At 68.3% G+C, this 57,671-nt stretch carries 43 protein-coding genes and 4 pseudogenes (1 of these 47 cut by a window edge); 22 read left to right on the forward strand and 25 right to left on the reverse strand.

The window, feature by feature from the left end:
* Positions 1-1,045, forward strand: partial view of a cytochrome P450 gene (locus tag ACVTJA_RS13810; protein ID WP_465836825.1) — the 3' portion only. The gene continues 293 nt to the left of window position 1, outside the view; the window shows 1,045 of its 1,338 coding nt (coding positions 294-1,338); its start codon lies beyond the left edge, outside the window; its stop codon occupies positions 1,043-1,045.
* A gap of 159 nt (positions 1,046-1,204) precedes the next feature.
* Here ACVTJA_RS13810 and ACVTJA_RS13815 read toward each other — a convergent pair.
* A pseudogene (locus tag ACVTJA_RS13815) lies at positions 1,205-1,873 on the reverse strand (helix-turn-helix domain-containing protein); the annotation flags it as partial.
* Positions 1,874-1,932: 59 nt separating this feature from the next.
* On the opposite strand from ACVTJA_RS13815, the gene ACVTJA_RS13820 reads away from it, so the two are divergent.
* A complete protein-coding gene (locus ACVTJA_RS13820) occupies positions 1,933-2,376 on the forward strand; it encodes a hypothetical protein (protein ID WP_465836826.1) in 444 nt (147 codons plus the stop codon).
* 50 nt (positions 2,377-2,426) lie between these two features.
* On the opposite strand, the gene ACVTJA_RS13825 is transcribed toward ACVTJA_RS13820, so the two are convergent.
* The 4 genes from ACVTJA_RS13825 to ACVTJA_RS13840 all read right to left on the reverse strand — a co-directional run bounded on the left by ACVTJA_RS13825 (position 2,427) and on the right by ACVTJA_RS13840 (position 8,100).
* Positions 2,427-5,045 (reverse strand): glycosyl hydrolase, encoded by a 2,619-nt coding sequence (locus tag ACVTJA_RS13825; protein WP_465836827.1) that lies wholly within the window; start codon positions 5,043-5,045, stop codon positions 2,427-2,429.
* A gap of 166 nt (positions 5,046-5,211) precedes the next feature.
* The gene (locus ACVTJA_RS13830; protein ID WP_465836828.1) at positions 5,212-6,201 is read right to left on the reverse strand and encodes an NAD(P)-dependent alcohol dehydrogenase; all 990 of its coding nucleotides are present in this window, start codon (positions 6,199-6,201) and stop codon (positions 5,212-5,214) included.
* A 181-nt stretch (positions 6,202-6,382) separates the two neighbouring features.
* Positions 6,383-7,039, reverse strand: a complete 657-nt coding sequence (locus ACVTJA_RS13835; RefSeq protein WP_465836829.1) for a response regulator — start codon at positions 7,037-7,039, stop codon at positions 6,383-6,385.
* Entirely contained in the window at positions 7,036-8,100 is a 1,065-nt protein-coding gene (locus ACVTJA_RS13840; protein ID WP_465836830.1) for a sensor histidine kinase, read from the reverse strand. Before ACVTJA_RS13840 ends, ACVTJA_RS13835 begins: the two co-directional genes overlap by 4 nt.
* Positions 8,101-8,341: 241 nt before the next feature.
* On the opposite strand from ACVTJA_RS13840, the pseudogene ACVTJA_RS13845 reads away from it, so the two are divergent.
* Positions 8,342-8,539, forward strand: a pseudogene (locus tag ACVTJA_RS13845) (TIR domain-containing protein); the annotation flags it as partial.
* Positions 8,540-8,572: 33 nt separating this feature from the next.
* Here the strand turns inward: ACVTJA_RS13845 and ACVTJA_RS13850 are convergent.
* Positions 8,573-11,362 (reverse strand): AMP-binding protein, encoded by a 2,790-nt coding sequence (locus ACVTJA_RS13850; RefSeq protein ID WP_465836831.1) that lies wholly within the window; start codon positions 11,360-11,362, stop codon positions 8,573-8,575.
* Positions 11,363-11,646: 284 nt separating this feature from the next.
* Between ACVTJA_RS13850 and ACVTJA_RS13855 the strand changes: the two genes are divergently transcribed.
* Both ACVTJA_RS13855 and ACVTJA_RS13860 read left to right on the forward strand, forming a co-directional pair.
* A complete protein-coding gene (locus ACVTJA_RS13855; protein ID WP_465840384.1) occupies positions 11,647-12,606 on the forward strand; it encodes a metallophosphoesterase in 960 nt (319 codons plus the stop codon).
* A 108-nt stretch (positions 12,607-12,714) separates the two neighbouring features.
* Complete coding sequence (locus ACVTJA_RS13860; protein ID WP_465836832.1) at positions 12,715-13,524, forward strand: response regulator transcription factor; 810 nt, start codon at positions 12,715-12,717, stop codon at positions 13,522-13,524.
* A 195-nt stretch (positions 13,525-13,719) separates the two neighbouring features.
* Here ACVTJA_RS13860 and ACVTJA_RS13865 read toward each other — a convergent pair whose 3' ends face one another.
* A complete protein-coding gene (locus ACVTJA_RS13865; RefSeq protein WP_465836833.1) occupies positions 13,720-15,264 on the reverse strand; it encodes an aldehyde dehydrogenase family protein in 1,545 nt (514 codons plus the stop codon).
* Positions 15,265-15,527: 263 nt separating this feature from the next.
* On the opposite strand from ACVTJA_RS13865, the gene ACVTJA_RS13870 reads away from it, so the two are divergent.
* The 5 genes from ACVTJA_RS13870 to ACVTJA_RS13890 all read left to right on the forward strand — a co-directional run bounded on the left by ACVTJA_RS13870 (position 15,528) and on the right by ACVTJA_RS13890 (position 23,644).
* On the forward strand, positions 15,528-17,789 hold the full coding sequence (locus ACVTJA_RS13870) for a family 2 encapsulin nanocompartment cargo protein terpene cyclase (protein ID WP_465836834.1): 2,262 nt from the start codon (positions 15,528-15,530) through the stop codon (positions 17,787-17,789).
* A 53-nt stretch (positions 17,790-17,842) separates the two neighbouring features.
* Positions 17,843-19,240: a family 2B encapsulin nanocompartment shell protein gene (locus ACVTJA_RS13875; protein ID WP_465836835.1), complete on the forward strand. Its 1,398-nt coding sequence runs from the start codon at positions 17,843-17,845 to the stop codon at positions 19,238-19,240.
* Positions 19,241-19,273: 33 nt separating this feature from the next.
* Positions 19,274-20,674 carry a family 2B encapsulin nanocompartment shell protein gene (locus tag ACVTJA_RS13880; protein ID WP_465836836.1) on the forward strand — a complete coding sequence of 467 codons (1,401 nt, stop codon included), beginning with the start codon at positions 19,274-19,276 and terminating at the stop codon, positions 20,672-20,674.
* Positions 20,675-20,864: 190 nt separating this feature from the next.
* Positions 20,865-22,286 carry a right-handed parallel beta-helix repeat-containing protein gene (locus ACVTJA_RS13885; RefSeq protein ID WP_465836837.1) on the forward strand — a complete coding sequence of 474 codons (1,422 nt, stop codon included), beginning with the start codon at positions 20,865-20,867 and terminating at the stop codon, positions 22,284-22,286.
* Between the two features lie 110 nt (positions 22,287-22,396).
* Positions 22,397-23,644, forward strand: a complete 1,248-nt coding sequence (locus tag ACVTJA_RS13890) for an MFS transporter (RefSeq protein WP_465836838.1) — start codon at positions 22,397-22,399, stop codon at positions 23,642-23,644.
* Between the two features lie 35 nt (positions 23,645-23,679).
* On the opposite strand, the gene ACVTJA_RS13895 is transcribed toward ACVTJA_RS13890, so the two are convergent.
* From ACVTJA_RS13895 to ACVTJA_RS13905, 3 genes are all read right to left on the reverse strand, one after another.
* Positions 23,680-24,411: a class I SAM-dependent methyltransferase gene (locus ACVTJA_RS13895; protein ID WP_465836839.1), complete on the reverse strand. Its 732-nt coding sequence runs from the start codon at positions 24,409-24,411 to the stop codon at positions 23,680-23,682.
* A gap of 322 nt (positions 24,412-24,733) precedes the next feature.
* Positions 24,734-27,514, reverse strand: coding sequence for an exo-rhamnogalacturonan lyase family protein (locus tag ACVTJA_RS13900; protein ID WP_465836840.1), 2,781 nt, complete (start codon positions 27,512-27,514; stop codon positions 24,734-24,736).
* 242 nt (positions 27,515-27,756) lie between these two features.
* Positions 27,757-29,352: a TolB-like translocation protein gene (locus ACVTJA_RS13905; RefSeq protein ID WP_465836841.1), complete on the reverse strand. Its 1,596-nt coding sequence runs from the start codon at positions 29,350-29,352 to the stop codon at positions 27,757-27,759.
* Between the two features lie 407 nt (positions 29,353-29,759).
* Between ACVTJA_RS13905 and ACVTJA_RS13910 the strand changes: the two genes are divergently transcribed.
* Positions 29,760-31,295 (forward strand): chitinase, encoded by a 1,536-nt coding sequence (locus tag ACVTJA_RS13910; RefSeq protein ID WP_465836842.1) that lies wholly within the window; start codon positions 29,760-29,762, stop codon positions 31,293-31,295.
* A 90-nt stretch (positions 31,296-31,385) separates the two neighbouring features.
* On the opposite strand, the gene ACVTJA_RS13915 is transcribed toward ACVTJA_RS13910, so the two are convergent.
* The 3 genes from ACVTJA_RS13915 to ACVTJA_RS13925 all read right to left on the reverse strand — a co-directional run bounded on the left by ACVTJA_RS13915 (position 31,386) and on the right by ACVTJA_RS13925 (position 33,541).
* Entirely contained in the window at positions 31,386-32,321 is a 936-nt protein-coding gene (locus ACVTJA_RS13915; protein WP_465836843.1) for an FG-GAP repeat domain-containing protein, read from the reverse strand.
* Between the two features lie 102 nt (positions 32,322-32,423).
* A complete protein-coding gene (locus ACVTJA_RS13920) occupies positions 32,424-32,636 on the reverse strand; it encodes a hypothetical protein (protein ID WP_465836844.1) in 213 nt (70 codons plus the stop codon).
* Positions 32,637-32,719: 83 nt separating this feature from the next.
* A complete protein-coding gene (locus tag ACVTJA_RS13925) occupies positions 32,720-33,541 on the reverse strand; it encodes an SAM-dependent methyltransferase (RefSeq protein WP_465836845.1) in 822 nt (273 codons plus the stop codon).
* A gap of 108 nt (positions 33,542-33,649) precedes the next feature.
* On the opposite strand from ACVTJA_RS13925, the gene ACVTJA_RS13930 reads away from it, so the two are divergent.
* From ACVTJA_RS13930 to ACVTJA_RS13940, 3 genes are read left to right on the forward strand one after another with little or no spacing between them, the layout of a single operon-like run.
* Complete coding sequence (locus tag ACVTJA_RS13930) at positions 33,650-34,648, forward strand: class 1 isoprenoid biosynthesis enzyme (protein ID WP_465836846.1); 999 nt, start codon at positions 33,650-33,652, stop codon at positions 34,646-34,648.
* Positions 34,617-35,333, forward strand: coding sequence for a class I SAM-dependent methyltransferase (locus ACVTJA_RS13935; protein ID WP_465836847.1), 717 nt, complete (start codon positions 34,617-34,619; stop codon positions 35,331-35,333). Before ACVTJA_RS13930 ends, ACVTJA_RS13935 begins: the two co-directional genes overlap by 32 nt.
* A 41-nt stretch (positions 35,334-35,374) precedes the next feature.
* Positions 35,375-35,614, forward strand: coding sequence for a hypothetical protein (locus ACVTJA_RS13940; RefSeq protein WP_465836848.1), 240 nt, complete (start codon positions 35,375-35,377; stop codon positions 35,612-35,614).
* Between the two features lie 8 nt (positions 35,615-35,622).
* Here the strand turns inward: ACVTJA_RS13940 and ACVTJA_RS13945 are convergent, their stop codons facing one another.
* Positions 35,623-36,840, reverse strand: coding sequence for a cytochrome P450 (locus tag ACVTJA_RS13945; protein ID WP_465836849.1), 1,218 nt, complete (start codon positions 36,838-36,840; stop codon positions 35,623-35,625).
* Between the two features lie 120 nt (positions 36,841-36,960).
* On the opposite strand from ACVTJA_RS13945, the gene ACVTJA_RS13950 reads away from it, so the two are divergent.
* Positions 36,961-38,532 (forward strand): S41 family peptidase, encoded by a 1,572-nt coding sequence (locus tag ACVTJA_RS13950; RefSeq protein WP_465836850.1) that lies wholly within the window; start codon positions 36,961-36,963, stop codon positions 38,530-38,532.
* A gap of 49 nt (positions 38,533-38,581) precedes the next feature.
* Positions 38,582-39,382 (forward strand): AAC(3)-IV family aminoglycoside N-acetyltransferase, encoded by an 801-nt coding sequence (gene aac(3)-IV / locus ACVTJA_RS13955; protein ID WP_465836851.1) that lies wholly within the window; start codon positions 38,582-38,584, stop codon positions 39,380-39,382.
* 43 nt (positions 39,383-39,425) lie between these two features.
* Here the strand turns inward: aac(3)-IV and ACVTJA_RS13960 are convergent, their stop codons facing one another.
* Positions 39,426-39,989 (reverse strand): flavin reductase family protein, encoded by a 564-nt coding sequence (locus ACVTJA_RS13960; RefSeq protein ID WP_465836852.1) that lies wholly within the window; start codon positions 39,987-39,989, stop codon positions 39,426-39,428.
* A 190-nt stretch (positions 39,990-40,179) separates the two neighbouring features.
* Here ACVTJA_RS13960 and ACVTJA_RS13965 point away from each other — a divergent pair, with 190 nt between their 5' ends.
* The 3 genes from ACVTJA_RS13965 (at position 40,180) to ACVTJA_RS13975 (ending at position 43,255) form a co-directional block, all read left to right on the forward strand.
* A complete protein-coding gene (locus ACVTJA_RS13965) occupies positions 40,180-41,397 on the forward strand; it encodes an EF-hand domain-containing protein (protein WP_465836853.1) in 1,218 nt (405 codons plus the stop codon).
* Between the two features lie 154 nt (positions 41,398-41,551).
* Positions 41,552-41,965: a hypothetical protein gene (locus tag ACVTJA_RS13970; protein ID WP_465836854.1), complete on the forward strand. Its 414-nt coding sequence runs from the start codon at positions 41,552-41,554 to the stop codon at positions 41,963-41,965.
* Positions 41,966-42,160: 195 nt separating this feature from the next.
* The gene (locus ACVTJA_RS13975; RefSeq protein ID WP_465836855.1) at positions 42,161-43,255 is read left to right on the forward strand and encodes a helix-turn-helix transcriptional regulator; all 1,095 of its coding nucleotides are present in this window, start codon (positions 42,161-42,163) and stop codon (positions 43,253-43,255) included.
* Between the two features lie 71 nt (positions 43,256-43,326).
* On the opposite strand, the gene ACVTJA_RS13980 is transcribed toward ACVTJA_RS13975, so the two are convergent.
* Together ACVTJA_RS13980 and ACVTJA_RS13985 are read right to left on the reverse strand one after the other, a co-directional pair.
* Positions 43,327-43,590 (reverse strand): DUF3892 domain-containing protein, encoded by a 264-nt coding sequence (locus tag ACVTJA_RS13980; RefSeq protein ID WP_465836856.1) that lies wholly within the window; start codon positions 43,588-43,590, stop codon positions 43,327-43,329.
* A gap of 93 nt (positions 43,591-43,683) precedes the next feature.
* Entirely contained in the window at positions 43,684-44,367 is a 684-nt protein-coding gene (locus ACVTJA_RS13985) for an iron-containing redox enzyme family protein (RefSeq protein WP_465836857.1), read from the reverse strand.
* 271 nt (positions 44,368-44,638) lie between these two features.
* Between ACVTJA_RS13985 and ACVTJA_RS13990 the strand changes: the two genes are divergently transcribed.
* Positions 44,639-46,996, forward strand: coding sequence for an apiosidase-like domain-containing protein (locus ACVTJA_RS13990; protein WP_465836858.1), 2,358 nt, complete (start codon positions 44,639-44,641; stop codon positions 46,994-46,996).
* Positions 46,997-47,055: 59 nt separating this feature from the next.
* Here ACVTJA_RS13990 and ACVTJA_RS13995 read toward each other — a convergent pair whose 3' ends face one another.
* The 5 genes and pseudogenes from ACVTJA_RS13995 to ACVTJA_RS14015 form a co-directional block, all read right to left on the reverse strand.
* Positions 47,056-48,009 carry a C39 family peptidase gene (locus tag ACVTJA_RS13995; RefSeq protein WP_465836859.1) on the reverse strand — a complete coding sequence of 318 codons (954 nt, stop codon included), beginning with the start codon at positions 48,007-48,009 and terminating at the stop codon, positions 47,056-47,058.
* A gap of 436 nt (positions 48,010-48,445) precedes the next feature.
* Complete coding sequence (locus ACVTJA_RS14000) at positions 48,446-50,092, reverse strand: S41 family peptidase (protein WP_465836860.1); 1,647 nt, start codon at positions 50,090-50,092, stop codon at positions 48,446-48,448.
* A 175-nt stretch (positions 50,093-50,267) separates the two neighbouring features.
* Positions 50,268-51,926 carry an LVIVD repeat-containing protein gene (locus ACVTJA_RS14005; protein ID WP_465836861.1) on the reverse strand — a complete coding sequence of 553 codons (1,659 nt, stop codon included), beginning with the start codon at positions 51,924-51,926 and terminating at the stop codon, positions 50,268-50,270.
* Positions 51,927-52,110: 184 nt separating this feature from the next.
* Complete coding sequence (locus ACVTJA_RS14010) at positions 52,111-52,830, reverse strand: hypothetical protein (protein WP_465836862.1); 720 nt, start codon at positions 52,828-52,830, stop codon at positions 52,111-52,113.
* 56 nt (positions 52,831-52,886) lie between these two features.
* Positions 52,887-53,402 (reverse strand): annotated as a pseudogene (locus ACVTJA_RS14015) (LysR substrate-binding domain-containing protein); the annotation flags it as partial.
* Between ACVTJA_RS14015 and ACVTJA_RS14020 the strand changes: the two are divergent.
* A pseudogene (locus ACVTJA_RS14020) lies at positions 53,289-53,897 on the forward strand (SDR family NAD(P)-dependent oxidoreductase); the annotation flags it as partial. The pseudogenes ACVTJA_RS14015 and ACVTJA_RS14020 overlap by 114 nt on opposite strands.
* 119 nt (positions 53,898-54,016) lie before the next feature.
* Here ACVTJA_RS14020 and ACVTJA_RS14025 read toward each other — a convergent pair.
* Complete coding sequence (locus tag ACVTJA_RS14025) at positions 54,017-54,928, reverse strand: helix-turn-helix domain-containing protein (protein ID WP_465836863.1); 912 nt, start codon at positions 54,926-54,928, stop codon at positions 54,017-54,019.
* A gap of 140 nt (positions 54,929-55,068) precedes the next feature.
* Between ACVTJA_RS14025 and ACVTJA_RS14030 the strand changes: the two genes are divergently transcribed.
* Complete coding sequence (locus ACVTJA_RS14030) at positions 55,069-56,049, forward strand: alpha/beta fold hydrolase (protein ID WP_465836864.1); 981 nt, start codon at positions 55,069-55,071, stop codon at positions 56,047-56,049.
* 101 nt (positions 56,050-56,150) lie between these two features.
* Here the strand turns inward: ACVTJA_RS14030 and ACVTJA_RS14035 are convergent, their stop codons facing one another.
* Positions 56,151-56,924, reverse strand: a complete 774-nt coding sequence (locus ACVTJA_RS14035; RefSeq protein ID WP_465836865.1) for a M57 family metalloprotease — start codon at positions 56,922-56,924, stop codon at positions 56,151-56,153.
* Between the two features lie 248 nt (positions 56,925-57,172).
* On the reverse strand, positions 57,173-57,568 hold the full coding sequence (locus ACVTJA_RS14040) for a type II toxin-antitoxin system PemK/MazF family toxin (protein ID WP_465836866.1): 396 nt from the start codon (positions 57,566-57,568) through the stop codon (positions 57,173-57,175).
* Positions 57,569-57,671: the final 103 nt, after the last annotated feature.

Genomic DNA, 57,671 nt, shown 5'->3' on the forward strand with positions numbered 1-57,671 from the left:
CATGCCCCCGTTCCACGGCGAGCGGATGAGGGCCTACGGCGCGCAGATGCAGGAAATCACCCTGCGCGCCATGGAGGGGCTGCGCCCCGGTGCCTCGCGGGTGGCCCTGGAGATGACGCAGGCCATCTCCCTCGAAATCATCATCCGCGTGGTCTTCGGCGTCGAGGAGCCGGAGCGGGTGCGGCGCTTCCACGACGTCATCACGGCCTACACCCAATCCTATACGGTCCCCATCACCATGTTCCCGGTGCTGCGGCGCTCCTTCGGTGGGAGAGGGCCCTGGGTGCGCTTCCAGAAGAACGTGGAGGCCCTGGACGGGCTGCTGACGGAGCAGCTCGAGCGCCGGCGCGCGGACAACCTGAACCGCGAGGACATCCTCTCCCTGCTGCTGGCCGCGAGAGACGAGGCGGGGCAGCCCATGTCCGACCTGGAGCTGAAGGACGAGCTGCGCACGCTGCTCTTCGCTGGCCACGAGACGACGGCCATTGGCATGGCGTGGGCGCTGTACTGGCTCCACCGCACGCCCGAGGCGATGCAGCGCGTGCAGCAGGAATTGAGCGGGCTCGGCTCCCGGCCGGAGCCGGAGACGCTGGCGCGGCTGCCCTACCTGGGCGCGGTGTGCGACGAGACGTTGCGGCTGTTCCCGGTGGTGGCGCTCGTCAACCGCAAGCTCCGCGTTCCCTTCAAGCTGCGCGGGCACGAGCTGCCCGTGGGCATGGGCGTGATGGCCTCCATCACCCAGGCGCACTCCAACCCGGCCGTCTTCCCCGAGTCGGAGCGCTTCCGGCCGGAGCGCTTCCTGGAGCGGAAGTTCTCGCCCTTCGAGTACCTGCCCTTCGGCGGTGGGGCCCGGCGCTGCGTGGGCGCGGCCTTCGCACTGTACGAGATGAAGGTGGCGCTGGGCTCACTGCTGGCGGCGCATCGCTTCTCGTTGGTGCACGACCGGCCCATCCGGTCCGTGCGCCGCCACGTCACGCTGGCTCCCGAGGACGGTGTCCCGCTGCGCTACGAGGGGCCCGTGCCAGGTGCCGCCGTGGCGGCCTGAGGTGCCTGGCCCCACGGTGCCTGACTCCACACCCGGGGCGGGCACACCGCTCTGACTGGCTCGGGACGCATGCACCTGCATGTGCGTCCCGCCCGAGAGCACCCGCGAGGGCGCGATTCCGAAGAAGTGCCGGAACGCCTTGCTCATGTGCGCCGAGTCGACGAACCCGGCCTCGTGCGCCGCCAGCGTGAGGCTCTCGCCCGCGGCGAATCGCCGGCTGGCTTCGCGCAGGCGCTGCCACGTCCGCAGTTGCCGCGGCGTGACGCCGAGCTCGGCATGGAAGAGGTGTTGCAGGCGTGAGGGTGAGACGCCCGTGCGCGCGGCGAGCGCGTCGAGACTCCAGAGGACCTCCGGCTGACGGGATATCAACGCCGCCACCTCCTCCACCCGGGCGTCGCGCGCATACCGTCCTGGAGGAGGCCCGACCTGCCGCGCCACCCACGCCTCGAGCTCGGCGTCGCGGAGCTCGCCCGCGAAGATGGCCTCGAGCTCCTCACGCCGCCGCCGGGGCGTCCCGAGCACGTGCACGCTCTCGAAGTCGGGCAGCTCGACATGCTCGCAGAGCTGCCGGTGGTCGACCCGGCCCGGGGTCAGGTGGAGGACGCCCATCAGCGTCTCGCCACAATCCAGCTCGTGGAGGCACCCGGGCGCGATGACGAGGTGCTCGACGGCCTGCCACCGGGCGCCAGGCTGTCCGAGGCGGAAACCGAACCGGCCGTCGATTCCCACGAGCAACGCCGAGCCCGCGTGCGCATGGACGGCCACGCGCCCCAGTCGCGCGATGGACAGCACCCGGTCCTCCCACAGCTCGATGCGTGCCCGGAACATCCCCCCATCGTAGCTGGTTCGTACAAGCGCCTGGGACGCGGAGTCTCCACACTCGCGCCATGAACCTCGCCCAGAGCATCTCGGTCTTCGCGGCCGGCGGCTTCCTGCTGGCCGGCCTGTCGTTCGGCGTCTGGAAGTACGCCCAGATTGCCCGCAGCCCCAAGGCCCAGGCCTCCACCTACGTCGACATCGCCCACAGGGCCGCGCTGCTGTATTCCTTCGCATGTCTGGTCGTCGAGCGCTTCGTCGTCCTCAGCACCCTGGACGCGAACGTCGAGCTGGCCGCGGTCCTCTCGCTGGTGGGCTTCTTCGCCTTCGGGCTCTCGTCCTATGTCGTCCACGGCGTCCTGCGAGACACGGAGAACCAGTTCGCGCGTCCCCACAGGCTCGGGCGCGCCGAGCTTCCGCCCGCGGTGATGGTCGCTTCCATGGTCGCGTTGATTGCCGGCGAGCTCGGGGGCTTCGCAGTGTTGTTCTGGGGTGCCATCTCGGCCCCGACCTGACGCTGCCAGCCCCAAGGACCTGGCTGCGTCGCGAGCAGGGCGGCCAGGGCTCAAGGCAGCGGGACCACCTTCGTTCCCAGCGCCCGAGGGGGCACGTCCTCGATGCGGGTGCCATCGGTGAACGTGAGGGTGCGCGGCGCTCCGGAGTGGTTGAAGGCGGCGTAGGTCCTCTGCTTGTTCGCCGCGTCCAAGAAGGTCATGAAGAACGGCGTGTTGGTCGCCTTGAGCCCCAGGTCGGGCGTGCCGTGCGTCTGGAGGTAGCGCGCCAGGTGGTAGATGAACGCTCCCGAATCTCCCACGTCGGTGAATTTGTCATTGGGGACAATCCCATTCACCACGTCGTAGTTGGGCGCGACGGGATAGAAATAGTCGAGGGCCGCGTGCGGGTCGACCAGGGCCTGGTACTTCGCGAGCAGGCCATACCAGTAGAGATACCCGAGCCACTGATTGTCCTGCGTGAAGGGCGTATCCAGCCCCTGGGGCTTCAGCGGGTCGATGTCGTAGCGCGTGACGAATTCCTTGTACGCCTCCACCACGGCGCCGACGGAGTCCGGGCTCATGGCATGGTAGAAGGAGCACGCGGTGATGGGGATCATCGTGATGCCCCGGCCATTCACCGGATGGATGCCGAAGAAGGTGTCCCAGCGTGAGTTCGCATCGAAGAGGCGGGCCACCCCGTTGCCGGGCCAGTTGACCGGCCAGTCGCCGCCAGCGATCTGCTCGATGACGTCTCGGTAGATACCGGCCTTGTCGAACCAGTACACCCATGACGAGTGGACGGCGGCGGCGTAGTGCGTGATGCCGTGCTCCATCATCTCCGGCTGGCTGGTGGCCGCGCCCCACAGAATCACGCCGGCCCAGAAGTGGATGTCTTCCGAGATGGACTCCTCGTTGTTTCCAATGACGTCGCGCCAGGAGAGGCCCGACGCGTAGCCGTGATTCTCGTAGGCGTCCCAGCAGCGCATGTCTGGGAATTGGAAGAGGGGATTGGGATTGATGGCGGGGGTGTTGGCCACGTCGAAGACGTACTGGTTGATGGCATCCTTCCAATCCGCGCCCCAGGCGGGGTCACGCAGGGCAATCTGGGCCGCGGCGAAGATGAAGTAGCCGTAGTGGAAGTGATGGTCATTGCACCGGGAGATGGCCCCGAAGGTGTCATACGGAGGCACGTCGGTGTCCGAGGGGAAGGCGATGCTGGGCCCCTGGCCGTTCGGGTACTGGAAGAGGCTCCCCACCTCGGAGTCATAGACGGTGTAATACGGGGCGGCGCCGGGCTCGCGCTGGGTGTACGTGGGGTCCTTGCGGAAGTAGAGCTGGATGGCTTCCCGGGTGGCCCGTGTGACTTCTTCCGCCAGGGCGGCGTCCTTCTGCGTGTCCGCGATGGAGGGCACGGCCACCATGTTGCGGGTCAGGAACTTGCCCAGGGTATACGCCGGCTCTCCCTGAAGGGTGTTGGTGTTGGTGTAGGGCGGGTCGTCGGAGCCGTGCCGCCGGACGAAGACGTCGTTGACCCACTTCTCGAGCTCGGCCCGTCCGTCCTGGTCGTTCGCGTCCAGGGGCGGCAGCCAGGGGAGGATGCCCGGGTAGGCGTAGCGGCAGGTGAAGCTGCTGGTATCGAAGACCCGCAGCACGCCACGCACGGTGAGGAAGCGCAGCTCCTCGCCGGCCTTGTTCCGGAGCGGTGGCGGGTTCCCCTGCAGCACCGGGGCGCTGTCACGCATCGGGCTCGGCAGGTAGTGCCCCGGAAGCAGCCCGTGAATCGTCTTGTCCACCTTCGAGCCCAGCACGTTGTTTGTCTTCAGCGTGTACGTGGCGTCCACTGACTGGCTGGCGGGGTCATAGGCATACGTGACGGTGGAACCGGTGGGGTACGAGAACGCCGCCTCGGCCAGCGTCGTGAGCGCGGAGGCGTCGTCGAACCAGTATTCCGGCAGCGTGCCCAGGACGAAGAAGTTGCTGGCCGTCGCGTCGTTGAAGGTCAGCGTCGGCTCGGTGGCCGACGCGTCCTGGTAGCGGGCCGCGCCATCCGGGAAGAACAGGACCGTGGTCCCCTGTACACGCCAGGCGACCTTCACGCCGCCGACGTCGACCGTGCCATGGGCATTGCCCGCCGGGCCAGTCATGAACTTGAAGCCCACGCCGGGGAGCTTGACCGCCGTGAAGTAGAGGAGGGGGCTTCCTCGAACGACGCCCATCTGGAGCTGCGCGTCGCAGGGGAGGGAGGCGGGCCGGATGGAGGCGTCCGCCGCGCGCATGACGAGCTCCGCGTCGTAGTCGCCCATCCGGTGGACCTTGATGGCCCGGGGCAGGAATCCCGGCAGGACCTGGAGCTGGGCGCTGAAGTCGGCAATGAGCTCCGTCAGCTGGTCCTTCGAGTTCGTTGCCGGGCCGCCCGGCCCCGGGATGAAGGCGCCTCCAATCACGCGCACCGTCTCCTGCATGAGCAGGAGGCCCGGGTCCGCATTGCCGGAAGCACTGAACGAGATGGCCCAGGGATGGGGGTAGACAGGGAGCTGGGCCATGGTGGACCGCTGGTACCGCCCCTCCGCGTCCTGCCCCAGGTACACCGATGACGTGTTGTCGGCCATCAGTATGGGGCTGAGCCAGCTGTTGGTCTTGTAGGGCCACGGGAGCGCATCGGTGCAGCTCACCGCATGGCTTCCAGCCATGGGCGCATTGGCCCCTGGATTTCCGACGGTGCTGCGCTGTGTCTGGATGAACCCTGCCCCCACGGGGACGGGTGAGCCCTGGGCCCACGCATGGGCCCGCGACGGTGCAGGTTTCCTGTTGTCCATGACACCAGGACGCCCGTGCCGCTCGGGTGTGAACGACGTTTCACTCAGCCTCCCGCACGCGGAGGACCACCTTCCCTCGGACGTGTCCGCCCTCCGCGTATGCAAACGCATCAGCGGCCCGCTCGAGCGGGAACACGCGGTCGATGGCGACTCGCAGCCGTCCCTCGACGAGCAGGCCACGTACCTCCTCGAGGTCGCTCGCGCGCAGGCTGTCGTCGATGGTCAGCACCTCGATTCTTCGTCCCCCGGCTCCGAATCGGGCCTTCCCGAGGAGCAGTGCCTCGAAGAGCTGGCGGTTGGTTCCACCCACCATCACGTAGGCGCCACCTGGAGTGAGATGCTCCCGGTAGTCCGCGAGGGAACGGAAGCCGTTGACGCCGAATATCGCGTCGTAGCGTTGGTCGTCGTTCACGACGTCGTCACGCGTGTAGTCGAGGACGCGCTCTGCTCCGAACGACCGGACGAGCTCGACACTCCCGGGACCACACACCGCGGTCACGTTCGCACCGTATGCCTTGGCGATTTGAACGAGGAACATGCCGACGCCACCGCCCGCGCCCTGGATGAGTACCGACTGCCCCGGCCGCACCCTGGCCCGTTCTCGAATGGCTTGCAGGGCCGTGACGCTGGCGAGCGGCACCGCCGCGGCTTCGATGAAGCTGAGGCTCTCTGGCTTCTTGACGATTGCCTGCTCGCGCACGCAGACGTACTCCGCGAAGGCGCCCAGCCCGTCAGCGAAGAAGGCCTCGCCGAACACGTCGTCTCCGACCGTGAACCGGGTGACTCCGGGCCCCACCGCCTCGACGACTCCCGCCACGTCGGCACCGAGAATCGGCCGCCTCGGCCGCAGGAAGCCGTTGTGCAGTCGCACCAGGAATGGATTCGCGCGCATGAGGCGGTAGTCCATGGCGTTGAGGGACGACGCGTGGACGCGCAGCAGGACCTGCCCGGCCGCGGGCTTCGGCCGAGGGACACTCTTGACCCGCAGGAGCTCGGGGCCCCCGTAGCGCTCGTGAACGACGGCCCGCATCGCCCCATCGCGACCGTCAGGAGGGGAGGCCTCGCTTCGAGCAACGGGGGTGCGAGACGGAGTGGATGGGAATGTCGTCGTGTGGGTCGTCATGCACGGTGAGCATGCGCGGCGCCCAACGACAGGACATCGAGCGAAAGGTCATTTCGCGCTCAGCCGAAAGTACGAGCTGGAGCCCGTCTCAGCGCCCGACCCGCTTCGTCTCGTACGCCCACACGGCAATCTCCACCCGGTTCCTTGCCCCGAGCTTGCCCATCAGGCTGGCCAGGTGGCTCTTCACGGTACTCAGGCTGATGTGGAGCTCCTGCGCGATCTCCTCGTTCGTCCGGCCACGCGCCACGGTGAGGAGCACCTGCTCCTCACGCTCCGTCAGCGGCTCGACGGGCTGCGCTGGAGCGCTTGCCGCGCCGAGGTCGGCGAATCGCTCGAGCAGCCGGGCGGTCACCCTGGGGGAGATGAGCGCGTCGCCACTCGCGGCCGCGCGAATCGCCTGCACGAGCAACTCAGGGCCCGCGTCCTTCAGGAGGAAGCCCCGGGCGCCCGCCTTGAGCGCGCCGAAGACGTATTCGTCGAGGTCGAACGTGGTGATGACGATGATGGCCAGCGGCTCCGTCACGCCGTGGCCTGCAAGCCGCCGCGTGGCCTCGATGCCATCCATCCCCGGCATGCGGATGTCGAACAGGCACACATCGGGCCGGAGCTCCTGCGCGAGCTGCACGGCCCGCCTTCCGTCGGAAGCCTCACCCACCACCTGGATGCCCGGCTGCGCGTCCAGAATCATCCGGAGGCCCGTTCGAACGAGCTCCTGATCATCAGCCACGAGCACCCGGATGGTCACGGCACGCCTCCATTCCGCGGCAGGGCTGCGTCGACCCGCCACCCACCGTCGGCACTCGGACCGGCCTCGAGCGTCCCTCCGAGGAGCGCGGTGCGTTCGGCCATTCCCACCAGTCCGAAGCCCGAGCTGCGGCGCCCGGACGGTGTCTCGCCATCGTCGCGCACCGTCAGGCGCACGACGGCGCCATCGGCGGCGACGCGCACACGGACGTGGTTCGCCTTGCGGGCATGCCGGATGGCATTGGTGATGGACTCCTGTGCCAGCCGGTAGAGGGCTGACTCGACCGAGGGCCGGAGCCCGGTGAGGTCTCCGACCAGCTCCACCTCCACGGAGGGCGTGTCCCCAGCGTGCCGCGCGAGCTGCTCGATGTCGGCGATGCGTCCCTGAGGCGCGAGCGCGGCGGCCTGGTCGTCCCGAAGGGCGCCCACCATCGCTCGTAGCTCGGCGAGCGTGCGCGTGGCCTCCCCCTCGATGGCCTCCAGTGCCTTCGCGGCAGCGTCCGGCCGCGTTCCGATGACCGCGCGGCCAGCCTGGGCCTGGATGGTGATTGCCGTCACATGGTGCGCAACGGTGTCGTGGAGCTCGCGTGCGAGCTGCTCACGCTCGCGGAGCCTGGCGTGCTCGAGCTCTCGCCGGTGCGCGGCCGCCCGAAATCGGACCGACGCACCGAGCGCCCCCGGGAAGAGCATTACGACCGCCCCGCCGATGGCATCGGTCATCCCCTGCATCTCCCCGCGGAGCGCGGAGGAGGCGTATGCGCCCACCATGAACAAGAGCCCGACGGCGACCTCTCGCCCCGAGCCCCAGCGAAACAGCGAGTACGGCAGGAGCAGGACGCAGGCCCCGGTGTAGGGCGAAAGGTTCGGACCGCCCAGCAGCACCTCGGCCATCGAGACGACAATCGACAGCCCGAATGCAACCGCCGTTGCGGCCAGCGGGTTCGTTCGTCGAAACCACAGGGTGCCAACCAGCGCCACGCCGAACGCGATCTGCACGGGTCGCATGGCGAGGCCCTCGCGCAGGAGCCCCTCGGCAATTGCCGCGGCCATGAGGGCGAACACGAGCCCCCAATCCCACCTCGAAGGCTCACTTTGGCGTTCGAGACCGGGCTCGCTCCACAGCGCACGTAGCTCGCTCCACACGGCGGGGAGAGTACCCGAAGAGCTTGGGACGGAGAGGGGACCGAGGAGGGCTGCTGCCTCAGGCACGCCTCTTGAGGCGTCGACCCTGCCCCCGCGCACAGGGGAGCAGCCCGGCGGGCTGCGGCTACAATGAAGCGCCGTGAAGCCCTCCTCACCCCAGGTGCGGCAAGAGTCCCCGCCGCACCAGTACGACCTCGCACTGTCCTTCGCCCAGGAGGACCGCGAGCTGGTCGAGCGCTGTGCGCGCCTCCTGTCGGAGGCCGGCTATCGGGTCTTCTATGACCGGTGGGAACAGCACGACCTGCTGGGGAAGGATTTGTTCGCCCACCTGGACTCCGTCTACCGCGAGGCCGCCCGGTACTGCCTCAGTCACTCGCGTCCCATGAGCAACTCACCCCGGGCCCGCCCCCGCGCTCAGCACCTGCCGCGTCCGCTCCCGCAGCCTCACCATCTCCGGCCAGCCTGTCCCCTCGGGTGTCAGTGGCTCACCGATGACGACCGTGATGCGTCCGGGCCTCAGCAGGTGCTTCCCCCTCGGCCAGATGCGCCGCGTCCCCGCGAGGTGGATGGGCACCAGCGGCCGTCCGGCTTCCACGGCCGCCTTGAAGGCTCCCAGCTTCAACGGAAGCATCCCCGGCCCCCGGGCCCTCGTGCCCTCGGGGAAGACGAGCAGCGACATCCCCTGCTGAAGCAGTCGTGATGCGCGCTCCGCGGCCTCCGCCGCCGGCCCCGCGTGGAAGCGGTCCACCAACAGTTGTCCTGACTGCCGCATCGCCCTTCCCACCACCGGCCAGCGTCCCGCCTCCCGCTGCGCCACCGCCCGGAAGTCCACCGGTAGCACCGCCAGCAGCACCACCGAGTCCAGGTAGCTCACGTGCCTCGCCACCAGCACCCAGGGGCCTTCGCCTCGCAGGTGTTCCTGCCCTTCGATGCGCACCGGGCAGCCCGCCGCTTTCAGCAGCCAGCGCGAGCCTCGCCTCATCATCCGCGCCGTCGCCGCGCCCGCCGGTGTCAGCCACAGCGCCACCTCCAGTGTCGACGCCGCCAGCGACACCAACGTTGTGAAGTATCCCGTGTACGCCGCGGCCCCCACCGTCCCCAGCAGCCGTCCCGCCCGGGCCCACGATGCGCTCGCCGCCAGCCGCGCGAATTGCGCCCACCGTGCCTTCCGGCCCCGGGTCAGCGCTCCGCTCATCCAGGCCTCTCGCGTGGCGCCTCGTCGGAGCTTGCCGCTCGATGTCTTGTGCACCGCCCCCGGCGGCACCAGCACCACCTCGTCCGGCGGCAACTCCAGCACCTCCGCCACCCGGTCCACGATGGCCGCCCGCAGCCGCTCTCGTGCCTCGCGCGAGCGCTCGCGCGTCTCCGCCACCACCACCAGCCGCTCCGTTCCCACCCGCGGGTCCGGCTGCCCGAAGGCCACCACGCAGCCCTTGCGCACGCCGGGCACCTCGCCCACCTGCTCCTCGATTTCCGACGGGTACAGGTTGCGCCCCGCCTTGATGATGAGCTCCTTGCTCCGGCCCGTGACGTACAGCTCTCCGTCCGCCAGGTAGCCCAGGTCCCCCGAGTCCAGCCACCCGTCCCGCAGCACCTTCCGCGTCGCCTCCGGGTTGCCGTAGTAACCCGGTGTCAGCGACGGACCAAGCAGCTCGATATGGCCCCGCACCCGCTCCGCCACCGGGCCGTGCTTCTCGTCGACGATGCGTACCGCGTAGCCGGGCAGCGGGCTTCCGCACGAGACGAAGCGCAGCGCCCTCGGGGGCTCCGTCGTGGGACGCGCCTCTCCCTTCCGCTCGAAGGGCTCGCGCTCGACCACGTCGATGCGCGGCGGCCGGCCTGGCGGCGGGAAGGTGAGCGCCACCGCGACCTCGGCCAGCCCGTACGCCGGGAAGAGCGCCCCCGGCTTCAGTCCATATGGAGCGAGGCGCCGCGTGAAGCGCTCCAGCGTCTCCGGGCTCACCGCCTCCGAGCCATTCAGCGCCACGCGCCAGGCGCTCAAATCCACCCCTGCGAGCTCCTCGTCGCGCACCTTCTTCACGCACAGGTCGTACGCGAAGTTCGGCGCCGCGGAGAGCGTCCCCCGGTGCGCGTGCAGCGCGCGCAGCCAACGCGACGGGCGCGTCAGGAAGGCCAGCGGAGAGAGGAAGGCGATGGGGACTCCGTAGGTCAGCGGCATCAGCCACGAGCCGATGAGTCCCATGTCGTGGTACAGCGGCAGCCAGCTCACCGCCGCGTCCTCGGGGCCCACCCGCATCGCCCGGCCGATGGCCCGGAGGTTGGCCAGCAGGTTCTCGTGCGTGAGCAGCACGCCCTTCGGCGCTCCCGTGCTGCCAGAGGTGTACTGGAGGAGCGCCCCGTCCTTCCCGTCCAGATGGACCGCCGGAGCGCTCGCGTCCGTCCACGCGAGCTCCCCGGGCGTCAGCGTGTGCCGCAGCGAGGGCACCCGGGCCTTGAGCAGAGCGCCTACGCGGCGCGCCTCGTCGAAAGTGACGAGCACCCGCGGACGCGCGTTGCGCAGAATCTCCACCTGCCGTCCCACGTACTCCTCCAGCCGGTCCAATCTGAAGGGCGGGTAGAGGGGTGTCGGGATTCCTCCCGCGAGCAGCGTGCCGAAGAAGCACGGGAAGAAGGCCGCCTCCGTGCGCAGCACGAGGGCCACCGGCTCGCCGCGCTCCACGCCCGCGTCCGCCAGGGCCGCCGCCACTCCCGTGGCTCTCGCCCAGAGCGTCCCGTACGTCATCGGACGCTCCGTGCCGTCCTCCTCGCGCAGGAAGAGGTGGGTGCGCTCGGGCCAGGCTTCCGCGTGCCAGCGCAGCACGTCCGTCAGGAGACACGCGGAGCCGGGGGCCGCCCGCGCGGGAGCCTGGGCGACTCGCGGAGCGGGGTGGGGTTCCTCGACGGCCGGGTGTGCCTCGAGGACGAGGCAGGCCAGCTCCCGTGCGCACACGGCGCGGGCAACCGCGTCGTCCGGCAGCGTGACGCCAAACGCCTGCTGCAGCCGCAGGAGGAGCTCGACCCGCTCCAGGCTGCCCAGGCCGAGCCCGGTGTCCAATGGAATCTCCGCGCTCAAGTCCTCCGAGGCGCGCGGCTGGCCGAGCTCGGACAAGAGCCCTCCCAATACGTCGAGCACGCCGCGCTCGACGGACTGCTGCGCGCCGGGAGGACCCCGACCGGTCATGGCTCCACCCCCATCCCCTTCCGTATGGATGGGAATTGCTTCGGGAGCGCGTCACCCCCACGCCTTCCGAGCGCCCTCCTTGCTGCCCGCCTTCCGGGGCTGCGCGCCGGGTTGTCCTGGCCGTGCGCTCCCTGCCAACGCGCTGCTCGCGGCGGAGGGCAGGGCGCGACCGCGGACGGATGGGAAGGGGAGGAGACGTGAATTACGCTCCGCGGCGTCCACGCCGTGCCGAGGAACGTCCCGTGCGTCCTGCCCTGTTCAGCCTCCTGCTGTGTCCCCTCCTCATGGCCGCCGCGCCCCGTGAGGAGCCGTACGCCTTCAAGGGTGTGGAGCGCATCGTCGCCGTGGGAGACGTCCACGGGGATGTGGGAGCCCTGCGTGACGTGCTGAAGCTGGCAGGGCTCGTGGATGCCCGGGACCACTGGACGGGTGGCAGGGCGCACCTGGTGCAGACGGGGGACATCCCGGACCGGGGCGACCAGACGCGCGAGGCCTACGAGCTGCTCATGCGCTTGGAGGTCGAGGCGCGCAAGGCCGGTGGCCGGGTCCACGCACTGCTGGGCAACCACGAGATGATGAACATGATGGGGGACCTGCGCTACGTCGCCCCGGGCGAGCGGGCCTCGTTCGCGGACCAGAGCGCCGTGCCGGATGGCCCGGGCATGGACCGGGGAACGCAGGGCCACCAGGCCGCCTACGGGCCCGAAGGACGTTATGGCCGCTGGCTGCGCACGCACGCGGCCGTCGTGCGCATCAACGACACGCTCTTCCTGCACGGAGGGATTGCACCGGGCCTGCCGGAGACGACGCTGGAGGGCCTCAATCGCTGGGTGCGGCAGGACCTGACACCGGGCCAGCCTCCCGGGGGCGCCTCGGCGCGGAACGGACCGCTGTGGTTCCGTGGCTACGCGTTGGATGACGAGGCGCAGTGGGAGGCGGGGCTCACGAAGGTGCTGGGCCAGCTCGGCGCGAAGCGGATGGTGATGGGGCACACGACGACGCAGGACGGGCGCATCCGCCTGCGCTTCGGAGGGCGGACGGTGTTCATCGACACGGGCCTCAGCACGGGCTACGGCCGCCATCTGGCGGCGCTGGAGATTCGGGGCGACCGGCTCACGGCCCTGTATCCCGAGGGCCGCGTGCCCCTGCTCATTCCCAAGGCCCCCGCGCCGAGCGCCTCCGTCCAGGAACCCGAGCCCGCCACGGCACCACCGCCGGCTCCCCGCGAGGCGCTCTCCCACTGATCAGGGTGTCAGCTCCGCGCCCTCCCGTGCGAGGTACGCCACCGCCGCGAGCGCTCCCGGCTCGATTTAGCGAATACACTCCAGATAGTGCCGATTCTGGAGGTCCCGATGGCAGGAGGAAACCTTCGAAGCTCGCAGGTTCGTGCATGGGTTCGTCTGCTCAACGAGGCGCATGAGCTGCCAGCGAAGGCGCGCTCACGGCATCTGCTCTCCGGCATGTGCCGCATCCTGGGCGCCGAAGCGGGGGCCTGCGTCCTGGAATGTGACTTCAGACCGGGAGGGCGCGGAGACTTCACGGACGTCGTCCTGGAGGGCTGGGACGACACCGCGCGGCCCGCGCTCGAGGCGCTCCGGAAGATGGGCAGTGCCTCCAACCCTGGCATCCGCGCGCTGATGGAGCAGCGCCCGGAGCCAGGTGCCGTCGTCACGGAGGTGCGGCGAGTGCTCGTCGGAGACCGGGGCTGGTACGGCTCACCCTACGTCGAGCACTACCTGCGCCCGAGCCAGCTCGACGACTCGGTGTATTCGATTCGGTGGGCCGATGTGCCGGGCGTGGCGCAGGGCATCGGCATCTACCGTGGGCGAAGCGGGCGCCCCTTCGATGAAGCGGACCGTGAGCTCCTGCACCTCTTCCACGCCGAATGCGGGGCCATGCTCAGTCTGCCGGCGCCCACGGAGGATGACGCTCGGGACGTGCTGCTCACGCCGCGCGAACGCCAGACGCTGGAGTTGCTCCTGCACGGTTTCGCCGACAAGCAGATTGCTGCCCGGCTCGGTATCAGCCGATTCACCGTGAATCACTACACGAAGTCCATCTACCGGCGCTTCGGCGTTCAGTCCCGCACCGCGCTCATCGCACGGCTGCTCGGCCGCCAGGGGCAGGGCACGGCCTCCAGGACGCGGCCTCCGGCATCCTGACGCCCGGCGCGTCCGGATGCCCGGCAGGTCCGGCTGCACCACGCCGTAGTCCGCCGGCTTGAGCTGATTCTTGCCGGCCTGGAGCTCGGCGGGCTTCGGGGCCGCGGGCTTCGAGCGGAGCTTCATGGGGCCCTCGGGGGAAGGAGCCAGGCGACGTTCCGACACCAGGGCATCCGCCGTGCCAGCCACGCCGCGTCAGCGGGTGTCCGGAAGCTGGGTGTAGTCGTGGAAGTTGCCGTGCAGCCGCTCGTTCGGGGCGCCTTCCGTGACGGCCTGGACCAGCAACGGTCCGCCCACGAAGCAGCCCTTCCACGAGCCGCCAATGCCGCCGAACACCTCTTCCCGGTCCCCGCGCGAGCGCTGCACGCCGTGCCCGACCTTGAAGGCCCGCAGCTCGCCCGCGATGCGGTGGCACGTCTCCGGCTCGTCACAGGCGATGGAGGCCACCAGCGCGCCGTTGGACACGTTCATCTCGGCGACGAGCTCCTCCTCGCTGTCCACCACCACCAGCGTGTCCACGGGGCCGAAGGGCTCGCCATGGTACAGCTTGCAGTTGCGTGGCACGTGCAGCAGCGCGTGCGGGGCCAGGTACGCGGACACGTCCTGCTCCGGAAGGAAGCGCTCCGGCTCCAGGCGCCCGGCGAAGAGGGGCACGGCGCCGCGCCCCTCCGCCTCGCTCATCAACCCGTGCAGCTCCTCCACCTTCTGGCTGTTGATGAGCGGTCCGAAGTCGAGCGCGGGAGGCGCTCCGTCGGGCGACTCAGCAAGCAGGGGATGCCCCACCTTCAGCGCCGAGACGACGGGCAGGTACGCCTCCAGGAAGCGCGGCATGAGGCCACGCTCCACCACGAAGCGCGGGTAGGCCGTGCAGCGCTGCTTGCCGTACTCGAAGCCCTTCTTGAGCTGCCTCGCCAGCGCCTCCCAGTCGCTGAAGTGCCAGATGCCGTAGGCGTTCACCCCCTCCATCTCCAGCATGTAGCGCTTGTTGCGGTCATACAGGCTGGCGGCGATGTCACGCCCGTTCGCCTTGCCACCCACGAAGGACAGACAGGCGATTTCCGGATGGCGCACCAGCGCGTCGCTGAGCTGCCCACCGGAGCCGCTGATGAGCGAGACGGGCAGTCCACAGCGGCGCGCGAGCGCCATGCAGAGCGTCAGCGAATAGAGGCCCCCATCCGTGGGCGTCTTCGCGATGGCGCTGTTGCCCGCGAGGACCTGGACCAGCACCGCATGGACCAGCACGGACAGCGGGTAGTTCCAGGAGGCGATGTTGGAGATGAGTCCCAGCGGCCGGCGGCCATCCACCATCGGCTCGATTTGGGAGACGTACCACTCCACGCCGCTGATACAGCGGTCCACGCTGACGCGCGCCTGTGGCACGGGCTTGCCAATCTCCCAGGCCAGGATGAGGGCCAGCAACTCGCGCTGCTCACGCAACAGGGCCACGCACCGCGAGACGCGCTCCCGGCGGACGTCGAGCTCTTCCCGGGCCCACGCCCGGGCCTCCTTCGCGGCGGCGCTCACGGCGGTCCGCGCGGTGTTGGCATCCACCATGGGCAGGCGCCCGAGCACGGTGCCGTCCACCGGTGACAGGTAGGGCTTGCCCTTTCCTTCGTGGCCCCAGGTGCCTTCGATGAGGTTGAGCACCCGGCCTGAAGCGTCGAAGGACTCGGGGACGAGCGCGCGAATCCGACGCTCCAGATGAGACCACTGCGCGTAAGCAGGCACCGCACTCGCCATGGGCACGCCCTCCCGAGAAAAGCCAGGGCACTGGCTCATTGCGCAAACCTGGGTGCCGGCACGGTGCGAGACAACCGCTGCTCCCCGGTCACTCCTGTCGTCGCCTTTCACGCGATGCGTTCGCCCCGGGGCGCTGGCTCTCGGCGGCGGAAACTGTGATTTCTTAATTTCTCAGACTAAACAGTCTTGACTGATTACCCAGTCAATCGTGGAGCTGACGACTGAATGACAGTACAAGCCCCCGGACTCGACGAGGAGCACGCATGTCCAAGGCGCGGCAGCAGCAACCCTTCCGGCTACCGGAGTTCTACGTCCCCTGGCCGGCGCGCCTGAATCCGAACCTCGAAGCGGCGCGCGTCCACACCAAGGCGTGGGCGTACGAGATGGGCATCCTGGGCCCGCCGCGCGACGGGACGGACCGCGAAATCTGGTCCGAGCGCCGCTTCGACGGCATGGACTACGCGCTGCTCTGTTCCTACACGCACCCGGAGGCGCCCGGCCCGGAGCTGGACCTCATCACGGACTGGTACGTCTGGGTCTTCTACTTCGACGACCACTTCCTGGAGGTCTACAAGCATCCGCGCGACGTCGCGGGCGGCCAGGCGTACCTGGACCGGCTGCCGCTGTTCATGCCGCTGGACATGGCCCCGCCGCCGGAGCCCACCAACGCGGTGGAGCGCGGGCTCTGGGATTTGTGGAAGCGCACCGTGCCCACCATGTCCATGGACTGGCGCCGGCGCTTCTTCGAGAACACCCGGCACCTGCTCGACGAGTCGATGTGGGAAATCGTCAACATCCGCGAAGCGCGCATCGCCAACCCCATCGAGTACATCGAGATGCGCCGCAAGGTCGGCGGCGCGCCCTGGTCGTCGGACCTGGTGGAGCACGCCGTCGCCGCGGAGATTCCCGCCCGCGTCGTGAAGAGCCGGCCCATGCGCGTCTTCAAGGACACGTTCTCCGACGCGGTCCACCTGCGTAACGACTTGTTCTCCTACGAGCGCGAAATCCTGGAGGAGGGCGAGCTCTCCAACGGCGTGCTGGTGGTGGAGAAGTTCCTCGACTGCGACACCCAGCGCGCGGCCGACCTGGTCAACGATTTGCTGACGTCCCGGCTCCAGCAGTTCGAGAACACCGCCGCCACGGAGCTGCCCTGGCTCTTCGCCGAGTACGGACTCACCCCGGTGGAGCAGGGCCAGGTGCTCACGTACCTGCGCGGCCTCCAGGACTGGCAGTCCGGCGGCCATGAGTGGCACATGCGCTCCAACCGCTACATGAACAAGAACACGGAGCGCCGCGCGGAGCTGTCCATTCCGCTGCCGGGGGGCCTGGGCACCTCCGCCCTGCGCGTGCCGCTGACAGCCGGCGCGCTGGGCCTCGGGCCCCGCGTGAAGTCCTTCAGCCACGTCCCCCGCCAGCACGTGGGCCCGGTGAAGCTGCCGGAGTTCTACATGCCGTACAGCACGTACCTGAGCCCCCACCTGGCGCGCGCGCGCAGGAACTCCAAGGACTGGGCGCGCCGCATGGGCATGCTGGACGTGCTGCCCGGCGTGGGGCTCTACATCTGGGACGACCACAGGTTCGACGTGGCGGACGTGGCCCTCTGCGGCGCACTCATCCACCCGGACGCGACGCCGGAGCAACTGGACCTCACGGCGTGCTGGCTCGTGTGGGGCACCTACGCCGACGACTACTTCCCCGCGCTCTACGGCTACACGCGCGACATGCCGGGCGCGAAGGTGTTCAACGCCCGCCTCACGCAGTTCATGCCGGACGACGTGGAGGCCCCCAACCCGGCGGTGCCCACCAACCCGGTGGAGGCGGGCCTGGCGGACCTGTGGAAGCGCACGGCCGGCCCGCTCACCCCGCGTGGCCGCATGCTGTTCCGCAAGGCCGTCCAGGACATGACGGAGAGCTGGGTCTGGGAGTTGAACAACCAGATTCTCAACCGCGTGCCGGACCCCGTGGACTACGTGGAGATGCGCCGCAAGACGTTCGGCTCCGACCTCACCATGAGCCTGTCGCGGCTCTCCAAGGGGGACGCCGTGCCGGAGGACGTCTTCAACACCCGCACGCTGCGCGGGCTGGAGAACTGCGCGTCGGACTACTCCTGCTTCGTCAACGACATCTTCTCCTACCAGAAGGAAATCGAGTTCGAGGGCGAGCTCAACAACTGCGTGCTCGTGGCCCAGCGCTTCCTGGACCTGGACAAGGACGCGGCGGTGCTCGTGGTCAACGACTTGATGACCGCGCGCATGAAGCAGTTCGAGCACCTGGTGGCCACGGAGCTGCCGGTGGTCATCCGCACCTTCGGCCTGGATACGAAGGCGCAGGAGAAGCTGAACAAGTACGTGGAGCAGCTCCAGCAGTGGATGGCGGGCATCCCCCGGTGGCACGCGGCGGTGGACCGCTACAAGGAGCCCGAGCTCATCGCCTCGGCGACCCCCAGGCTCAGGACCGGCAACCTCTCCGGCCTGGGCATGTCCGCGACGCGCGTCGCCGAGCTGTTCCGCGGCGGCAGGTCCTGAGCTCCAACGGCAGTGCGCGAGTTTTCCTGATTCCTCAATCCGAAGGGTGACCCATGTCCAATGACACGAAGAAGCTCGACGACAACAACCTGAGCCTCGGAACCCAGGCGGCCCGCCAACTGGCGACGACGACCAAGACCGAGCCGCAGATGCAGGGCATCTCCTCGCGGTGGCTGCTCAAGCTGCTGCCATGGGTGCAGGTGTCCGGCGGCACGTACCGCGTCAACCGCCGCCTGACCTTCGCGGTGGGTGACGGCCGCGTCACCTTCACCAGCACCGGCGCCAAGGTGCAGGTCATCCCCCAGGAGCTGGGCGAGCTGCCCCTGCTGCGCGGGTACGAGGACGTGGAGGCGCTGACCGCGCTGGCCAACCGCTTCGTGCAGAAGGAGTACAAGGCCGGTGACGTCATCACCGAGGCCGGCAAGGAGGCGGACTCCATCGTCCTCATCGCCCACGGCAAGGTGAACCGCATCGGCACCGGCAAGTACGGTGAGCCGCTGGTGCTGGACACGCTGGCGGACGGCGACCACTACAGCTACCAGGCGCTGCTGGAGTCGCAGGACTACTGGCAGTTCACCGCCAAGGCCGTGACGCCCGTCATCGCGCTCATCCTCCAGCAGTCCGCCTTCGAGGAAGTGGTGGCGCAGGTGCCGTCCCTCCAGAAGCACATCGAGGACTTCAAGGCCCGCTCCAGATTGAAGCAGGACACCACCGGCCAGAAGGCCATCGAGCTGGCCGCCGGCCACCACGGCGAGCCCGTGCTGCCCGGCACCTACGTGGACTATGAGACGCACCCCCGCGAGTACGAGCTGTCCGTCATCCAGACCGTCCTGCAAATCCACACGCGCGTCGCGGACCTCTTCAACGACCCGATGAACCAGACCCAGCAGCAGCTGCGGCTGACCCTCGAGGCGATGAAGGAGCGCAAGGAGCACGAGCTCGTCAACAACCGCGAGTACGGCCTGCTGCACAACGCGGACCTCAAGCAGCGCATCCACACCCGCTCCGGCGCGCCGACGCCGGACGACATGGACGAGCTCTTGGCCACCGTGTGGAAGGAGCCGTCGTTCTTCCTGGCCCACCCGCGCGCCATCGCCGCGTTCGGCCAGGAGTGCAACAAGCGCGGCATCTACCCCACCAGCATCGACGTGAATGGGAACATGCTGCCCGCGTGGCGTGGCATCCCCATCTTCACCTGCAACAAGATTCCCATCAGCGAGTCGCGCACCACCTCCATCATGCTGATGCGCGTGGGAGAGAAGAACCAGGGCGTGGTCGGCCTGCACCAGGCGGGCATCCCGGATGAAATCGAGCCCAGCCTCAACGTCCGGTTCATGGGCATCAACGAGAAGGCCATCATGAGCTACCTGGTCACCACGTACTTCTCCACGGCGGTCCTCACGCCGGACGCTCTGGGCATCCTGGAGAGCGTGGAGCTGGGCCGCTCGTAGTCCCACGTCCTCACGGAATCGGGAGATTCATTCATGGCGAATCCAGACAAGGAGATGGCCGCGCACGAGGGCACCAGCCTGAGCACGGCCGGGGCCCGCCAGCTCGCGACGACCACCAAGACGCAGCCGATGATGCAGGGCATCACGCCCCGGTGGCTCCTGCGCGTGCTGCCGTGGGTGCAGGTGTCGGGTGGCACGTACCGCGTCAACCGGCGGTTGACGTACCTGGTGGGCGACGACCGCCTGAACTTCAGCAACATCGGCGTCAAGGTGGAGGTCATCCCCCAGGAGCTGCTCAAGCTGCCCCTGCTGCGGGGCTTCGAGGACGTCGATGACCTGCTCATCCGCACCCTGGCCACCCTCTTCACCCAGCAGCACTACAAGCCGGGGGACACCATCGTGGAGGCGGGCAAGCCCGCCGAGCACGTGTTCCTCCTCGCGCACGGCAAGGCGCAGAAGCTGACCGCGGGCAAGTACGGCGACCCCGTCGTGCTGGACACGCTGGCGGACGGCGACCACTTCGGCGACCAGGCGGTGGTGGAGTCGAACGACGTGTGGCCCTTCACCGTCAAGGCCGTCACGGCCTGCACGGTGATGGCGCTGCCGCAGGCGGCGTTCGAGGCCCGCATCCTCCAGTCGCCGACGCTGAAGGCGCACGTGGAGCGCTACCGGGCGAACCTGAAGAAGCCCCAGGACAAGACGGGGCAGGCGGCCATCCCGTTGACCGCGGGCCACCACGGCGAGCCGGTCATCCCCGGCGGCTTCGTGGACTACGAGCTGAAGCCGCGCGAGTACGAGCTGAGCGTGGCGCAGACCATCCTGCGCGTGCACACCCGCGTCTCCGACATCTTCAACGACCCGATGAACCAGACGCAGGAACAGCTGCGGCTCACCATCGAGGCGCTGAAGGAGCGCAAGGAGCACGAGCTCATCAACAACCCGGAGTTCGGCCTGCTGCACAACGCGGACCTCAAGCAGCGCATCAACACCCGCTCCGGCCCGCCGACGCCCGACGACATGGACGAGCTGGTGTCGCGCCGCCGCAAGACGCGCTACTTCCTGGCCCACCCGCGCGCCATCGCGGCGTTCGGCCGGGAGTGCAACAAGCGCGGCCTCTACCCGACGGTGGTGGACGTGCAGGGGCAGAAGCTGCAGGCGTGGCGCGGCGTGCCCATCCTCCCGTGCGACAAGCTTCCCATCAGCCGGGAGAACACCACCGCCATCATTGCCATGCGCATCGGGGCGGACGACCAGGGCGTCGTCGGCCTGCACAACGCCGGTGTCCCCGAAGAGGTGGAGCCGAGCCTCACGGTGAAGCGCATGGCCGTCAGCGACCAGGCCATCACCCAGTACCTGGTGAGCACGTATTACTCCGCCGCCGTGCTCGTCCCCGACGCGCTGGGCGTGCTGGAGAACGTGGCGCTCGGCGGCTGAAGTCTCCGCCGTGAAATGACCTCGGGCCCGGTGTGTCCCTACACCGGGCCCGTTCGTTTTCGCGAAGGTGTTCCGGGGCTCATGTCGTGACAGGAGGGAAAAATCGATACACGCACCCTGAAACAATCACTCTGTTGCATCTGTATCTGATGGACATGAGAACACAAGTGGCCGTCAAATCATGAGAATCATGATTACTCGCTCGCGCATCCTCGTGGCCGTGGTCGCGGTCGGGTTGTCCCTCTCCGTCGGATACGCTCCCGCGGCATCGGCCCAGGGCCTGGCCTGTGTGGTTGCGCCGGGAGGTTGCTCGGAAATCATCGGCAACGGCGCGGGCTCCATCTGGGTGAACGAGCAGAGCCGGCCGGGGTACTACGCGGGGAAGACGCTGTGCATCCGGGCGGGGACGTATTCGAGCCTCGGCCTCTACGGCGTGGTGGGCTCGGCCACCCAACCCGCGGTCATCACCAACTGTGGCGGTCAGGCCGTCTTCAACTCGACCACTGGCATTCCCGTCTACATCGGAGGGGCGAGCCGTTACCTGCGCTTCACGGGGACGGGGAGCGCGGCGCACTTCTACGGGCTGGTGGCGGGGACCTCGGGCGGAGAACAGGCTCACGTGGATTTGAGGGAGGGGACGTCCGACGTGGAAATCGACCACGTGGAGGTCCGGGGGAATCGCCTGGGTGGCGTGGGCATCGCCTTCCGCACCTATCCCACGTGCAGCGGTACGTATCGGCGTGGCACCTGGGCCCAGTACAACACGCGCATCCACGACACCTGGGTCCATGACACCCGGTACGAGGGCATGTACATCGGCCCGTCCCACCATGGGTGGAAGGCGTCGCCGGGCTACACCCCTGGCTTCGACTGCGGCAATGGCAACCGGCAGATTGAAGCCGACGTGATTGGCGTCGAGGTGGTGGACAACCTCGTGGAGCGAATCGGCAACGACGGCATCCAGGTGGGCGGCGCGCTGCAGGGCATGACGATTCGCAACAACGTCATCAAGGACTACGGGCTGAACGCGGACCGGTCCCACTCAGGAGGCATCACCGTGAATCCCGGCAGCCGCGGCGTGGTGGACGCGAACTGGATTGAGGCGACGCAGCCGAACATCACGGTGGGCATCGCCTTCATGGGCATGGGGGACTCGGTGGTGACGAACAACGTCATCATCGGGGCCCGCTCGGGGACGCAGTTCCTGCGGAACACCGACGTCAACCTGGAGCTGACGCTGCCGGACGTCGCCTACTACAACAACACGGTGGTGGGCTCGAGCGTCGAGGGGCTCTTCTTCTACTGCAACCTCCACAAGAAGGTCCTCTTCGCCAACAACATCATCGCCGGCGCTCCCACGGTGTATGGCGCCAACGGCAACGACGTGTCGTGTGTCACCTCGCTGAATGGCGCCTACAACCTGCTCAGCAAGCAGGTGGAGTCCGCGGGCTTCGTCGACGCGGCGGCCCGGAACTACCGCCTGCTGCCGGCGTCACCCGCGGTGGGCACGGGCGTGTCGCTGGAGGGCGTGGTGGACTTCGACCACGAGGGCAACGACCGGCGGGGCGCGCCGTATGACCTGGGAGCCTTCGCGCTCACACCGGGGGAGTGAGCCCCTCGCACGGGTGGCGGCGTCCACGACAGACGGCGGACCAGGCGGCCCTGAATCCGCCCGACCGGCGCGGTAATGTACGTCTCTCACTACCCCGTGCGTGAACACCCATGACTTCCACCGTGGCCGCCGCCCCCGCTGAAGCCAGCGCGCTTCGCATCGCTGGTTACCGGACCTTCCTCGTCACGTTCATGTTGGCGATGATGGCCGACAACATCGAGCACGTGATCAGCTACTGGGTGGCGTTCCAGAAGTTCCACTCGGCGGCGCTGGGCGGGTTCGCGGTGGTGTCCCACTGGCTGCCCTTCCTGATGTTCTCGGTGCCGGTGGGGGCGCTCAATGACAGGTTCGACTCCCGGCGCCTCATCCAGGCCGGCATGGTGCTCTTCATTGGCGCCTCCGTGGGGTGGGGCTACTTCTTCGTCACGGACTCCTTGCAGATGTGGCACGCGATGGTGCTCCTCACGCTCCACGGCTGCGCGGGAGTCCTCTGGAGCACCTCCAGCCAGATGCTGCTCTACGACATCGTGGGCCCGGCCCACCTGGCCAGCGCGGTGCGCCTGAACGCGACGGCCCGTTACCTCGGCGTGCTGGTGGGCCCCGGCGTGGGCAGCATCATCATGCAGACGCTCGGGCCGACGCGGGGCATCTTCGTCAACACGATGTTCTATCTGCCCCTGCTGCTGTGGCTGGTGAGCGCGCCCTTTGGCCGGCACTTCCGCGGGACGCGGACGGGCCCCAAGCGGGCCGTCCGGGGCCTCGCCGACATCGTGCAGACCATCGGCGACGTGCGAGGGATTCCCGTGGTCGCGGCCATGGTGTTGCTGGCGGGAGCGGCCTCCTTCTTCATCGGCAACAGCTACCAGGCGCAGATGCCGGGCTTCGCTCATGACCTGGGCCATGGAGACCCCGGCCTGACCTATACGCTCCTCCTCGGCGCGGACGCGGCCGGTGCGCTGCTCGCGGGCGTCCTGCTCGAGACGCGAGGGACGTGGCTGCCGATGACGGCGCCCTCGGCGCTGAAGATTGCGTTCCTGTGGGGATGCTCGCTCTTCGTGTTCTCGTTCATGCGCTGGTACCCGGCGGCCATCTGCGTGCTGTTCGTGGCCGGGTTCCTCGAGCTGTCCTTCAGCAGCATGACCCAGGCGCTCGTGCAGTTGAATGCGCCGGACACCATCCGGGGCCGCGTCCTGGGGCTCTACAGCATGTCGGCCTCCGGCCTGCGGGCCTTCAGCGGCGTGACGGTGGGACTGCTGGGGAGCGTGACCAATACCCACGTCTCGCTCGCGCTGTCCGCCATGGCCTTCGTGGCGGTGGCCGGCATGCTGCTGCTCCGCCGCCCCCAGCAGGCCGCGTAGGCGGAGCCTGGGCCTCGGCAGCGTGCCTTGGGGGCTCAACTCGCGGCGCCGGGCTCGAAGCGCGCGAGGAAGACCTTGAACTGCAGCGAGACGAAGAGCGGACGCGGCGCTACCAGTCCGGTGCGGGCGAACATCGCGAACAGGGCGGCATCGGACTCGATGGGCCGCATCGTCGCGAAGCGCTGGCGGCGATGCTCCAGCTCGTCTGGGGAGATTCCGTACGCCCGCAGCCGTCGCAGCTCCACGTTCATCAGCTCGGGGTCCATGCCGACGCGGCAGCCCACGACGAGGGGCGCTCCGGGCTTGAGTCGCCGGGTCACCTCTCGCAGCAGCGCGAGGCGGGCCTCGTCGCCCTCCACATGGTGGAGGACGCCCATCATCTGCGCGCCGTCGAACAGAGGGCCGGCAGGCAGGGTGTGCAGCTCGCCCACGTGCAGGTTCGTGCGCGAGAGCAATCCCTCGGCCTCCAGGCGCTTGCGGGCGACGTCGAGCATGGCGCCGGAGGGGTCCACTCCCGTGAAGCGCCAGCCCGGCACGTTGAAGCGGGTAAAGGGCACCAGCTCCGCGCCCGTGCCCAGTCCCAGGTAGAGCAGGGACGCCGAGTCCTGGCCGTCGAGCAGGGCGGTCATCGCGCTGACGCCAAGCTCGTACGCCGCCGAGAAGCCGGCGACGTTGATGGATGCCTGGGCGTCGTAGTGGGCGGCGCGGTCGGCGCCAAAACCCGGCACGACATGGTGGTGGGAATGGTCGGGGTGTTTGTGATGCATGACGTGTCCTCGGGAGTCCTTCGGGAAGCGTTCGGTTGAACCGAGGATGCGTCCGCCCCCCCGATGGATGGGAGAGCGGGGATTCAGACCAGATCGGCGGAGATTCCGGTCGGCAGCGGGAAGGCGAGGGTAGGGAAGAGGAGCCGTCCAAGCGTGCGCTCGGCCGTGCCACCGCCTTTTCCGCACCTCGGCACCGCGCCTCTCGGCACGGAAGCCAGCCAGCCGCGGCATCAGCCACAGCAGCGTGAAGGAAGAGGATGCGTCCACCGTGAGCGGCCGTGCCCGCGCTTTGGAGTGGGTGATGGACCGGGGCACCACCGCCCTACCGGCCGAGCGTGCCCTGCATCACCTTGAAGAAGTCGGCTGGATAGACAATCTCGTAGCCATAGAAGCCGTAGGACTGGGTGTTCGACCCGACCGTCATGTTCTGCAGCTCATCGTAACGGCGGGTGGCGATGGTGCCCCACGAGCTCCGGGTGTCATACCACTCCGGATGGGCCAGGCGGCCCGCCGCGAGCTCCTGCGCGTACAAGCGGTCCAGGTAGGCCAGCGCGAAGATGATGTGATTGTCGCCGCCGCTGTAGCCGCGAGTCACCTCCGAGTACACGAAGTACTTCTTGCTGCTGTCGTAGCCATGTTTCACCACGTAGTTCAGGCCCTGCAGCAGCATGTCGGTGAGCACCGGCTGGCTCACCCCTGACGCCTTGCCCGCGGCGGAGAACTGGAGGTCGGCTTCGCGGAACTGGATGAGGTTCCCGAGGAGCGCGCCCGCCATCCACGGGTTGGTGCCGGTGGCGTTGTACCCGCCGTTGTTGTCCATCTTGGTCATGGTCCAGTAGCCCGTCCCCTTGCTGGCGTCGTTCACCCCGAGCACGGTGTTGGAGATGGCTCCCGTGGCCGGGTCGTAGCCCACGTGGTTGAGCGGCGTCTTGAACCAGTCCATCAGGTAGCTGACGAGACCGCCCGCCACGTCCTTGTGGTACGCCGCATCGCCCGTCACCCGGACGTATTCGTTCATCACGTAGAGAGGCCAGGAGAAGTCACGCTCGGCCTCGCGGTACAGGTCCGTCGCCTTGAACGGGCGCTTGAAGAAGTACGGCGACACGAACTTCCACCAGTTGGCAATCTCCGTGAGCACGTCGAGCGAGCGCTTGTCGCCAGTGAGCAGGTAGTTGTCGCTCAGGCCGCTCACATGCGCGTGGCCCCAGTGCAGGTTGCGAACCTGGTGGTCCACGTTCTCATGGTTGATGGCGTGCACCTCGCCCGCCGGCTGCGGCAGCCCGCCCGTGCTCCAGTAGCCAGCACGAGGACCATGGGACACGTCGAAGTCCATGAAGTGGCGGGTGCTGAGGTCCGCCAACTGGAACCAGCGCGGGTCCCCGCTGCGCAGGAACTGTTTGAAGAAGTTGTTCGCGCCGACGTGTGTGTCATTGTAGAAGCTGGGCACGTGCACGCCATTGACGTCGTACGCCCAGCCCCCGCGCAGCCGGTCGCCGAAGTCGCGCCAGCCGAACATGGTGGCGTTGCCGTCGGTCTGCTCGATGCTCCTCACGTAGATGTCCTGCATCAGTGAGGCGTCGTAGCCCTTGGTGGCCCCGGTCGGAGTGCCGACGTTCAGGTCGCCGAAGACGCCTGAAGAGACGTACCAGGCTGGGGTGGCCGTCAGCGCCAGGCGGTGGCGCTGATAGCTGTCGTTCAGCGAATGGAGGGCGCTGGTGGTGCCCTGGGAGTTGCTGAGGACAAGGCGGAGTTGGTAGGTCTTCGCGCCGCCCGGACGCGCGAAGTACATGCTCTCCGCGCGGCGATACGTGACGCCCGACAACACCGGCTGTGTGGTTTCGGCGCTGCCGCCACGCGCCGGGAACAGGGAGGCCGTCAGGGTATTGCCATTGACGCTCAGCTCGCCCGGGAACTGTTGCCAGAAGTCCCTGACCATCACCGCCAGGTGACGGCTGCCGGAGTCCAGCGCCACCCAGCCGGGGGCCCGGCTGCCCGTGCCCACGCCGCTGTAGCTGAAGGTGTGGCCCAGGTCCTGGCCGTCCTCGAAGCGAAACTGGCCCTTCTGCAGGAGGTAGTGCTCGCCAGAAACCTTCGCGCCGTGCGCCGCGCCGCCTTCCCCACCGAAGCGGTAGTCGGCCGCGCCATCGGAGAGGTAGTGCCAGCGCAGGCCCATGGCCTTGGCGGCAATCGCAAACGACGTGGGCGTGCTCTCGACGTTGGCCTCGGTGCGGTCGTCGATGATGGAGACTTCCAGGTCGACCTTGTCGGAGCCCTGGTGCGCGTAGTAGCGGACCAGGTACTTGAGCAGCTTCACGCCGCTGGCGTTGGTGAGCGAACCCTGGGCCTTGATGACGGCTCGGAGCGGTCCGCTCTCCTCCACGGTGACGACGGCGTCGGTGGCCGCCGAGGCCGTGTACTCGAGGTTGTCGTAGGCGTTGACCATGAACAGCTCGCCAGCGTCGACGAGCTGCTCCCCGGCTTCGAATGCGCCGTTGCCGCTGGTATCGCGCCAGAGCCGGGTGATGACGCCCTTGTTGCTGACGGTGAACTTCGCCAGGCCGGTATCGACGGTGAGCTCCGTCGACGGGCTGCCACCGATGACCACGTTGCGCGGCAGCGAGGCGCGAACCACGCCGGTGCCGTAGGCAACGCGGTAGGAGCGTGCGGCGCCGAGGTCGGTCACCAGGTGCAGCAGGGCCACCTTGATGGAGCCATCCGGCCAGCGAGCAATGGCGTCGAACTGGGCTGGCACCTCCTGGCTGCCATCTCCTGTCTCCAGCCGCATGGCGGAGATATTGGCCAGCGCCCCCTTCGGAAGGGGAATGCCCGTGCGCACGGGAACTCTCGCCGCGGCCGGGCTCTCCGCGAGGCTCAGGGGGATGTACTGGGCTCCGGCGACGGCCATGGGGGCGAAGTCGGCCTGCACGGTGGTGGCGGCGGTGACGGTGGTGGCGCATGCGGCCTTGCCGGTGCAGCCACCTCCGTTCCAGCCGCCGAAGCTGTAACCCGCCGTGGGCTCGGCGGTCAGCGTGACGGCGGTGCCGCTGGCGAACGAGGCCGAGCAGGTGGTGCCGCACGACACACCCGCGGGGCTGGAAGTCACCGTGCCGTCACCCGAGCGGGTGAGCGTCAGTTGGAATGACTTGGACGCTGGCGTCGGCTCTTGAGGCGTTGGCTCCTCAGACGTTCCACCAGGAGAGCTCCCGGAGCAGGCGAGCAGGAAGACGACGACGAATGCAGAGACCGGCCTGTTTGCCTGGCGAATGAGAGCTCTCATGGTGGTGTCTGAAGACAATCGGAGTGTTGGTATTGGAGCCGTGCTCGAGCCGTCAATGTGCTACGGCGTCACTTCAACGCGCCCGCCGGGATTTCGACCACGTACGTCTCGACGTCCGTGTCGCTGCCGTTGCCCCAGTTGGAGTTGAAGGCCACCCGCGTGAAGTCGCGGTTGACGCTGGCCACCGGCTCGGTCCAGTAGCCGTTGGACGCGGTGCGGTGGTGCGCCAGCGTGTAGACCGTCGGGTTGGCCTTCAGTTGCACGGCCAGCAGCTTGCGGTGCAGCCACTGCTGCGCGCCGCCGTAGTCGGCATACGTGCTGACCAGCACCCAGCCGGGCTTCGCGAACGCCTTGCCCGAGATGTGCAGCGCCGTCGCGGTGCCGCTCAGGTACGTCGGGAACAATGCCGTGCGCACGCCCGTGCGCAGGTTGAGCATGAACACGTCGCCCCCGTTGGACTGGTAGTCGACGGCCACGTAGATGTCGTCGCCGTTGGCGTCCAGCGCGAGGTCCGAGTGCTCGGACTTCGAGAGCAGCTGGGTCTTCGTGCTGAAGTCCCTCGAGAATGCCGCCGTGCCTCGCGGACCGTCGCCGGACACCACGCAGTAGTTGCCGCTGGGGGACATGCTCACGTGGTCGGGACGCTCTCCCTGCGTGTCATACGTGCCCAGGATGGTGTCCGTATCGCGGTCCCAGGTGAACACGCCCACGCTGCTCCAGTTGCTCGTGTCGACCATGAAGCACCAGTAGCGCCCGTCCGCCGAGGGGGAGCCCTCCGACTTCGTCCACGCCGCCGCCGATGCCGGCCACCGGGCCTTCAACCGCGCGCCGAAGTCGCCCACGACGCGGGTGGCACCGGTCGACACGTTCAGCTCGTGGAGCTTCATGCCGACGCCATTGGTGGGCAGGTAGTACAGGAGGTCCGGATTCGTCGGGTGCCATTGCGGCTCCGCATCCCCGCCCGGCCCCGACAGCTTCTTCAGACGCGCGCGGGTGTTGGCATCATACACATGCCAGGACCCGTCGAGGGCATACACGAGCTGCTTCGTGCTGTTCGCGTTGAAGGCCTGACGGCGCGAGTAGTCGTTCCGGGCAAAGCCAGACAGGCCGTCAGCGGTGTGGTCGGTCGCGCGCACGAGGCACGTCCTGTAGGTGGGCTCCGAGACCGCCACCCCCTTCGCGGGTTTCGCCAACGTGGGAATCGCGTCGGCCTGGCGGGTGCTGGTGAGCGCGAAGCCCGAGGGATAGAACGTGGCGCACGCGGGGCTGAGCGCCGGCTCACCCACGGGGCCCGTCAGCGTGCTGCGCTGGCACGTCTTGGCCTTGCCGGGCGCGGGGTCCGGATAGAAGAAGCAATACACGCGGCCCGCGGGCAGCTCCTTGGTGACCCAGGTGTCACCCACGCCGAACCGGACCGTCGACGGACTGGCCAGCGTGAAGTACGCATACTGGTTCGCCACCGTCTCCCATCCCTCCGGGGCGGCTGCGACGGCTGCCGACTCGGAGCCGGGCATGAGGTCCGCCGCGGGGGGTGCGGACTCGGAAAGTGGCTCCGGGATGGACGGCGTGCCGCTGCCGGCCGTGTCACCACCACAGCCCACCAGGGCGAGGCACAGCAGCGCCCCCCTCCATACGACTGCGTCGCGCTTCATGACAGGATTCATGTCGAGCATCCTCTTCGTTGATTGCCGAGACCGGCAGGCATGGGCACACAAGGCCTCATGCCGACCTGCTGGCGCCTGTTGAAGACTCTGTTTCATGTATCCAGGAGTTGTTTCACTGCCTGGATGCGCGATGCCGCGGCCCTCCCGGCAACGGATGTGTTGCACCCGGCCGGGACGGTTGGAGCATCGTGCGTGGCCTCCACCCTCCTTGATGCGAGTGGCCGGCGTTTCTTGCACGGAGACCAGGAAAAACACGTTGAGCACCTGCACCCACGAAGGGGGCTCCAGTGCGACAGCAAAGCTCCAGGGCCGCGAGACACCTCACTTCGATTGAGTGCGGTTGACCCGAAACGCGGTCCGCGTCGCTCTTTCTTCGCGGCACCTCACCGTCCCTGAAAGGCACCTGCATGCCGCCGCTTCGTCACCTGCTCCGGGCGGGCTCCACCGCCCTCCTGGCCGTTACCGCCTTGTTGCTGACCCTGCTCCCCACGTGGGCTTCCGCCGCGGACCGTGGCGAGTGGGCTCCCTATGTGGCCTACAGCGTGGGGGACATCGCCTCCTATGCGGGCAAGGCCTATGACTGCCGCCAGTCCCACACGTCCCTGCCGGGTTGGGAGCCGCCCAATGTCCTGGCGCTGTGGCTGGAGCGCTCGGGCCCTCCGCCCGTGGACACGCAGCCGCCGTCCGCGCCCTCGCAGCTCACGTCTCCCGCGAAGACCTGGGACAGCGTCTCGCTGTCCTGGGGCGCCTCGGCGGACAACGTCGGCGTCACCGGCTACGAGGTCTTCGTCAACGCCGGCACGGCGCCGTCCGCGACCACCTCCGGCGCGACGAGCGTCACCGTGACGGGCCTGGCGGCGAACACCACGTACACCTTCACCGTGAAGGCCCGTGACGCCGCCGGCAACCGCTCGGCGGCGAGCAACAGCGTGTCCGCGACCACGACGGGGCCCCAGCCCTCGGGCAGCAAGGTCATCGTGGGCTACTGGCACAACTTCGACAACGGCTCGACCAACATCCGGCTGCGCGACGTCTCCCCGAAGTTCAACGTCATCCAGGTCGCGTTCGCCGAACCGGTGGGAAGCGCGAGCAACATGACCTTCACGCCGTACAACTCGACGGTCGCCGACTTCAAGGCGGACATCGCGTACCTCAAGAGCCAGGGCCGCAAGGTCCTCATCTCCATCGGCGGCGCGAATGGAACGGTGCACCTGGATGACGCCACCGCCCGGCAGACCTTCGTCACCAGCATGCAGTCGCTCATCGACACGTATGGCTTTGACGGAATGGACCTGGACCTGGAAGGCAGCTCGCTGTCGCTCAACGGCGGTGACACCGACTTCCGCAACCCCACCACGCCGAGAATCATCAACCTGATTCAGGCCACGCGAGACCTGCTGAACCGCAACGGCGCGGGCTTCATGCTCACCATGGCGCCCGAGACGGCCTATGTGCAGGGAGGCATGGCCGCCTACGGCGGGCCGTGGGGCGCCTACCTGCCGGTCATCCACGCGCTGCGCGACCGGCTGACGTACCTGCACGTGCAGCACTACAACACCGGGACCGTCATGGCGCTGGATGGCCGCGCCTACGCGCAGAGCACTCCGGACTTCCACGTGGCCATGGCGGAGATGCTCCTGCAGGGCTTCCCCGTGGGAGGCAACACCAGCGCGATGTTCCCGGCGCTGCGCCCCGAGCAGGTCGTGATTGGCCTGCCCTCCTCGCCGCAGGCGGCGGGTGGCGGGTACACGACTCCCGCCAACGTGCAGAAGGCGCTCGACTACCTCATCAAGGGCCAGTCGTTCGGCGGCACCTACGTCCTGCGCAAGGCCTCGGGCTACCCCGGCTTCAAGGGACTGATGACCTGGTCCATCAACTGGGACAAGTTCACCAACTACGAGTTCTCCAACAGCCACCGCGCGTACCTGGACGCCCTTCCGTAGTCCGCTGAAGGCATCGCACCGCGGACGGTTCTCCGAGGAGCTCCGTCCGCGGTGCATGGCCTGCTGAAGGCCTGGACCCCGGCACGGCTGCTACCTCGGGCCCACGAGGTACCAGCAGCCGTAGGTGGCGGGCGGAGGCGTGGATTGGGAGAACCAGGCCGGACAACCCGGCGTCATGTTGCCGAGGGTGCTGGTGCTCGACAGGCTCGTTCCGACCATCCGCCAGAGCAGCACCTGTCCCGTGCCCGGGTTGTGCCAGACGACGTCGGTGTTGCCATCTCCCGTGTAGTCCGCCGTGGCGCCGAGATAGAAGGCCAGGGACAGGACGGGCAGGGTGACGGTGCCGAGCACGGTGGTGTTGTTCATCAGCGTGATTTCATTCTGGCCCGTGCTCTTGTTGCGCCAGAGCAGGTCCGTCCTGCCGTCCCCGTTCATGTCCGCCGCGCCCACGATGAACCACGGCATCGGCCGGGAGGCGATGGGGGAGTTGCCCAGCGCGGTGGTCCCATTCAGGTAGCGGTAGAAGTACTGACCGGAGATGCGGTGGTGCAGCACGAGGTCCGTCTTCCCGTCCAGGTTGAAGTCACCGGACGCGGCGACGTACCAGTCCGGCGAGGGCAGCAGGGGCGAGAGGGTGGCCATGCCGAGGACGGAGAAGGTGCTGCTGAGGAAGCGCACGGCCTCCCCGGACGCGGTCGTCGTCGAGTGGTACACGAGGTCGGGCGTCGTCGTGGAGCCGAAGTCGGAAGCGGCCTGCACCATCAGCGAGGGCGAGACGGCGGGCAGCGTGGCGGTTCCACTCAACACGGGGCCGCTCATGAGCCAGGCGCCCATGTTGCCCGTGGTCTGTTCCCTCCACAGCAGGTCCGAGTACGCATCTCCATTGAAGCTGATGATGTTTCCACGGATGGCCCGTGAGGACTCGCCCAGGGCCGCCTCTTCGCCCGCGGCTTCGCTCTCGGGATTGCCACACCCCGCCTGTCCCAGCAGCCCGGTGAGACACAACGCCAGCATCCGGCTCTTCATGCGCATCCTCCCTGTTGGCACCTCGAAAACTAGATTTAGAGCTTAATCTAGTTTTCCAGAGAGGCGTGAGGCAACAGGAGTGCCGGGACAGGTGGGCTGGCGTCAGGTGACGCTGACGCACGTCATCCGCAGCCCCTCGCGGGCAAAGGCGTTGTTCACGCTCCTCAGGCTGGGCTTGCTCGGCGCGCGGGTGAGCTCGAAGGTGTCGTCCTCGCTGCCTCCATACTGCCCGTTGAGAAAGGAGCAGATGTTGGTGAACTGCTGCATGGTCACGTCGTCCAGCGATGCGGACATCTCAATGGTGTAGTCGGCCATCGGCTTGCGCCTCCTGTGGTGGGCTCAAGGAGAGACGCAGGAGGAGCGCTTCTGTGAATGAGGTGGAGTCCGCCAGGCCGACTTCACGTCCCAGGGGAGCGGCGCTTCGCGGTGAGCACGATGTAGCCCATGCAGCACGACGCGCTCTGGCTGATGCGTGCCCACTGGTCCTTGACGCCCACAAGGAACGCCTCGCCGTAGACACGCCGCACTTCCGCCTCTTTCTCCTGGATGGCGGCGGCCACCGCGTCGAACGTCGCCATGACGCTCCCACTCACGTCCAGGAGCTGCTCCACCTCGAAGCCCGCGTCGGCGACGAGCTCCGGGTAGGCGTCAACGGTGAGGAAGTTCCGGGCGACGAACGCATGCTGGAGGAAGTTCCGGTCCTGTGGCGTCGCATCGGCCGAGAGCACGATGTCGGCCACGAGCAGCCGTCCGTCGGGACGAAGAACGCGCGCGACTTCGCGCAGCACGGCGGCGTGGTCGGGCATGTGAAACATCGACTCGACGGCCCACGCGGCGTCGAATGACTCGGACGGGAAGGGCAGCGCCATGGCATCGGCGCAGTGGAACTTCGTCTGTCCGCTCATGTCATGGCGGCGCGCCCACTGCTCGGCCTGTGCGGCCTGCAGCGGACTGATGGTGACTCCCTCCACCCAGCATCCGGTGCTCCGCGCGAGCCGCGTCGCCGGCTCCCCCAGTCCACACCCGACGTCGAGCACGCGCTGGCCCTTCTCACTCCCGAGCTGGTGAATCAGCAGGTCGGTGAAGCGCTGCTGGGCCTCGCCAAAGGAGCCGCCGGTCTCACCTCGGGGCCAGTGGCCGAAGTGCAGGCTCCTGCTGCCGATGATTTCGTAGAACGGCGTGATGGTGTCGTAGTGCCGTGCGACGGCTTCCGGTGTCACAGGGAATTCCGTGTTCATTGTACTCAGGACATGCGTGCTGACGCAGGAGCTCGTTCCGTGCGTTGCATCGATATCACGCGTAACTCTATGCTCGACGTCGGAGCACCGTTGCGAAGCTACCAGGTCCATCAATCCATCCTCGACGCTGCCTGGGACATCCTGGAGGGACGGCTCACCACGCTGGCCCCCCCGCTCGATGCACTGGCGCGCCGCTTCCTCGCTCGAATCGCCCATGGAGAGAAGGGCCACCGTGGCTACTTCTCCAGCCGGCTCGCGCCCCCGCTCGTCTTCCTCCCGCTGTGGCTGCGCGAGCGCTTCCGGCGCGAGCAACCCGCCTCCGTGCCCTCGGAGGAGACGACGGCGCGCCTCGTGGCCGCCGCGATGTGGGGCTACCTGTACATCCGCATCCAGGATGACCTCCTCGACGAGGCGCACCCGGAGCGCTCGCAGACGTTGCTCGGCAACGTGTGTGTATGGGAGATGGCGCGCCTCCTGGAGTCGCTCGTCGGAAGCTCGGCCGCCTTCCGCGCGGCCTTCGAGCGCTCCTGGCTCGACTTCACCCGGTGGACGCTCGCGGAGCACGAGCAGCTCCTCTCCGACGCCCCGTATGACGACGAGCGCTTCGAGCAGCATGCGCGCAAGGTGGCCTTCGCCCGCGTGCCCGCGCTCGCCATGTGCATCCTCGCCGGTCACGGTGAGCTCGAGCCCACCGTCGAGACACTCGTGGATCAACTCGGCGTCGCCTACGGGTTGACCAACGACGTGGTCGGCTGGCGGAGGGACCTCGCCAATGGCCACCGCACGTTCCTGCTCGCACGGGCCGGCTTCACGCGAGGTGCCCCCCTGAGCAGTCGCTGCGGACGGTGCGTGAAGCGCTCTATGGCCGAGGCCTCCTCGTTGCGACGCTGGAAGCCTCTGCTGAGTGGCAGCACCGAGCCGCCAGGAGCGCGGAGACGCTCGGCCTCACGGAGTTCTCGGAGTACACGCGCGAGCGGCTGTCGCTATTGGACGAGCTGGCGCACGAGGCGAAGGTGTTTCAACTCCGCTGGGTCCTTGCCGGCGAGAAGGCCGTTCCATGACGCCCGACCAGGTTCGCGCCACCTATGACGAGGCGTACGCGCGCCGCTACGACGCGGTGTTCCTGCACACGCCCGAGTACGGCTTCCGCGAGAAGACACGTCTCGAATTGTTCTTCCTCCGGATGCTCACCATGCAGGCGGACTCGTGGCTGGACGTGGCCTGTGGCACCGGCTTCTTCCTCCGCCACGGGCGCGGCAATCCCAACATCTCCTGCACGGGGCTCGACCTCTCCCCCGCGATGCTCGCGCTCGCCCGCGAGGCGAACCCCGAGGCCCGCTTCATCGAGGGTGACTTCCTCGCACCGCATCCGGACCTCGAGGGACGCTTCGCCTTCACCTCCTGCATGTGGGGCGCCTATGGGCTGCAGGAGTCGGTCGCGCACGTCGAGCGGCTCGTGAAGCAGTTGACGCGGTGGACGCGCCCGGGTGGCACCGTCTTCCTGCCCGTGTTCGACCCGGCGCGCTTCGTCTCCCTCCAGGCCCAGGGGAGGCTCATGGATGCGGTGACGCTGCGCTCGCCCGATGGCACACGCTGGTCCTTCGTGGAGCCTGACGGGAAGCACCACGAGGATGTGCTCGCGCCGCCCGTGGAGGTGATGCGCGCGATGTTCGAGCCCGCCTTCGACAGCGTGGAGCTCAACCCCTATCCCGACACACCGGGCATCCCGATGGCCGCCCTCATCGCGCGGGGCCGCCGCGAGCAGTCCGCGTAGCTGAAGGCTTCATCTGGCACCGACACCCTGGACTCGACACCATGGACAAGAAGCTCATCGACGAAATCACCACCCGCGCCATCTCCGACGCGGAGTTCCGCAAGCTGCTGAGCGCCGACCCCGAGCGGGCCCTTCGGGAGGCCGGGTATCCCATCGAGGGACAGGAGACATTCCTGCAGACGCTCAAGGCCGCCCTCGGGCAATCCCCGGACGCGCTCGCGAGCGAGTACGAGTCGGGCTTCCCGGGCGGCGGCACGGGTGGTGGCGGCCCGATGGGCTGACGCCGCGCTCACGCGCGTGGAGGCATCGCGACGCGCAGCGTGCGCAGGCTCCGATTCAAGGGCGGCAGCGGCTTCCAGTCCGGTGTCTCGAAGGCCGGGCGCAAATCGGGCAGGCGCCGTAGCAGCGTGTGGAAGCAGACCTCCGCCTCCATGCGTGACAACGCCGAGCCCAGGCAGGCGAAGGGGCCCATCCCGAAGGCCAGGTGCCGGTTCGGCTGGCGGGTGATGTCGAACCGGTCCGGCTCGGCGAAGACCTCGGGGTCTCGGTTGGCGGCCTTGTACATGAGCACGAAGGACTCGCCGGCGGAGAACCGCCGGCCCGCCAGCTCCACCGGCTCCCTGCTCACGCGAATCATCGCCACGGTGGGCCCCGCGTAGCGCAGCATCTCCTCGATGGCCGAGGGCATCAGCTCGGGCCTGTCGCGCAGCAGGGCCTGCTGCTCCGGGTCCTCCATCAACAGCAGCAGGCCGCTGGAGATGAGCCGGCTGGTCGTCTCATGCCCGCTGAAGAGCAACGTCACGCAGTTGGCGACGACCGCCTCCGGCTCGCGGGCGAAGAAGCCCTCCTCCTGCGACACCATGACGCTGACGAGGTCCTCGCGCGGCGCGCGGCGGCGCTCCTCGACCAGGGGGCGCATGTAGTCCTGCATCTCCAGCAGGCTGCGCTGGCCGCGATGCAGACTCTCCAGACTGGCATGCTGGAAGAAGCTCTGGAGGTCGGTGGACCAGCGCAGCAGCAGCTCGCGGTCTCCCACGGGAAGCCCGAGCAGCTCGCCGATGACACTGGCGGACAGGGGACGGGCCAGCTCTTCCACCACCTCCAGCTCACCGGCGGTCCGCGCGGTTTCGAGCAGCTCGTCGATGAAGCGCTGCACGCTCGGGCGCAGCCGGTCCACCTGGGCGGGGGTGAAGTACTTCTTCAGGGCCCGTTGGAAGTCCAGGTGGTCCTGCTCACTGCTGAGTCCCGCCCACAGCCGGAGGGCGTCTCGTGCTGGCTGGAAGCGCGGCTTGAGCTCCGCGGGCAGGCGGTCCAACCAGCCCGTTCCCGGAGGAGAGACCAGCCTGCGCTCCCTGGCCGCCGCGAGCACGTCCGCGTAGCGCGTCAGGACCCAGCCATTGAACTGGGGGCTCCAGTACACGGGACTCTCAGCGCGCACCCGGTGGAGGAGGGCATCCGCGCTCCACACCGCCTCCGGGGCGAAGAAATCGTAGGTTGCCTCGGACAACGTGCTCCCGCTTCCGGCCCGTCTCTCGCGCCGCTCCCCCTCCGGCGTGGGCCCGCGTCCCGAGTATAGGGCTGCGCGCTCTTCCCCCAGAAGGGACTCACTGTCACCCTGGCGGCAGTCATGGGCTCAACGCGCGCTCCTCCGCTGGAATCCGTTCGCCACCTCCGTCTCTTCGAGTCACGCGACGAGAGGCTTCTCCTGGCACATCAGTGGGAGGTGCTGCTCGATGGGTTCTACGTCCATCTGCCGCTCAAGGAGCGCATGCTCGGAGTGCGCCCCGTCGAGCAGGCCCGGTTGCTCCAGGAGAACCTCGGGCACTACCCGGACGACCACTCCTTCATGGAGGCCCTGCTGCGGCTGTGCACCGGGCTGCGTGACTTCCACACGATGATTGACCTGCCGGAGCCCTGGTCGAGGCTCACGGCCTTCCTGCCCTTCCAGCTCCATGAGTACTTCGACGAGGCGGGCGCGGCGCATTACGTCGTGGGAGCGCTCGCGCCGGGAGTGGACCTGGGCGGGGACTTCGTCAGGGGCGTGGAGGTGACGCACTGGAATGGCGAGCCCCTGGCGCACAAGGTCTTTCGCCTCGGGCTGTCGACGGCGGGCGCGAATCACGCCGCGCGGAGGCGCCGCGCCGTGGAGTCACTGACGTGGCGCGTCCTGAAGTACGGCCTCCCGCCGGATGAGGACTCCGTGTTCCTCACGTACCTCGGCAAGAAGGGCCCGGCCGATATCAAGCTCCCGTGGCGTGTCCGTGAGACGGACCCGAGCGACGCGCCAGATGCCGGGTGGGCTTCCATGAAGACCCCGGCCCACGGGCTCGACGAGCACGCCATGCACCTGCAGCGACTGCGCGCGGAGTTGCTCGAGCCCGGCCAGGAGAGCGGGCGCAGTCTCTTTCCGGAGTGCCTGTCCTTCCGGCGCGTGGAGACGTCCAGCGGGACGTTTGGCTATCTGCGGATTGCCCACTTCGTGGTCGACGATGTGGAGGGATTCGTCAGGGAGGTCGAACGAATCGTCCGGCGGCTCCCCGAGACGGGGCTCATCATCGACGTGCGCGGCAACCCGGGCGGCTCCATCCCCGCGGGTGAGAGGCTTCTCCAGCTCTTCACCCCGAGCCGTATCGAACCGGAGCCCTTCTCCCTCCGGTGCACGGACCTCACGCGTGAGCTGAGCGAGTCCTGCGAGCAGTGGGCACCGTGGAGGCCTTCGCTCCGAGCGGGCGTCGTCACGAGCGAGCCGTTCTCCGAGGGGATTCCGCTGACGCCGGTGGAGCAGGCAAACGATGTCGGGCGCATCTACGCGGGACCGGTCGTCCTCCTATGTGATGCGCTGAGCTACAGCGCCACCGACGTGTTCGTCGCGGGTTTCATGGACCATCACATCGGGAAGGTCGTCGGTGTCGACACGCATACCGGCGCGGGCGGCTCGATCATCTCCTTTCATCAGCAGCTCATCCGGGACCTGGGCCAGGCACAGGGCGGCCTGCTGAAGCCCTTGTCGCGCGGGGCCAGGGCTCGCGTGGCGCTGATGCGGTCCACCCGGGTCGGTGAGAAGCGAGGCATCCCCGTGGAAGGGTGGGGCGTGGAGGTCGACGTCCTCCACCGATACACGCGAGACGATGTCCTCCACGACGACGTCGACCTGCTGAACCGGGCCGGCCAGGTGCTCACGACGACGCATCACGCATGAGAGGCTCCCGCCATGGACCCGGGCGGAAGCTTCCTGGGAGAATGGGCCCATGAGCGAACGCCAGGACATCCGGAAGGAACTCACCAGGGACGAAGTCGTGGCGCAGCTCCGCGCGCTCGGCGTCAGGCCCGGCGGCATCCTGCTCGTCCACACGTCCTTCCGGGCCGTGCGGCCGGTGGAAGGTGGGCCGAAGGGCCTCATCGAGGCGCTCCGTGCCGCCCTCGGTCCCGAGGGCACGCTGGTCACTCCCTCGTGGACGGGGAGCGACGAGGAGCCGTTCGACCCGAAGACCACTCCGGCCTCCGAGGACCTCGGCGTGGTGCCGGACACCTTCTGGCGGCTCCCCGGGGTGGTGCGAAGCAATCACGCCTTCGCCTTCGCGGCGGTGGGCCCGAAGGCAGAGGACATCACCGCCGGTCCACTGCCGACGCCGCCCCATGTCCCCGAGAGCCCCGTCGGCCACGTGTGTGATTTGGACGGGCAGGTGCTCCTCCTCGGAGTCGGCCACGACTCCGACACCACGCTCCATCTGGCGGAGCTCCTCGCGGGCGTTCCCTACGGCGTGCCGAAACACATCACCGTGCTCCAGGACGGACGCCCGGTCCACGTGCCCTACCTGGAGAACGACCATTGCTGTGAGCGCTTCGCCCTCGCGGACACGTGGCTCCGGGAGCGGGGCCTCCAGTCTGAGGGGAGCGTGGGCCACGCGCACGCCCGGCTCATCCGCTCGCGGGACATCGTCGCGGTCGCGCTCGAACACCTGGAGCGCGACCCGCTCGTGTTCCTCCATCCCCCGAGCGCGAAGTGCGCCGAATGCGACGACGCGCGAAGCAGCATCGCCAGCAGGTGAGGCCCGCCACGCCAGGCGAGGCGCCGCACCCCATTCCTCTCGCCTACGACTTGCGCGGCAGCAGCCGCTCACCCGTGGCGAAGAACACACCGCCAGCCAGGTGATGGATGGGGCGGTACGCATCACCGGCGCTGAAGTCCCAGCCGCCGTCCTTCCACACAGAGTCCTCGACCCAGGCCGCGACGGCCTCGGCGATGAACAGGTCATACTTGCGCTGGTTGTCCGGCTCGGAGAGCACGCGGCACTCCAGCCAGCCCACGCAGCCCTCCACGAGCGGCGCCTTCACGCGCGAGGCGGGAGCGGCCTTGAGCCCCGTCGCCGCCCACTTGTCCTCGTAGCGCCCGGAGACCGAGCCCGCGGCGTACACCGCGTCCAGCTGCGCGCGGGTGGGGACACAGAGGGTGAGCTCGCCCGAGGCGTCCACCAGCTCGCGGGTGAAGGTGCCCTCGGCGATGACGACGGCGAACTTGGGCGGCTCGAAGTCGAGGGGCATGGCCCAGGCGGCGGCCATCACATTGGTGCGGCCCTGCGCGGCGCTCGTGACGAGCGTGGTGGGGCCGTGGTTGAGCAGCTTGTAGGCGCGGCGGAGCTCGAGCGGGACTCTCATGGGGCGGGGCACTCTATCGGCCCCACCACACCCCGTCCGCTGTCCGGAAGGCGACAGGTCTGCGCGCCGGGGCAGGGGGAAATTCAGGATAAGAATCTCGGAATCCGGGCGGAAACTCGCTGCACACAGGGTGCGATAACCCCTTCAATAGTAGGTGCTCGCGCACCTCCCAGCGAAAAGGCTTTCCCCCATGACCACCATTACGAGCCACACCCGTGCGGCCCTGTCGTTCCAGCGGACGAGCCTCGAGCTCTCCTCGTCCTCCCGCGTCAGCGTCAATGACTCCCATGGCGCCTCGAACACCTCCAAGTGTGGGACTCCGACGAGGGACAGCTTTGCCCCGGGCGGGTGCTTCCCCACGCCGGTGGGCGGGGCCCAGCAGGGTGGGCTGGAGGACACCGTCTCCCAGCTGTTCCAGGAGATGGCCAACTTCTTCCAGTCGCTGGTGGACATGCTCGGCCAGATGGGCCAGGGCGGCTGCCAGCCGCGGCCTTCGCAGGACTGCCAGCAGCCCCCGCCGTCGTCGGGCTCGCACTGCCCGCCCCGGCCCCACTGCGAGCCCACGCCCCGGCCCCACTGCGAGCCCCCCTTGCAGAAGGGGAAGATGTGGGACGTCTTCTTCGACGCGAAGTCGGGCACCAAGACGACGCAGAAGTCGCCCATCGTCCTGGACCTGAACGGCAACGGGAAGGCGGACATCACCGGTAGCAACATCAAGGGCAACGGCAAGCTGGAGGGCAAGACGGTCAAGGGCTTCGACCTGGACCCCAGCAACCGTCAGTGGACGACGAAGAGCGTCCAGCGCCGCCCGGGCAAGGGCGCTCCCGAGCTGCCCGCCGGCACCAAGGTGGAGGTGTTCGACGCCAAGGGCAAGAAGGTGAAGACGCTGGACGCCAGCGCCCTGAACAAGTCCAAGGCGAAGTCGGGCGACATGGGCCTGGGGCTGAGCAAGGGCATGCGCGCCGAGTTCCGCGGCCCGGACGGCAAGCTGGTGGGCGAGCTGAAGACGGACAAGCAGAAGAACCAGCTCATGTACCACTTCGGCAACGTCAACGAGAACGAGTGGACCAAGGCCTGGGATTCGAAGACGGGCGGCGACGGCATCCTCGCCTGGGACGTGGACGGCGACGGGAAGATCACCAGCGGCAAGGAAATCTTCGGCCACGTGGACCTGGACGGCACCAACCGCTTCTCCAACGGCTACGAGAAGCTGTCGAAGTACTTCGACAAGGACGGCAACGGCCGCGTCGAGGGCAGCGAGCTCAAGGGCCTGAAGATCTGGGAGGACCGCGACGGCGACGGCGTCACCGACAAGGGCGAGCTGGTGGACCTGGGCTCGCGCGGCATCCAGCGGCTGAGCACCCGCTTCAACTCCAACGACATGAGCTCGTCGTTCCAGCACGACTGAGCCTCACGCAACAGCCACGCGAAGCCCCCGAGGCCCTGTCCGGTGATGACCTCACCGGGCAGGGCTTTTCGTCTGGGCAGCCGCGAGCTTCCGGTGGTGTTGAGTTCACGGAGCGCGCGGACCAAGGTGGACGCTTCTCTCGAAGGGAGTCTGCATGAAGAAGCGTCTTGGAAGTCTGGCCGCCGCGCTGTTCCTCCTCGTGCCCGCCCTGGCCGCCGCGGAGACGACGTGGCTGAAGACGGCGAGCGTGCCGGTGGTGGGCGCCGGTGGCGGCTATGTCTTCCATCAATTCCAGCTCAGCACGGGCGTCTGGCCGGTTGCCCCGGGGCACACCGCCGGCGTCGTCTACTCGTGGGACAACTGGCAGACGGCGCAGTGGGGCACGCTCCAGTGGGCCAACAACGAGCCCAATGCCCATGGCAGCCAGGACGAGGTCTGGTACGGGTACTTCAACATCCCGCCCTACCTGTCGTTCAGCACCGTCCAGTTCGCCATCTACGTGGATGACGCGTCCGGCAATCGCACCTGGAACAACAACAACGGGCAGAACTTCGTCGTGTACCGCTGAGCCGTCACTCCACCGGCGCACCCCGGGCCGCCAGGCAGTCGACATCCACCCACTTGCATCATGGCGGGTTGGAAGGAAAGCCTTCAGTCAAGCACGGGCCCTACTCCCGAGGGGTGAGGGACAGGCCTTCAGCCCGCGCTATTGAATGACCGGCAGCGGTACGGACCCGCGGGGTTGTCTGACCAGGGAGGATGGATGCTCGCGTCGATGAATCTCAGCTCGCAGGAATGGGTACTCAGGGACAGGGTCATCGCGGCCCTCAACAGCAACCTGTCCCTCCCCAAGGCCCTCGAAGCCGCCCGGGAGCCCCTCCTCGAGCTGACACCCGCGGACTACATGGGGCTGTGCCTCATCACCCTGGGGCCGCTCGTGGAGTTCAAGTGGCTGGTGCCGGGCCACCGGCTCGCCCTGCTGGATGAGTATTCCAAGTGGGCCGACTCTGATTTCGTGCGCGCTCCGATTTTCGCCCGGCCCCATGTGGCCCTCCGGGACTCGGAGATGCTTTCGCGAAAGGAATTGGAGCGCAGCGCGCTGTACCAGCGCAGCCGGGAGCTGGACCTGAGCCTGGAGCACGTCATGGCGGTCCTCCTGCCCGTGCCTCCGGGGATGTGCGGCGCCTTCACGCTGTACCGGGACCGCCGGATGCCCTTCTCCGAGCAGCACGCCGCCATCCTCACCAGCCTCACGCCGCACCTGGTGAACGCGGTGCGCAACTGCCGCGACGTGCAGGTCGCCACGACGGGCGCGCGCCTCCTGGAAGAGCTCTACAGCCAGCAGGACTCCGCCTTCCTCGTGGTGGAGCCGCCCTCGCACGAGGTGCTGCGCTCGCAGCGGGCCGCCGCGCTGCTGGAGAAATGGTTCGTTCCCTCCGACCTCGACGCGTCCGGAATCCCGCGCGTGCTGCTGGAGCGCATGCAGGCCCTGACGCGCATGGAGGGTGACGCGCGCCTCGATGCCAGTCTCTGGGTCTCGCTCCACGGAGATGCGTACCGCGTCGTCAGGTTCGTCGAGCTGCCCGAGTCCGACGGCCCGCGCTCATGGGCCCTCGTCCTGAACGAGATTCCCCTGTCCATTCCCCTCCCGGACGTGATGCGGCGAGCGCTCACGCCGCGGCACATCGACATCGCCCGGGGCCTGCTCAGGAACTGGTCCAACGAGGACATCGCCAGCGAGCTCGACCTCTCCGAGGCGACGGTGAAGACGCACGTGAAGGAAATCTTCCGGCGGCTGAAGGTCGACAGCCGGGCCGACTTCCTCTACCAGGCGGCCCACCTCAACAAGCCCGTCTGAGATGACACGAGCGGGCTCGCCCCACTCCCTGTTCCGAGCCCGCTCGCGTCGCCCGCCCACCGCGCGCCCCTTCAGAATCGGGGCAGCTCGAGCAGGTTGTCCGTGGCGATGCCGTTCGCCTTCGTCCGCAGGTAGGGCGGAGTGGCGTTGATGACCTCGACCTTCACGTCCCGGGACGAGCGGGTCTCCACCCGCGCATCCCCTCCACTCCTGACCCACTGGACCAGCTCCGCGCGGCTGGCTTCCCCGGTGGTGGCGCCGTCCTTCCAGCGAAGGCGGGTGATGTGCTCGTGGAGCGCACCGCCTTCGAGATGGATTTGCGTGATGTAGCGCATGAAGACGCCTCGCGGTTCGAATGCCACGGTTCGAACGGGAGAATGGCTTCCACGGCCTGGGCTGTCTCTACCCCTGGCGAGGTATGACAGTCTTCAGACCTCGCGGAAGATGCCCGGATAGACGACGCGCGTGGCGCGTGCCGAGAGAATCACGGCCGCCTGTTCCTCCCGGTCCGTCAGCGACTGCAGCACCGAGGCCATCTCCGCCACATGGCCTCCATCCAGGGCGCCGTGGCTGCGAAGGAACGTCACGGACTTGTGGATGTTTGGGATTGCGTCCGCCTGGAGCAGGCGCTCCGCCGCCACGCCCGCGCGCGTCTGGGACAGGTACTCCAGGACGTACGCCGTGCCCAGGATGGCGGTGGGCACGCCCGACTTCGAGGTGAAGAAGTTCCAGCCCGTATAGGCATCCACCGCCGGGGTGCGCGCCGCGGCCTCGACCTGCTCCTCCTCGCACCCCAGGTTCTTCAGGTCCGAGAGCAGCCACCGCTCGTGCCCCCGCTCTTCGTCCGCCTTCTGCAGCAGCAGGTCCGCGAGCTGGGGATGCCGGCCCAGGCGCTTCAGCCGCTTGCCCGCCTCCGCCAGCATCGGCGTGCTCCAGCGGGCGTAGTGATACGTCTGGACGAGGTAGTGGATGTAGCCCGCCGTGTCGATGGTGCCACCGAAGAGGCGACTGGCATCGGGATGCGCATCCAGCGCTCCCACGAGCGCTTTTGCCTCCTGGTCCAGCACCGCCACCCAGTCCGTCCGCGCCTGACTCTCCGTTTGCGTCTGCACGTGTGTCTCCCAGCCGGGGCCGTGTCGCTCCCGGCAACCGCGAGGTGAAGGAGGCCCGGCGTCATGCCGTCCTCGTCCTTCCTTTCGGTGCCGGGGCGCGGAGTTCGCGCGACGCTTTTCGTTTCCGCTCCTGGCGCATCCACCCCGTGCTGGGAGTCCCTGTTCGTGAGCCATCTCCTGGGGCTCGCGCCGGACCGACTCCGTCTCCTTGACGGCCCGTCTTCACGCGGGGACAGTTTCAGGGAAACAAATGCAACTCAGGAGATGAAAAATGGAACGGGGGCAGCGGCTCGTGGGACGGTGGTGCTCGAAGTCATGGATGACGGCGGTGGTGTTGGGGAGTCTCTCCTGGGGGTGCCAGGACGCTGCGTCCGGCGCTCCCGAGGGCGCGCGGAGCGAGCGTCAGGCCCTGGCCGTCCCCGGCCTGGTCGCGGCCTATGGGTTCGACGAGGGGAGCGGAACGACGGCCTTGGACGCGTCGGGGAACGGGCTGAACGGCACGCTCTCCGGACAGACGCGGACCACGGGCCGGTACGGCGGGGCCCTGGCGTTCAGCGGCAACTACGTGACGGTGCCGGACTCGAACCTCCTGGACCTGACGCAGGGGATGACGCTGTCGGCCTGGGTCCAGCCCACGGCGGCGCTGCAGCGCTGGCCGACCGTCATCATGAAGGAGAAGCCCTCGCAGATGGCCTACGTGCTCTATGCGAACTCCGACCAGACCCGCCCCAGCGCCTTCTTCGTCTCCGGAGGCATCGAGCATGGCGTGCTGGGAGGCTCGGGGCTTCCGCTCAACACGTGGACCCACCTGGCGGCGACCTATGACGGCGCGGCGTTCTCGCTGTACGTCAACGGGGTGCTCGTCTCCAGCGTCGCGGAGACGGCCACGATGGACGTCTCGACGAACGAGCTGCGCATCGGAGGTAATCGCGTCTGGGGCGAGTACTTCCCCGGGCTCATCGATGAGGTGCGCATCTACAACCGCGCCCTCACCGCGGCGGAAATCATCAGTGACCGGGACACGCCCATCACCCCGGTGACACCGGACACGACGCCTCCGGCGGTGAGCCTCACGGCACCGGGCGCGGGCAGCACGCTCTCCGGCCTCGTCACCCTCGCGGCCTCCGCGTCCGACAACGTGGGCGTCGCCAGCGTCACGTTCCTCGTCGACGGCGCCCCGCTCGGGAGCGCGGACACGAGCCCGCCCTATTCCGTGTCCTGGGACACCACCGCGGCCGTCAATGGCACCCATGCACTGGCCGCCGTCGCCAGGGACGCCGCGGGCAACACCACCACCAGCACCGGCGTCCAGGTGCAGGTGAGCAACGTGGCGGCCACGTCACCGTATCCCCTGAAGCGCGTGGCGGGCCTGCGCTACCTCGTCGGACAGGACAACCAGCCCTTCCTGCTGCACGGGGACTCCGCCTGGTCGCTCTTCGTGGGCATCAGCAAGGAGGACGCGGAGCTGTACCTGGAGGACCGGCGCCAGAAGGGCTTCAACACCGTCCTGGCGAACCTCATCGAGCACAAGTTCGCCGCCAATCCGCCTCTCAACGCCTACGGTGTCAGCCCCTTCACCGGTACGCTGCCTTCCAGCACCGTGCCGGACTTCACCACGCCCAACGAGGCCTACTTCGCGCACGTCGACTGGGTGCTCCAGAAGGCGGCGCAGAAGGGCATCCAGGTGCTCCTGCTCCCGGCCTACCTGGGCATCGGTGGAGGCAATGAGGGGTGGTACCAGGAACTGGAGGCCAACGGCACCGCGCGGCTGCGCACCTACGGCGAGTTCCTGGGCGCGCGCTACAAGGACTTCCCCAACATCCTCTGGATGCAGGGCGGTGACTACAACCCGCCCAACAAGGACCTGGTGCGGGCCATCGTCAACGGCATCAAGTCGCAGGACGCCAACCACCTCCACTCGGTCCACTGCGGTCCCCACACCTCCGCGCTGGCGTACTGGGCCGGAGAGAGCTGGCTGGATGTCGACAACGTCTACACCTACCCGGTGGCGACCAACACACAGACCATGGTCCAGGCCCGCGCCCAGGTCGAGTACCAGCGCACTCAGTGGCTCCCGTTCTTCCTCACCGAGGCCTGGTACGAGAACGAGGGCTCCATACAACAGGGAGGCATCCGCCAGCAGGCGTATGAGGCCCTCCTGTCGGGAGGCATGGGGCAGATCTTCGGCAACAACCCCATCTGGAACTTCAACTACCTCCCCATCTCCGAGACGACCCGCCTCTGGAAGGACCAGCTCCAGGCCCGAGGCTCCCTCGACATGGCGCACGTGAAGGCGCTCTTCTCCAGTCGCCGGTGGGAGAAGCTGGTGCCGGACGCGGCGCATACGTTCCTCACCGTGGGCTTCGGGTCGCCCGGACTGGACGCCACGGCCGCCGCACTGGCCTCGGATGGCTCCTTCGGCCTCGCCTACCTGCCGAGCCTCCGCACGGTGACTGTCGACATGTCCCGGCTGAGCGGTCCCGCCACGGCACGGTGGTTCGACCCGACGCAGGGAACCCATGCCACCGTGAGCGGCTCTCCCTTCCCGAACAGCGGCACCCGCACCTTCACGCCCCCCGGAAACAACGGCACGGGAACAGGGGACTGGGTGCTCGTGCTCGAGAGGTGAGTTGGCGCGAGCGGAGGGAGCGCGGCCCATGAGACACCGCGCTCCCTCGCCGCGGGTGACTACCCGATGCCGAACTGGTAGCCGCCGTTGGGGTTCTTGTTGATGAACGTCTTCAGCTCCTGCGGCGAGACGACCTTGACCTCGGGCTGCGCCGGGTCCTTCACGAGGAAGTTGCCCTGGGCATCCATGCCCGTCACCACCACGTAGTGGCCGGAGGGCTTCTTGCTGGAGTCCTTGTTGGGGCCCAGGGAGTGGACGTCGCCGTTGGCCACCACCAGCTTGCCCTGCTGGAGCTGCTCGGCAATCCAGTCCACGTTCGCGCCCGGCCCGCGCATCTCCGATTCCAGGCCCATCCTCTCCGCCATCTTGCCGATGGCTCCGACGTCGGTGCCGCCCGTCATGCTGCCGTCGACCGCGTTCAGGTGGGTGATGAGCTCGGCATCCGTCATGTCACTCCCGTACCCGAAGGAGCGGGCAATCATCGCCATGGAGGTGGGGCCGCAGTTGGCCTTGCCGTTGGAGTAGCCGTTCTCCTCTCCGTCGGGGTGGTACTGGTTGATGTACGGGACCTCGCCGAAGGGCCTGTGCTCCAGCCTGGCCTCGCCTTCCTCGACGCCCGGCTCCTCGGTGAGGGTATCCAGCCCCGTGCCGTCGCGCGCCTCGGCGGCGGCCGTCGCCGGCTGTGCCTCCGTCGGGTCGAGGCTCACCGGCGGCTGCTGCGAGCTCGCGGGCGTGAAGCTCGACGCGTCGGTGCGCGGCGCGACCTTCTCCAGCAGGGAGCGGAGCTCCTGGGCAATCTCCTGCATGCTCCGGCCAATCAGCGACTGGAGCTGCTCCAGGCCCGGTGAGGCGCCCGCGGGCGTGAAGCTGTCCCGGGAAAGAGCGAGCGGCTGGGCGCGGGAGCCACGGCCCTGCTCCGCCACGGGAGAGGCAGGGCCCTGCCGGGCCGTGGAGAGGGGGGAGATGACGGGGGCGGAACCAAAGCGACGCGACGACACGGGAGAGAACGACATGGTGACCTCCAGTGGCAGCGGGGGAGTGGATGAGCTGCCTTTGAATACATCATCGGCAGTCATTTATTCTTGTTTCCTGCCGCCATTGATTTCCCAGACATCGACCAAGGGCGCCCTGAAGATGCATCAATGCCCCGTCCAGGAGCGGAGCGCCCGGCCCTTTCAGAGGAGGAATAAGGGAAGAAGGCGCGCGCCGGAGCCATTCGAATACACGAATCGCCAATGACGCAAGCAATTGAGACATTCATGGACGGGCATCGCAAATGGCGCAAGTGATTGCGACATTCGCGGACACGTAGCATGAATGGCGCACGCGATTGCGCCGCTCCACGGCGGGTGGGTAGGGACGGCCTTCAATGGGATGAGGGGTGGGGGCGGGGGCCATCCCAGAAAAGTGGATTTCGCCCCCCTTTTCCCGCGCGGGCCCCGGCGTTTCTCAGCGCTTCTCGCGCAGCAGGCGGACCGCGGCGTCCAGCACGGTGTCGCGCCCGGCGCGAAAGTCGCTCAAGCGCGGGGTGACCTTCGCCTGCGGAATCACGCCGACGCCCACGTACTCCTTCCCATCCGGGTACGTGTCGCGCTTGGTGCAGATGCGCGCGCGGCCGCCCCCCGGAAGCGAAATCATCAGCGGCTGCCCGGTGCTGCCCCCCGTGGGCTCGCCGATGATGCGCCCGCGCTTCATCGCATCGAAGACCGCGGCGAAGTCCTCGCCCGCCGAATACGTCCGTGCGCTCGTGAGCATCACCACCGGCTTCGAGAAGTGGAACCTGCCGCTGGGGGCGACCTGCTCCGGCTCGCCGCGGAACCACCGCTCGCCCCGGCCCCAGGCGCGGAACGCGGGCCGGTAGTCGCGCGTCCTCCATGCAGTGGTCGCGAACGGCTTGTCCGTGAGCGTGGAGAGAATCCTGAACCCGACGTCGCTGTTGCCACCGCCGTGGTCCCGGATGTCGAGGATGAGCGCGTCCGCCTTGGCGAATTGCTCGAAGCTCGCCTCGAACGCCTCCGCCGGCCGGTCATCGGCGAAGCCACGCAGCGCCACGTACGCGATGTTGCCGGGCAGCATCTTCCATTCGAAGGGCGCCGAGGCCGGCATCGCGGCGCCGCGCGCCTGAGGGGTCATGCGAGGCACGTCGAGCTCGTGGAGGGCGCCGCGCGCGTCCCTGAAACCCACCTTCACCGCCGCTCCGATGGGGCCATCGAACAGGAAGCGCTCGTACGCGCGCGAGAGCCTGTCCTGCTGGGTGGACCACGACAGGTACGGCATGACCTTCTCCGCCGCGTACTCCGCCACCGGCTGGCCTTCGAGGGTGACGACCTCCCAACCCGGGACGATGCCGAGCGAGTGCAGCCGCTCGTCGAACACGGCGCGCACGATGACGCGGCCCTCGAGGTACAGCGTGGTCAGCCCCGGCCGGGCGTGGACGAGGTCGCCCACCTCGCTCGGCATGTAGGCGCCGGTGTGGCCGTCGTGCAACCGCGAGGTGAACGCCTGCAGCTCGCGGTAGTAGGCGACGGTGTCCTTCGCGGCGCGGACTCGCGGGAGGTATTGCGCATACAGCGCGTCCCAGTCGAGCTCCGGCACGAGGTCGAAGTTGACGAAGTTGAACTTCACCTCCGACCACAGCCGGGACAACCCGGCGACGCGCTCGTCTTCCGTGAGCGTCTCGCGGAAGGGCGTGGCCAGCGCCGGGCTGCTCCACATCCGCTCGCGACGCGCGTGCGCCTTCTGCGCGTCCGCGAGCAGCGGCTTCCAGCGCGGGTCCTCGTGCAGTGACGCCAGGTCCGAGTCCTCGGCCAGGTGCTTCGCGTCGACGGCGCCGAGGTCGACCGCGCGGGTCAGCCACTCCAGGGCCTGTGCCTTCCTGCCCGCCAGCGCGGCCGCACACGCGCCATTGTAGAAGGCGCTGCCATCGTCGGAGCCCGCGGCGACGGCGGCGGCGAAGAGGTCGGCGCTACGCGCATACTCCTTGTTCGAGTACGCGCCCATGGCCTGTCGCGCGAGCTGCTCCGGCGTATCGGCCGCGAGGGCGGGGCTCGTGACGGACAACAGCGCGGTGAGCAACAGGCGGGTGGAGAAGGACATCCATTCCCTCGGGCGAGGTGGTGCGGGCTCCGCACCGTACTCGTGAGGCCACACTCCATTGCACCGGCGCCGGGTGAAGCGGAGCGACCACGGGGCGTGGACCCCGCGGCCACATGCTCCGAGCGCCAGGTCGACACTGGGCATGGCGCCCGGAGGGGAGGACGTGCGTCCGACGTCAGGGCTCGTTGAAGATGAGCAGGCCGCGCAGCGAGTCCGCGACGTACACGTACCCGTCACCGGGGACGCGGATGCCGTAGGTGCCCTCCAACAGGCCACCCACCGCGTCGGGGTGGGTCTCCCGGTAGGTGTTGAAGTGCGCCACCTGGCGTGGATGGGGAGGGACGGACACGTCCAGCACGCGCACGCCCTCCTGGTACCACGCGACATACAGCCGGTTTCCCTTGAGGAGCATGTTGTGGATGGAGGTGACGGGGCGCATCTTGAACTCGCCCATCTTGACGATGTGGGCGGGGTCGGTGACGTCCAGCACGCGCATGTGGGAGCCGACGAGCTCGCTGCCCTCGAAGGCGATGGTGCGGCCGGCGAAGGTGCCCACGGCGCTGTGATGGGCATAGCCGCCGTGCACGTACTGGCCGAGATGCCGGATGTTGTCCAGGTCGGTGACGTCCATGACCGAGTAGCCGCCGTACGAGTTGCTGATGTAGAGGCGCCCCTCGTAGGCGAAGGCATCATGCGGGGCGCTGATGCCGTCCGGGGGCGGGGAGATGCTCTGGCGCAGCACGGGCTCCAGGGGATTGGAGACGTCGAAGATGAGCAGCAGGTCGTAGCCCGACATGGCGTAGAGCCGGTCCCCGTCGACGAGGACGGTATGCGCTCCGAAATCTCCGGTCCCCGGCAGGCTGCGGACGAGCTCGGGGGCGCCGGGGTTGGTGATGTCGAAGACGACGACGCCCGTGGCCGCGCTGGCGACATAGAGCGCGTCCCCCTTGGCCCAGACGCCGTTCCACGAGCTGTCTCCCGGCAGGCTGATGGAGGTCTTGAAGATGGGGTGCTCGCGGTCCGTCACGTCGAAGACGGTGAGCCCGCCCTCGGGAGTCGCGTGGGGCTGGGAGACGAGGTAGGCGTGGTTCTTCGTCACGTAGACGTCCACGGCATCGCCGAGGGAGACAGGGGACTCGGAGAGCAGCCGCATCCCGCCGGAGGACTCCGGCTCGCCCCCCGCCCAGGTCATGCGGTGGGCCTCGAAGGTGCCGGACTGGAAGAACCGCCCGTCGCGGCAGCGGGCGTAGCAACCGGTGATGATGCCCGGCGAGGGCACCTTGCAGCCGGCCAGCGCGGTGAGGATGGTGCCGGGGAAGGGACCCGTGCGCTCGACGGAGAGGAAGAAGGTGCCTCCGTCGGTGATGCGGTTCCGGAAGGCCCCGCCACTCATGACGCCTCCTCCGTCCGCCTCGAGCTTGAAGGCGACGGAGACGCTCGAGATGCGGGTGCCGCCGTCGGACAGTGGCGTCTCGGCGCGTACGTCTGACTGGTAGATGCCGAAGGACTCCACACTGGCGAGCGCGTCCGCATCACACTGCGACAGGTCGAAGCGGGACAGGTCCTCGCACGAGACGGTGGTGGGTGTCCCCTGCGTGTCGAAGGTGCAAGGGGCGAAGCGGCCACGGTCCTGCCAGTCTCCGTGCTCCTCCAGCTCCGTGTAGGTGCCGTCCCAGGGGCCGGCATCGGAGCCGGAGTCCTCGGCCTGGGGACCGGCATCGCCGGCATCGGGAGCGGGCCCGGGAGCAGGGTCGTCCTTGCAGCCGGAGAGCACGCACAGCAGCAGGGCACACACGGGCAGCAGCGCCCGGGGGAAGGGCGGGGGAAGTCTCATCACGGGCCTCACGCGAAGGAAGCCCCACGGGAGTGGGGGACTCCTTCCTTCCAACGGCGTCAGGTCCGGGGAATGGCTCGTGCCGCGTGTTGGTGTCTGGGAATGGTTGCGGCGTGGAGGTGAATCCCGGTTGCAGGTGCCACCAGAGGGCCGCCAGGTGCCCGTTGGACCTGGCCTTGCAGCATCACTTCCGTGAGGGCTCCGTGTCCCAGGGGCCATCCTTCAAGCCCAGGTGCCGGCGCAGGACGCCCGCGAGCCACGCGGGCTCCGCCTCGCCCTCGAAGCCGCCCACCAGTGTGAGCTTGTTCCCGTCCTGCGTCCGGACGCGCACGGCATAGCGCTTGAGCTCGATGAGCCCCTTGCCTCCCTTCTGGGTGAAGCCCTGCACGAAGACGCTGTGCAGGGTGCGCACGTCCACGGAGACGGAGCCGAACATGGGCAGGGGCTTCGAGGAGATGCGGAGCGTGTGCCCCCGCATCTCCAGCCAGGTCATGTTGTAGGCCGCGGCGATGGCCGGATAGAGGCCCAGCACCAGCGCCACGCCCACGCAGACCCACTGGAAGGCGTTGAACTCGGTGACGACGTCCATGAACCGCACGCCCGCCAGGAGGGCGGCGAGCAGAATCCCCATCATCATGTAGAGCGCGTCGAAGGAGGGCGCCATCCACCCGATGCGCAGTGTCCCGTCGCCGTGCTCCATGACGAAGTTGGGCGGCGCCACGGAGACTGCGCCACGGGACGATGCGGCGTCCTCGGCCCCCGAGGGCTCCGGGCTTCCCAGCCGGCGGAAGCGGCCGTCGTCGCGCACGTGGTACGTCGCGCCGCATTGGCGGCACGTGAGCAGGACGTGGCCGGCTGGAAGGCCCGGGAGCGGATTGCCGCACTGTTCACATCGCGCTTGCATCGCTTCCTCCTGCGTGAAGGTTGCCTCGCCGCCGCGAGCCGTCGCGGGCCATTCTTTCACGTCTGGGGACGTGCCTTCATGGCCCGCGAGCGGGTCCCACCCGAGGTCGCCCCACCGCGCGTGCCTCGGGCGCGGGGCGCGTCCATGCCGGCACGTGGGTGGTGCTGGCGAAGGGCGTCGAGGAACGCCGAGAGGGCGGGCTCCGGGTCCTCGGCGCGGGTGGCCACGGACCACTCGAGCCACAGGCCCTGGGAGCCGACGCGCACGGCCCACAAATCGCCTTGGGCCAGGGAAGGCTCCGCGGCCCATCTCGGCATGACGGTGATGCCCAGGTTCCCTCGCGCCATCTCCATGGCGGCCACGCCCGTCATGGGGATGTGCGTCACCTTGCGAGGAGCCACCTGACCCGCCGCCGCGAGCGTCTGGAGCAGTTGGCGGAGGAAATCCGGCGCGGCGGTGGACAGGCCCACGTGCTGGCGGGGGACCTCCGCGCTCCCGGCTTCGCGGAGCGCGCGCTGGAGGAGCTGGTGGGGCGCGCCGGGCGCCTGGACCTGCTGGTGAACAATGCGGGAGCTCCGGCGGGGTCCGGCGACGGCGTCGCCACCGACGCCCAGTTCGATGAGGCCTTCGCGCTCAACGTCCGCTCGGCCTATCGGCTCTCGCACCTCGCGCTGCCGCACCTACGCGCCACGAAGGGCTCCATCGTGAACGTCGGCTCCGCCGGGGTCGCGAGGAACGTCGCCATTGATTTGGTGTACCTCGCGAGCAAGGGAGCCCTCGAGATACTCGGGCGCGGGATGGCCAAGAAGTGGGCCCCGCTGGGAGTTCGGGTGAACACCGTCTCGCCGGGCCTCATGCCCACGGAGATTTTCGAGCACGCGGGGCTGCCGGAAGGGGACGACCCCCACGAACACATCGTGGAGGCGCGGAAGGCCCTGCAGCCTCTGCCGCACCCCGGGAAGACGTGGGAGGTGGCCGCGGCGGTGGCCTTCCTGGCGTCGGCGGAGGCGGCCTTCATCACGGGCGCCACGCTCCATGTCGACGGAGGCATGTCGCTCGGAGGATAGGGCGCGCGGCGGTGATTCGGCTCGCCTGGGGTGACGGCATCAGCCACGGGACAGCACTCGGGTGGAGGAGGGCATCCCTGGCGCCAGGCACGAAGGCTCCGCCGCGAGGAGTGGTCTCCTCAGGAGTCGCGGCCCTGCCTGGCCCGGAGCCGGGGCGCGTCATGTCCCTGGGCACGCACCTGCGAGGGGCTCAGCCCCAGCACGCGGCGCATGCAGCGAGCCATGTGGCTGGGGTGCGCGAAGCCCGCCTCCAGCGCGATGTCCGTCAGGCTGCGTCCTCCTTCGAGCAGGCGCAGCTTCGCACGCTCCACGCGGCGCTCGAGGACGAAGCGGTGGACGGGCACACCCGTGGCCCTTTTGAACAGCGGTTTGAAGTGCGACAGGCTGAAACCCGCCACGCCCGCGAGCTCGGCGAGGGTGAGGTCCTCATCGAGATGCGCCTCGATGTACTCCACCACGTGGCGCAGCCGCCATGCGGGCAGCGCGCGCGAGGGTTTGGAGTCCGGAGTGCCCTTGCGCGATTGCAGCGCGAGGAGTCGCGCGGCGAGCGCGGAGGCGAGGCTGTCCGCGAACAGCCGGCCGCCTGGATAGCCGTCATGGTCTTCCGCCTGCATCATCCAGCCGATGCGCTCGACCTGGGCATCGCGGATGTGAATCGCGGGGTCGAGCTCGGTGCCTCGCGCGCCCAGGCCCATGGCCTCGCCGGTGTTCCGCAGGAGCGAGGGCGTCAGCCGAAGCAGCAGCGACGTCGCGGGCCGGGACACGGTCCACCGGGTGCTCGAGCCCGCGGGCACGACGCAGTACTGGCCATTGAGCCGGACTCCCTGCCGCTCGTGGTTGCCCACGCGGTAGGTGACGGGGACGGGGTCACCCACGTGGAGACAGAGCACGTGACGGCCATCCACCGGCGAGTCGAACAAGCCGGAGGGAACCGGGGAGGTGAGCACGTCGAGCAGTGGCAGGCGCTTGGGGTCGACACCCGAGAGCAGCGTGGCCGGAGGGCCCGGGTAGCACGAGGGTCTGTCGCTCATTCCCTGAACCATCTTCCGCGGCCCGGCTTCGTGCAAGCGCCGGGAATCATCCTTCTGTGCGGGGTACCGGCCGTTCGTGCGCGCGCGTCGGTAGCGACGGTGCCATCCATGGGCGGCACTCATCGCCTGGAGACTCTGAAATGAAGCGCAGACAGTTCTTGCAGTGGACCGGCGCCACGTTCGCCGCCGGTGTCGTCGGCGGCTGTGTATCGCGCGTGGACACCGGACGTGGCGCCACGGACACGGCCTCGACGCGGCCGACAGACGCGGCGGCGTTCCGCGCGGCACGGCGCTTCGCCACCCTCCCGTTCGGCAGGATTGCCTATGTCGAGCGGGGCTCGGGTGATTCGGCGTTGTTCCTCCACGGCGCTCCGCTCAACGGCTTTCAATGGCGCGGTGCAATCGACCGGCTGTCCGACTCCCGCCGATGCGTCATCCCCGACTTCATGGGACTCGGCTACTCGCAGGTTCCGGAGCACCAGTCGCTGGGAGCGGATGCCCAGACCGCGATGCTCGTGGCATTGCTCGACACGCTCGGCATTTCCACGGTCGACATCGTGGCCAGCGACAGCGGCGGCGCCGTGGCGCAGTTGTTCATGGTCCGTCATCCCGAGCGTGTCCGGACCGTGCTCCTGACGAACTGCGACACCGAGCCCAACAGCCCTCCGCCCAAGGTCAAGCCGGTGATTGAGATGGCGCGCGCCGGGACCCTCGCGGACGCAACCGCTCGATGGCTGACCGACAAGGCGCATGCTCGGTCGACGTTCGGCGCGGCCGTCTTTCGCGACCCCAGCCGCTTCGCCGACGAGACCATCGAGTACTACGCCGCGCCACTCGTGAGCTCACCGTTGCGCAGGGCGCAGTACCACGCGTTCCACGTCGCGCTGGAGCCCAACCCGCTGGCTGGTATCGAAGTGGAGCTCCGGCGCTGCCAGGTTCCGGTGCGAATCGTGTGGGGGACCAGTGACGACATCTTTCCGGAAGCGGACGCCCGCTACCTCGACCAGATGTTCCCCCGCTCCCAGGGCATCCGCTTCGTTCCTGGAGCGAAGCTGTTCTTCCAGGAGGAGTTCCCGGACGTCATCGCCGAAGAGGCGCAGCGCTTGTGGCGTGTGGCCTGAGACCGGCGTCAGGCAATAACGGCTCATCTTGCTGCTGCAGTTAAACGCGAGCCCCGTGGCTCCAGCGAGGTGCCACGGGGTCTCCTCTTCAACCGTCGCGCTCAGCAGCCGCCGTAGAGGTACTGGAGGGCGATGATGTCGTAGTTGGTGAACTCGCCGTTGGTGGTCGCCAGCATGCAGGCGTTCATGATGGACATCCCCGGCGAGGACGTGGTCGGCGTCCCGGGGATGTGGATGGCCCCTACGCCGGCGCTCCCCTCGCTGACACCACAGGTGGACTGAGCGTAGTAGTCCGAGTGACGGAGCCCGAGGGCGTGGCCCAGCTCATGGGTGATGACGTGCTCGACCCGGTCGACGTTGTAGTTGAGCAGCCCGATGCCGATGTTGATGACTCCGTAGGGCTTGCCGCCCGAGGGGAATCCCGCGGAGCCACTGGTGCCGGCCATGGTCTGCGCGATGATGTTCGCGTCACAGCCGGTGGCCGGGCCCCGCACCATGGTGAAGCAGAGTCCCAGGGCGTTGTAGTTGGCGATGGCCATGTCGAGCCCCTGGCTGAGCAGGGCGTAGCTCTTGAACGTAGAGGTGGGGTTGATGCAGATCTTCTTCACGATGGAGGTGTCGACGATGTTGGTCGTCCTGTAGTGCTCCTTGCTGCCTTCGCCGTCCTGGAGCATTTCCTGGGACGCATCGAGGGTGACGTGAGCATCGCCTCCCACGAACACGGCATCCTCGACGACCTTGATGTTATTGGCCTGGAACCCGGCCTCGACCAGGTTGGAGATGATCTCCTGGTTCTCGCTCCGCGTTTCTTCGGTGCCGCAGCCGGACAGCAACGCGCCACAGCTCACCACGAGGACTGCCGCTCTCTTGAACATGCTCGGTTTCCCCTTTTTCCTGAAGCAGTGCTTCCCTCGGCCCCGGCATGAGACCGTCAGGGCGGACAACCATCAGCCCAGGGCAATTTACCAGAAGGTCTCGCTAAGCTTGGATTGATGCTTAGACACAGAGATGTCTGTCGTAGAGCGAACCCGTGGCGCCAGCAAGGTGCGCCGGATCTTCGTTGAACCGGGTAGAGGCTACGGGCGGGCGTGGTGCTGCCGGCGCGTGAAGCCCGCGCCGTTCGCTACCGCCGGAAGAACGACACCTGCTGGAAGCGCAGGCCGGCGAGAATCTGCTCCACCCGCGCGTCGGACAGCGAGCCGATGCGTTCCCCCAGGCGGGTCTTGTCGACCGAGGAGATTTGCGACACGACGACGACGCTCTGCTTGGGGAGGTTTCCCTCGCCCACGTCGAGCAGGACGTTCCCGGGCTCGCTCGCCCGGTGCAGGTTGGACGTCAGCGCGCACACGACCACGGTCGTGATGCGCGAGTGGTTGAAGACGTCGTCCTGCACCACCACGTGGGGATGGGAGTAATCCGGGACAGGACCACGCGAGTCATCGGGGGCAATCCAGAACACGTCACCGCGGTTGATGCGCGCGGGAGGTCTGCCCGTGGGTTCTTCTGGGTCCGTCGTCATGGGGGGCTCGCGAAGTGGGCCTGGAAGATACCGCGTGTCGTACCTCCTGGGCGCTCGCGTCAAATCTCGAGCCCCGCTCGGACCTCGGTGTGAAGGGCGGCTG

This window comes from Pyxidicoccus sp. M6, from assembly GCF_055568925.1.

Excerpts from the sequence above, each read along its gene's own strand:
- ACVTJA_RS13820 (WP_465836826.1), top strand. The coding sequence starts at position 1,933 with ATGAACCTCGCCCAGAGCATCTCGGTCTTCGCGGCCGGCGGCTTCCTG.
- ACVTJA_RS13825 (WP_465836827.1), bottom strand. The coding sequence starts at position 5,045 with ATGGCTGGAAGCCATGCGGTGAGCTGCACCGATGCGCTCCCGTGGCCC.
- ACVTJA_RS13830 (WP_465836828.1), bottom strand. The coding sequence starts at position 6,201 with ATGCGGGCCGTCGTTCACGAGCGCTACGGGGGCCCCGAGCTCCTGCGG.
- ACVTJA_RS13850 (WP_465836831.1), bottom strand. The coding sequence starts at position 11,362 with ATGACCGGTCGGGGTCCTCCCGGCGCGCAGCAGTCCGTCGAGCGCGGC.
- ACVTJA_RS13855 (WP_465840384.1), top strand. The coding sequence starts at position 11,647 with ATGGCCGCCGCGCCCCGTGAGGAGCCGTACGCCTTCAAGGGTGTGGAG.
- ACVTJA_RS13860 (WP_465836832.1), top strand. The coding sequence starts at position 12,715 with ATGGCAGGAGGAAACCTTCGAAGCTCGCAGGTTCGTGCATGGGTTCGT.
- ACVTJA_RS13865 (WP_465836833.1), bottom strand. The coding sequence starts at position 15,264 with ATGGCGAGTGCGGTGCCTGCTTACGCGCAGTGGTCTCATCTGGAGCGT.
- ACVTJA_RS13870 (WP_465836834.1), top strand. The coding sequence starts at position 15,528 with ATGTCCAAGGCGCGGCAGCAGCAACCCTTCCGGCTACCGGAGTTCTAC.
- ACVTJA_RS13875 (WP_465836835.1), top strand. The coding sequence starts at position 17,843 with ATGTCCAATGACACGAAGAAGCTCGACGACAACAACCTGAGCCTCGGA.
- ACVTJA_RS13880 (WP_465836836.1), top strand. The coding sequence starts at position 19,274 with ATGGCGAATCCAGACAAGGAGATGGCCGCGCACGAGGGCACCAGCCTG.
- ACVTJA_RS13885 (WP_465836837.1), top strand. The coding sequence starts at position 20,865 with ATGATTACTCGCTCGCGCATCCTCGTGGCCGTGGTCGCGGTCGGGTTG.
- ACVTJA_RS13890 (WP_465836838.1), top strand. The coding sequence starts at position 22,397 with ATGACTTCCACCGTGGCCGCCGCCCCCGCTGAAGCCAGCGCGCTTCGC.
- ACVTJA_RS13895 (WP_465836839.1), bottom strand. The coding sequence starts at position 24,411 with ATGCATCACAAACACCCCGACCATTCCCACCACCATGTCGTGCCGGGT.
- ACVTJA_RS13905 (WP_465836841.1), bottom strand. The coding sequence starts at position 29,352 with ATGAATCCTGTCATGAAGCGCGACGCAGTCGTATGGAGGGGGGCGCTG.
- ACVTJA_RS13910 (WP_465836842.1), top strand. The coding sequence starts at position 29,760 with ATGCCGCCGCTTCGTCACCTGCTCCGGGCGGGCTCCACCGCCCTCCTG.
- ACVTJA_RS13915 (WP_465836843.1), bottom strand. The coding sequence starts at position 32,321 with ATGAAGAGCCGGATGCTGGCGTTGTGTCTCACCGGGCTGCTGGGACAG.
- ACVTJA_RS13920 (WP_465836844.1), bottom strand. The coding sequence starts at position 32,636 with ATGGCCGACTACACCATTGAGATGTCCGCATCGCTGGACGACGTGACC.
- ACVTJA_RS13935 (WP_465836847.1), top strand. The coding sequence starts at position 34,617 with ATGACGCCCGACCAGGTTCGCGCCACCTATGACGAGGCGTACGCGCGC.
- ACVTJA_RS13940 (WP_465836848.1), top strand. The coding sequence starts at position 35,375 with ATGGACAAGAAGCTCATCGACGAAATCACCACCCGCGCCATCTCCGAC.
- ACVTJA_RS13950 (WP_465836850.1), top strand. The coding sequence starts at position 36,961 with ATGGGCTCAACGCGCGCTCCTCCGCTGGAATCCGTTCGCCACCTCCGT.
- ACVTJA_RS13960 (WP_465836852.1), bottom strand. The coding sequence starts at position 39,989 with ATGAGAGTCCCGCTCGAGCTCCGCCGCGCCTACAAGCTGCTCAACCAC.
- ACVTJA_RS13965 (WP_465836853.1), top strand. The coding sequence starts at position 40,180 with ATGACCACCATTACGAGCCACACCCGTGCGGCCCTGTCGTTCCAGCGG.
- ACVTJA_RS13970 (WP_465836854.1), top strand. The coding sequence starts at position 41,552 with ATGAAGAAGCGTCTTGGAAGTCTGGCCGCCGCGCTGTTCCTCCTCGTG.
- ACVTJA_RS13975 (WP_465836855.1), top strand. The coding sequence starts at position 42,161 with ATGCTCGCGTCGATGAATCTCAGCTCGCAGGAATGGGTACTCAGGGAC.
- ACVTJA_RS13980 (WP_465836856.1), bottom strand. The coding sequence starts at position 43,590 with ATGCGCTACATCACGCAAATCCATCTCGAAGGCGGTGCGCTCCACGAG.
- ACVTJA_RS13990 (WP_465836858.1), top strand. The coding sequence starts at position 44,639 with ATGGAACGGGGGCAGCGGCTCGTGGGACGGTGGTGCTCGAAGTCATGG.
- ACVTJA_RS13995 (WP_465836859.1), bottom strand. The coding sequence starts at position 48,009 with ATGTCGTTCTCTCCCGTGTCGTCGCGTCGCTTTGGTTCCGCCCCCGTC.
- ACVTJA_RS14000 (WP_465836860.1), bottom strand. The coding sequence starts at position 50,092 with ATGTCCTTCTCCACCCGCCTGTTGCTCACCGCGCTGTTGTCCGTCACG.
- ACVTJA_RS14005 (WP_465836861.1), bottom strand. The coding sequence starts at position 51,926 with ATGAGACTTCCCCCGCCCTTCCCCCGGGCGCTGCTGCCCGTGTGTGCC.
- ACVTJA_RS14010 (WP_465836862.1), bottom strand. The coding sequence starts at position 52,830 with ATGCAAGCGCGATGTGAACAGTGCGGCAATCCGCTCCCGGGCCTTCCA.
- ACVTJA_RS14025 (WP_465836863.1), bottom strand. The coding sequence starts at position 54,928 with ATGAGCGACAGACCCTCGTGCTACCCGGGCCCTCCGGCCACGCTGCTC.
- ACVTJA_RS14030 (WP_465836864.1), top strand. The coding sequence starts at position 55,069 with ATGAAGCGCAGACAGTTCTTGCAGTGGACCGGCGCCACGTTCGCCGCC.
- ACVTJA_RS14035 (WP_465836865.1), bottom strand. The coding sequence starts at position 56,924 with ATGTTCAAGAGAGCGGCAGTCCTCGTGGTGAGCTGTGGCGCGTTGCTG.
- ACVTJA_RS14040 (WP_465836866.1), bottom strand. The coding sequence starts at position 57,568 with ATGACGACGGACCCAGAAGAACCCACGGGCAGACCTCCCGCGCGCATC.